Below are 57,671 nucleotides of genomic sequence, written 5' to 3'. Positions count from 1 at the left end.
ACATGACGACCGAGCGGGTCCTGAACCATGCCCGGACCGCCGCAGAGCTGGGTGCGGACGGGATCGTGGCGACCGCGCCGTTCTACACCCGCACCCACCCGGTGGAGATCGCCGACCACTTCCGGCGGCTGAGCGTCGTCGCCGGGCTGCCGCTGTTCGCGTACGACATCCCCGTCGCCGTCCACTCCAAGCTGACGCCCGCGATCGTCCTTCCGCTGGCCGTCGACGGCACGCTCGCCGGGCTCAAGGACAGCAGTGGGGACGAGGGGGCGCTGCGCCGGCTGCTCGTGGAGGTCCGCCGCCGTGGCCTGGGCGGGTCGTTCTCCGTGCTCACCGGCTCCGAACTCGCCGTGGACGGCGCGCTGCTGGCCGGTGCCCAGGGAGTCGTACCGGGCCTGGCCAATGTCGATCCGGCGGGCTTCGTCCGGCTGTACGACCACGCACGGGCCGGCCGCTGGGAGCACGCCGCGGCCGAACAGGACCGGCTGGCCGCGCTCTTCGCCATCACCGACGCCGGGGATCCGGCCCTGATGGGCGGCAGCTCCTCGGGGCTCGGCGGCTTCAAGGCCGCGCTGCATCTGCTCGGTGTCATCGACTGCCCGGCCACCGCCGCCCCCCAGGTGCCGCTGGGTGACGCGGCGGTCAAGACCGTACGTCAAATCCTCGAGGACGGGGGGCTGTTGCCGTGACCGACGCCGCCGCCGCGCCCTGGTACCGGGAGGTCTCCTCGGGCCAGTGGAAGTCGATGTTCGCCGCGTGGATCGGCTATCTGCTCGATGGTTTCGACTTCGTGTTGATCACGCTCGTGCTGACCGAGATAGCCGATGAGTTCGATCTGAGCACGGCGTCGGCGGCGAGCCTGATCTCGGGCGCGTTCATCACCCGCTGGCTCGGCGGGGCGCTGCTCGGCGCGCTGGGGGACCGCTACGGACGCAAACCGGCGATGATCGTCTCCATTCTGCTGTACTCGCTCGGCACCTTCGCGTGCGGCTTCGCCTGGAACTACATCAGCCTGTTCACGGCCCGCCTAGTGATTGGCATGGGCATGGCTGGTGAGTACAGCGCGAGCGCGACCTACGTCCTGGAGAGCTGGCCCGCGCGGCTGCGCAACCGCGCCTCCGGCTTCCTCATCTCGGGCTACGCGGGCGGCACGATCATCGCCTCCGAGCTCTACGAGTGGGTGGTCCCGCACTGGGGCTGGCGCTGGATGTTCTGGATCGGCGTGGCTCCGGTCCTGGTGGCGCTGTGGGTGCGGCGTGCGCTCCCGGAGGCCGGGGACTGGGACGAGGAGGTGGCGGAGAGGGGGGCGCGGCCGAACCCCTTCCGGCCGCTGTTCGCCGGGCGCCGCCGAGCCTGTGCCAACATCGCGCTGGCCGTGACCGCGAGCGCCGCGCTGTTCTGCGTCTTCACCCCGCTGGGGGAGGGGCTGCGCTGGCCGTTGTCGCTGCTGGCGGCGGGGTGCCTGTTCGCCTTTGCGGCACAGTTGGGCGGGCGGCGCCGCTGGCCGCTGTATGTGGCGCTGACGTGCACCGTCTTCTGCGCGTTCCTCTACAGCTGGCCGATCCAGGCGCTGCTGCCGACCTATCTGAAGACGGAGCTGGGGTATGCGCCGGGCGAGGTCACGGATGCGATGTTCTATGCCGGATTCGGGACCATGTTCGGCTGCTGGCTCGCGGGCTTCGCGGGCGACTGGCTCGGCACCCGGCGCGCCTACGCCTGCACCCTGCTCGCCTCGCTGGCCTTCGTCTTCCCGGTCTTCGCGGTGCGGGACAGCCTGGTCGGGCTGGGAGTGCTGCTGTTCTTCCTGCTCGCGCTGAGTCAGGGGATCTCCGGCATCCTGCCCAAGTACATCGCGGGCCACTTCCCGATCGGGAGCCGGGCCGCCTCGCTCGGCTTCGTCTACAACACCGGGGCGCTCGGCGGCGCGGTGGCACCGGTGCTCGGCGCGAATCTGGCAGCCGCCGGTCAGGGCATGTCACTCGGACGGGCGCTGGCGGTGCTCACCTTCGGGCTGACGCTGGTGGTGATCGTGCTGGTCGGCGCCGATGTGCCGCGCCGGCTGGGCCGGCTGACCGACCCGGAGGCGAACGAGGACCATCTCGTGCCCGGACGGCCGTTGTCAGTGGCGGAGGCTAGCGTGGAGAAGGCCAGTTAGAGGTACGACCCCCGGAGGAGCCGATGGCCGCGTTGAAGGACCCACTGCGCGTACGGGGCGCGGTGCGCGATTTCGCGCTCGGGCTGCCCGGCGCCTATGAGGACTTCCCCTGGGGCGAGAGCGTGGTCAAGGTCAATAAGAAGATCTTCGTCTTCCTGGGCGAGGGTGGCGGAGAGGGCGAGGGCGGCCGACCGCCCGGTGTCACCGTCAAGCTGAGGGACGAGAAGGCGCACGAGCATGCGATGTCCGCCCCCGGCGCGGCGCCCGCCGGGTACGGGCTGGGCCGGGCGGGCTGGGTGTCCATACCGCTCGGCGAGGGTGCGCCCGGGGCCGACCTGCTGTGTGACTGGGTCGAGGAGAGCTACCGGGCCATCGCCCCCAAGAAGCTGATCGCGGAGCTCGACGCGGGCTGACGGCGCCACACCCGGCCCCCCTCGTGGCTCCGGCGGGCAAATACCTGCCGGGCCAGGGGTTTTCGCTGTCCACAGACCCGCCGGGGGGCTTGTGCAATACCGGGGCCATTCTTAGCATCAGCGGTGTTACAGCAGTAGTGTCACAAGGTTGGGGACGGGATGGCGGCGACGACGGACGGGGCGGCACAGGACGGGACGGCGGTGGCCGGCCCGCTGGCCGGGGTGCGGGTGGTGGAGCTCGCCGGGATCGGGCCGGGGCCGTTCGCCGCCATGGTCCTGGCCGACCTCGGTGCCGATGTCGTCCGTGTCGACCGGCCCGGCGGCACCGGAGGACTGCGGATCGAGCCGGACTACGACCTCGCGAACCGCAACAAGCGCTCGGTGCTGCTCGATCTGAAGTCCGAGCGCGGCGTGGCCGCCGTCCTCGACCTCGTCGAGCGTGCCGACATCCTGATCGAGGGCTACCGCCCGGGGGTCGCCGAGCGCCTCGGCGTCGGCCCGGACGCATGCCTGGCCCGTAACCCGAAGCTCGTCTACGGCCGGATGACCGGCTGGGGCCAGCAGGGCCCGCTCGCCGAGTCCGCCGGGCACGACATCGGCTATATCGCCGTCACCGGCGCCCTCGGCATGATCGGCGCGTCCGGCGGCCCGCCCGTCGCCCCCGCCAACCTCCTCGGGGACTACGCGGGCGGCTCGCTCTATCTCGTCATCGGCGTCCTCGCCGCCCTCCAGCACACCCGCGCGGGCGGACCCGGGCAGGTCGTGGACGCCGCGATCGTCGACGGCACCGCGCATCTGACCGCCGTCATCCACGGCATGATGGCGGCGGGGGGCTGGCAGGACCGGCGCGGCGCCAATCTCCTCGACGGCGGCTGCCCCTTCTACGGCACCTATGAGACCGCCGACGGCGGCTATATGGCGGTCGGCGCGCTGGAGCGCAAGTTCTACGAGGAGTTCATCGGGCTCCTCGGGATCGCCGACCAGGCCCCGGCCCGGGACGACTTCGACAGCTGGGGCGCCCTGAGCGCCGCCATCGCCGCCCGCTTCAAGCAGCGCACCCGCGAGGAGTGGACGGCCGTGTTCGCCGGTTCCGACGCCTGTGTCGCGCCCGTACTGTCGCTGCGTGAGGCCCCGGCCCATCCGCATCTTGCCGCCCGCTCCACCTTCGTGGACCATGACGGGGTCACCCAGCCCGCGCCCGCCCCGCGCTTCTCCGCGACCCCGGGCGAGGTGCGCCGCCCGCCCGCCCGGCCCGGTGCGGGCGCCGCCGAGGTGGCCCGCGAATGGGGCGTCTCCCTCCCCGAGGAGGGTCCTTCATGACACTCCCACCGCCCGCTGCCGGCCGACTGAGCCCTCCCTCCCCGACCTCACCCCTGGAAAGGCCGCACCCGTGAGCACCGAAGCGTACGTATACGACGCCATCCGCACCCCGCGCGGGCGCGGCAAGGCCGACGGCGCCCTGCACGGCACCAAGCCCGTCGATCTCGTCGTCGGCCTCATCCACGAGATCCGGCGGCGGTTTCCCGAGCTGGATCCCGCGGCGATCGACGATGTCGTGCTCGGCGTCGTCAGCCCGCTCGGCGACCAGGGCTCCGACATCGCCAAGGTGGCGGCCATCGCGGCCGGTCTTCCGGACACGGTCGCGGGCGTCCAGGAGAACCGCTTCTGTGCCTCGGGTCTGGAGGCCGTCAATCTGGCGGCGGCCAAGGTCCGTTCCGGCTGGGAGGACCTGGTGCTCGCGGGCGGTGTCGAATCGATGTCGCGCGTGAAGATGGGCTCCGACGGCGGAGCCTGGTTCGCGGACCCGATGACCAACTACGAGACCGGTTTCGTACCGCAGGGCATCGGCGCCGACCTCATCGCCACCATCGGCGGCTACAGCCGCCATGACGTCGACACCTTCGCCGCGCTCTCGCAGGAGCGGGCGGCGCGCGCCTGGAAGGACGGCCTCTTCGACCGCTCCGTGGTCCCGGTCCGCGACCGCAGCGGGCTGACCGTCCTCGACCGCGACGAGCACATCCGCCCCGGCACCACCCCCGAGACGCTGGCGGGCCTCAAGCCCTCGTTCGCGTCCATCGGCGAGGCGGGCGGCTTCGACGCGGTGGCGCTGCAGAAGTACCACTGGATCGAGGAGATCGACCATGTCCACCACGCGGGCAACTCGTCCGGCATGGTGGACGGCGCGGCCCTCGTCGCCATCGGCAACCGCGAGGCCGGTGAGCGCTTCGGGCTGACGCCGCGCGCGCGTATCCTCTCCGCCGCCGTCTCCGGCGCCGACCCCACCATCATGCTCACCGGCCCGGCCCCCGCCTCCCGCAAGGCGCTCGCCAAGGCCGGGCTGACCATCGAGGACATCGACCTGGTCGAGATCAACGAGGCGTTCGCGGCGGTGGTGCTGCGCTTCGTGGAGGACATGGGGCTGAGCCTGGACAAGGTCAACGTCAACGGTGGCGCGATCGCGATGGGCCATCCGCTGGGCGCGACCGGCGCGATGATCCTCGGCACGCTGATCGACGAGCTGGAGCGGCGCGAGCAGCGGTACGGCCTGGTGACGCTGTGCGTGGGAGGTGGGATGGGCATCGCGACGGTGGTCGAGCGGCTCTGAACCACGGCCCGACGACCCTCCTGACCCGCTTCCGCTTCCCATCCCCCTGGAGACCGTGAGATGACCAACTCCGCCACCGCCTCGACCATCCGCTGGGAGCAGGGTGAGGACGGCATCGTCACCCTCGTCCTCGACGATCCCGATCAGTCCGCCAACACCATGAACGCGGCATTCATCGCCTCCCTCGACGCCATCGCCGACCGCGCCGAAGCCGAGGCGGAGTCGATCCGCGGCATCATCATCACCTCCGCGAAGAAGACCTTCTTCGCGGGCGGCGACCTCAAGGACATGATCAAGATCGGTCCCGAGGAGGCCCAGCAGATCTTCGATCTGAACCTCCGTATCAAGCGCGGGCTGCGCCGGATCGAGACCCTCGGCAAGCCCGTCGTCGCCGCGGTCAACGGCGCGGCGCTCGGCGGCGGCTTCGAGATCGCCCTCGCCTGCCACCGCCGGATCGCCCTGGACGCCCCCGGCTCGCGGATCGGCTTTCCCGAGGTCACCTTGGGGCTGCTGCCGGGCAGCGGCGGTGTCGTCCGGAGCGTACGGCTGCTCGGCGTCACCGACGCCCTCCTCAAGGTGCTGCTCCAGGGGACGCGGTACAGCCCCCGGCGCGCCCTGGAGGCGGGGTTGGTCCACGAGGTCGTGGACACCCCGGAGGAGATGCTGACCAGTGCGCGTGCGTTCATCGATGCCCACCCCGAGTCGCGGCAGCCGTGGGACGAGAAGGGCTACCGGATCCCGGGCGGCACCCCGGCGAACCCGAAGTTCGCCGTCAATCTCCCCGCCTTCCCCGCCAATCTGCGCAAGCAGCTGAACGGCGCGCCCTACCCGGCGCCGCGCAATATCCTCGCCGCCGCCGTCGAGGGGTCCCAGGTCGATTTCGAGACGGCGCAGACCATCGAGGCCCGGTACTTCACCGAGCTGGTCATCGGCCAGACCGCCAAGAACATGATCCAGGCGTTCTTCTTCGATCTGCAGGCGGTCAACTCCGGTGCCAATCGGCCCCGGGGCATCGAGCCCCGTCAGGTCCGCAAGGTCGCGGTGCTGGGCGCCGGGATGATGGGCGCGGGCATCGCGTACTCGTGCGCCAAGGCGGGCATCGAGGTCGTCCTCAAGGACGTGACCGCGGAAGCCGCCGCCAAGGGCAAGGCCTACTCCGAGGGGCTGCTGGCCAAGGCGCTCGCCAAGGGCCGTACCACTGAGGCGAAGCGGGACGCGCTGCTGGCCCGGATCACCCCGACCGCCGATCCGCGCGACCTCGAGGGCTGTGACGCCGTCATCGAGGCGGTCTTCGAGGACCCGGACCTCAAGCACAAGGTCTTCCAGGAGATCGAGCCCCTCGTCGCACCGGACGCGCTGCTGTGCTCCAACACCTCCACCCTCCCCATCACCGCGCTCGCGGAGGGAGTGCAGCGCGCCGACGACTTCATCGGACTGCACTTCTTCTCGCCCGTCGACAAGATGCCGCTGGTCGAGATCATCAAGGGCGAGCGCACCGGCGACAAGGCGCTGGCCCGCGCCTTCGACCTGGTACGGCAGATCAACAAGACCCCGATCGTGGTCAATGACTCGCGCGGCTTCTTCACCTCGCGCGTCATCGGCCACTTCATCAACGAAGGCGTGGCCATGGTGGGGGAGGGCATCGACCCCGCCTCCGTCGAACAGGCCGCGGCCCAGGCCGGCTACCCGGCCAAGGTGCTGTCCCTGATGGACGAGTTGACCCTCACCCTCCCCCGCAAGATCCGCGAGGAGACCCGGCGGGCGACCGAGGAGGCGGGCGGCCAGTGGCAGCCGCACCCGGCCGACGCGGTCATCGACCGTATGGTCGAGGAGTTCGGGCGGCCCGGCCGCGGCGGCGGCGGCGGCTTCTACGACTACGAGGAGACCACCGGCAAGCGCACCAAGCTGTGGCCGGGGCTGCGCGAGCACTTCGGCGCCGGCACCCGCATCCCGTTCGAGGACATGCGGGAGCGGATGCTGTTCTGCGAGGCCATCGACACGGTGCGGCTGCTGGAGGAGGGGGTGCTGACCTCCGTCGCCGACGCCAACATCGGCTCGATCCTCGGCATCGGTTTCCCCGGCTGGACGGGCGGGGTGCTGCAGTACATCAACGGATACGAGGGCGGCGTGGCCGGGTTCGTGGCGCGGGCCCGCCAGTTGGAGTCGGCCTACGGGGAACGGTTCGCTCCGCCCGCCCTGCTGCTGGAGAAGGCGGAGCGAGGTGAGCGGTTCACGGACTAAGCGGATGCGGTGAAGTTCGCCGCTGATCCCTCGCCGTTCGGCCTGGCCGAGGGCTTGGACGCCGAGAAGGATCAGCACTTGACTTCGCCGTAACCGCTTAGCCCCGGCCGCTGACGGACCGGACCGGACCGGTCCGGCCCGTCAGCGGGGGCTGAGGCGGCGGTCGAGCTGCCTGCCCACCCCGGGGCACAGCTCACGGGTCGTGTCCAGGAAGACCGTCAGAACGGGGAGCGGTCCTGGGCGCGGAAGGACAGCACCAGCTCCGGCAGTTCGGCGCGCGGGCTCACCTCGCACACCCAGGTGCCCGGCCGCGCGGCGACCCGCAGACAGGCCGGGCCGAGCCCCACCCCCACCCCGCACGCCGCCAGCCCGATGATGGTGTGCACATCCCGGGCCTTCGGTGCCCCCGCCGCCCGCCCCGAGGAGCTCGTCGCCGCCCTGTCGGAGGGCCTGGCAGGGGCCTGACGAGGGCCTGACGAGGGCCTGAGGGGAGTCGGGTCAGTCGAGGTCCTGGCCGTACCAGGCCCGTAGCTCCTGCTTCATCGACCGCTGGAAGGCGATCACCAGCGCCTGCACCACCAGCGGCTGCATATGGGCTGACAGTGACTTCTTCGCCTTGACCCGCTCGGCCCCGGCCCCGGACTCATGGTCGCGCTCCGGCCCCCACACCTCGTCGCGGAACAACCGGCTCAACTCCCGCGCCGCGGAGCGGGTGTGCTCCAGCACGACCCGGTTGGCCTCGAGTATCGTCTCCAGCTCGATCGGCACATCGAGCAGCCGCAGCCCCAAATGGAGCACCCGGGGGTCGATACGGAAGGCGTCCGGGTCATCGGTGCGCTCCAGCGCGTCCAGGGCCGCCAGCCGGTCGATGTCCTCCTCGGTCAGCTCGCGCCCGGCCCGCCGGTCCAGTTGCTCGCGGCTCGCCGCCCGCGGTGCGTCGGGCCCCCAGGAGGCGACCAGGGCGCGGTGGATCGCGAGGTCGTCCGGGCTCAGATCCTCCGGCAGCTGGTCCAGATAGCGCTCGATGGCGGAGAGCGTCATGCCGTGGTGCTGAAGCTGTTCGATCAGCGCGAGCCGGGAGAGGTGCTCGGCGCCGTAGTGGCCGACGCGGCGCGGGCCGATCACGGGCGGCGGCAGCAGACCGCGGGTGCCGTAGAAGCGGAGCGTACGAACGGTCACCCCGGCCCGGGCCGCCAGCTCGTCGATGGTAAGAGTCGGTTCCTCGGTGTCGGGGTTGGTCATCGGCCGCGCCTCGCTCTCCGGTGTGGTGCTGCTGCCAACAGGTTCATCAGTATTGCTGTCTCATCAGCGCTGTGAAACCTTCCGTCCGTACCTACGGCAGCCGGGTGGGCATCTTGTGCCGCCGCCCGTACGGCGCTTGAGCAGGAAGGTGCGACAACGGGAGCGGCACCGGGCGACGGGGAGCGGGATGCGCCGGGAAGGCGGCCACCTGGCCTCGGGCTCGCAGGCCGACGCCGCGGTGGACGCGGCGGGGGTGCGGAACATGCCGCGGCAAGTCGGCAGGCGCGCCACCCTGCCCGGCCTCAGCGGCCGGATCTCCTTCGACGAGCGGGCCCCAAGGTCGCATACTGGAATACGTACGGAGCAGTCGTAAAGGGCGGGCTCCGCGGCCCGCAGATCGGATGAGCGTTCACAGCCCCCGCCCCAGCCCCGTGGGCCACGAGCCGCCACCCGCCGGCGGCATCCTGTGGTCCATCGCGGGGGAGCTGCGCAGTGTGCTCGCTCTCCCGGCCGCCCTGGCCATGCAGGTGGCGCATCCGGCCGTCGGCGCGGGCGTGGACCAGTACTCCGTCTTCCACACCGACCCCTGGGGACGTGGCGAGCGCTCGCTGCGGTCCGTGCAGCTGTGGGTGTACGGCGGGGACCGGGCCGCGGCGGAGGGCCGCCGGCTGCGGGAGCTCCACGAGGGCATCCGCGGGATCGACGCCCATGGCCGCCCTTACCGCGCGCTCGACCCGCCCGTCTACGCCTGGGTGCACGCCACCGGCTTCCCGGTCTACCGCCATGCGCAGCGCTATCTGGGCCGGCGGCCCTTCACCCGGGCCGAGGAGCGGCAGCTGTACGCGGAGTGGCTGCGGGTCGGCCGGGTGCTGGGCATCGACGACCGGGACATGCCGCAGTCGGTCGAGGAGTTCTGGCCGTACTACCAGCGGGTGCTGCGCGAGGAACTGGAGCAGACGGCCGTCGTGCGCGAGCTCGCCGCGGCCGACCGTTCCGTGCCGCCGCCCGACCACGGCCCGCCCTTCGTACGGCGGGCGCTGCGCGTCATCTGGCCGGTACTCCTGCCGTCGTTCGCCCGCTTCCGTGCCTTTGTGACCGTCGGGCTCATGCCGGCGGACGCGCGTGCGGCGATCGGGCTGAGGTGGAGTGCGGGGCAGGAGCGGAGGCTGTGCCTGTTCGGCTGGTGCGTACGGGCCCTGGTACCGCTGCTGCCCGAGCGGCTGCGCTACCTCCCCCTCGCGCGTCAGGCGCGCCATCGCGCCCGCGCCGACCACGGGTCGGGCCGGGAGCCCGGCTGACCCACCCCTGACACATCGCTCACGCCGGTCGTGCCCGGCGTGGCCGGGTGTACTTGTCCCGCCGGGTGGACGGCTCGGCCCTGCATCGACACATGGCTGTGTGCGTAATGCCAAGTGGCGTGGCGCCACTTGGTGCCATGATGGCTCGACGTGGCGCCATCCATGTGCCATCATGGCGTCATGGACCTCACGCCGTATGTCGACCATCTCCGGCACGAGCTCGCGGTCGCCGCGGACGCGGGCGGAGACGAAGCCCGCGCCCTGGCCGAGCGGCTCACCACCCCCCTGGAGTCGGCCACCCGGCTCACCTTGCTGAACGCGCTGTCCGCCGCCATGGACGAGGTCACCCGTGACCTGGCACCGGGCTCGGTCGACGTACGGCTGCGGGGGCTCGACCCCGAGTTCGTGGTGACGCCACCGCTGCCCCAGGTGTCCTACGAGGAAGCGGCGGAGCCCGAGAGCGCGCCGACCGGCGCGCGGGCGCCCATACCGCCCGCTCCCTCGGACGGCGACGAGGGCGGTACGGCACGGATCAACTTCCGGCTCCCCGCCCACCTCAAGACCCGGGTCGAGGACGCCGCCGGGCAGGAAGGCCTCTCGGTCAACGCCTGGCTGGTACGGGCCGTCGCCGCCGCACTGGAACCGGGCGACCGCGGTCGCCCGCCCGGCCGCGCCCGCCCCCGGGGCCAGCAGAGCTACAAGGGTTGGGTCCGCTAGCCCGCACAGCGCACCACTTCTTATCCCACCCGCGCCACCAGCGGGAACGCGCATCACAGCCATGAGGACGGGACAGCCATGCCCAATTTCGACACCCCAGAACAGCTCTCCGTCACCCTTGAAATCGAGGTGGGCGCCGCCCGGATCATCGCGAGCAAGCGCACGGACACGGTCGTCGAGGTGCTGCCGCGCGACGGCGCCGAGGAGGCCGACGTCCGGGCGGCGGAGCAGACCAATGTCACCTGCTCCGGCGGGAGGCTGCTGGTCAGGGGGCCGAAGAAGCGCTCCTTGTTCGGTAAGAGCGGCTCGCTCGACGTGACCATCGAGCTGCCGGCCGGATCGGACATCCTGGCGATCTCGGGGCTGGCGGACTTCTCCTGTGAGGGCCCTCTCGGGGAATGCCGGCTCAAGACATCGGTCGGCGACCTCCAGGTGGACGAGGCAGCGGCCGTGCACTTGAAGACCGCCCACGGTGACATCCGCGTCAACCGGGTGGCGGGGGACGCCGAGATCACCGGAGCGGGCCGGGTCGCCATCGAGTCGATAGCGGGCGCGGCGATTGTCAAGAACGGCAACGGCGAGACCGTGATCGGCGAGATCACCGGCGATCTGCGGGCGAACTCCTCCAACGGCCGGATCTCCGTCGGGGTCGCGCACGCCGGAGTCGACGCCAAGTCCGCCAACGGCCCCATCAGCATCGGCGAGGTGGTGCGCGGCCAGGTGGTGCTCCAGGCCGCCTCGGGCGATCTCGAAGTCGGCATCCGGGAGTCCACCGCCGCCTGGCTCGACGTCCACACCCGTCTCGGTGCCGTGCACAACTCCCTCGGCCCGTCGGAGGCCCCCGGAGCCTCCGACGAGACCGTGGAGATCCGCGCCCGCACCGGGATCGGCGACATCGTGATCCGCCGCTCCTGACCCGGCCATCCCCGCCACGGAAGAGATATGACCACCATGACCGCGACCTCCACGGCCGCCCTTCCGGCGGCCATCACAGCCACCGGGTTAACCAAGTCCTACGGCGACAAGCTGGTGCTCGACGGCATCGATCTGCACATCCCCGAAGGCACCGTCTTCGCTCTGCTCGGACCCAACGGCGCGGGGCAAGACCACCACCGTCCAGATCCTCTCCACGCTCATCCCGGCCGGCGGCGGCAGGGCGCGGATCGCGGGCCACGATGCGGTCCGCCATCCCGATGCCGTACGCGCAGCGATCGGCGTCACCGGCCAGTTCGCGGCGGTCGACAATCTGCTGACCGCCGAGGAAAACCTGCTCCTCATGGCGGATCTGCACCATCTGGACCGCCGTCAAGGGCGACGGCGCGCCGCCGAACTGCTGCGCCGCTTCGATCTGGCCGAGGCGGCGGCCAAGCCCGCCGCCACCTTCTCGGGCGGCATGCGGCGCAAACTCGACCTGGGCGCTCACCTGGATGTCGGCGGCGATCGGCCTGGTCGCCAAGACCCCCGAGTCCGCCGGCAACATCCCCCTGCCGATCCAGTTCCTCCCCTTCATGGGCAGCGCCGTCGTCCCCACGGACTCCATGCCGACCGGGCTGCGCTGGTTCGCCGAGTACCAGCCGTTCACCCCCATCATCGAGACACTGCGGGGCCTGCTGATGGGCACGCCGATCGGCAACAGCGCGATCACCGCGCTCGTCTGGTGCGTGGTCCTCACCGTGGTCCGCTACCTCTGGGCGCGGGCGGCCTTCAATCGTGACGCGGCGCGCTAGGAGGCATGGCGGAGCCTCCGCCGGAGTCCTGGGCGGACCCGGCGGGGGCCCGGCGGGCTTAGCGGGCGTGCGTGCTGTGCGTCGCCTGGATCCGCTTCCACGACTTGGGCTGGGCGGGAGCCTTGCCCACCGCTGCCGTCCGTGCCTCGGCCGCCGTCGGCTTGGACGGCTGGAACAGCCAGGTCTCGAAGAGAGCGCCCAGCGGCTTCCCCGACACCTTCTCCGCGTAGTTCACGAAATCGCGCACCGCGGCGTTCCCGTACCGGTGCTCGGCCGTCCACCCCTTCAGGATCGTGAAGAAGTCCTTGTCGCCGATGCGGTTCCGCAGCGCCTGCAAGGCCAGCGCCCCGCGGTCGTACACCGCGTCATGGAACTGGTTCTCCGCCCCGGGATCCCCCGGCTTCACCGTCCAGAACGGATCGTCCGCCGGGTAGGAGGCATAGGTGTAGTCGGCCAGCTCCTGCGCCGTGCCCTCGCCCTCCTTCTCCGACCACAGCCACTGCGCATAGCTCGCGAAGCCCTCGTTGAGCCAGATGTCGCGCCAGTCCTTCACCGAGACGCTGTCGCCGAACCACTGATGGGCCAGCTCATGGACGATCAGCGAGGTGTTGGCGCCCTTGGCGAATCCCTTCGGGCTGTAGAACGGCCGGGTCTGCGTCTCCAGCGCGTATCCGGTGGGCACGTTCGGCACATAGCCGCCCAGCGCGTCGAAGGGGTAGGGCCCGAACACCGTGGATTCCCAGTCGGCGATCTCCGCCGACCGCTCCACACTGGCCCGCGCCGCGCCCTCATTGGCCCCGAGGTCCTTGCTGTACGCGTTGATCACGGGCAGACCATTGGCGGTCGTGTCGGTCGTGATGTCGAACTTACCGACCGCGAGGGTGGCCAGATATGGCGCCTGTGGCTTGCTGGAGCGCCAGTTGTAGCGGGTCCAGCCCAGCTTGGAACCGGTCGACTGCAGTGTGCCGTTGCTGATCGCCTGCGTTCCGTCCGGCACCGCGACCGAGACGTCATAGGTGGCCTTGTCGAGCGGATGGTCATTGCTCGGGAACCACCACCACGCCGACTCCGGCTCATTGGCGGCGATCCCGCCGTCCGGAGTGCGCAGCCAGGAGGTGAAGCCGCTCGCCACCACCTTGGAGGGCGTACCGCGGTAGCGCACGACCACGGTGAAGGACTTGCCCGAGTCCAGCGGCGCGGCGGGGGTGATCTCCAGCTCATGGTCGCCGGTCGCCGTGAATCCCGCCTTCTTCCCGCCCACCAGCACCTCGCTCACATCCAGCGCGAAGTCGAGGTTGAAGCGGGACAGATCCTGCTTGGCGGTGGCCACGATCGTGGCCGTGCCCTCCAGCCCATCGGTCTTCGGCTGGTACTTCAGCCGCAGGTCGTAGTGGGAGACGTCGTACCCGCCGTTGCCGTAGGAGGGGTAGTAGGAGTCTCCGATGCCGGGGGCGCCCGGCGTGGCGTCGGCTGCCGAGGCCGGGATCGCCAGCAGCAGGCAGGCCGCGGCCGCGCTCGGGACGAGGAGTCTGTGGTGACGCACGAGTCCTCCAACTCGTAGGGGAGAACGATCACTGGCGACCCTATGTACTCCCTGTCCTTGTCTGCCGTCCATCGGGGCACCTGACATGTAATCGACATCCGGCCGACACGCCGGCCCCTGCGGCCCCTCACACCACGCTGTCGCCCTCTTCTGTACGGGAGTTGACTCGCGCTACCGTCCGCCCGTGCTGCTACAGAGCCGGAAACCCCGGATCCCCTGGACCACACTCATCCTGTCGGCGGTCACCGCACTGGTCGCCGCCGCCATATCGCTGCTGCCCCCGCTCGGCACACCGGCCGCACATGCCGCCACCGCCCGGGAGAGCAGACCCGTGTACTCCTACCAGGACGCCATACGCGAGTCCGTATGGGTGGACACCACGATCGACGGCGACACGGACGGAAGGACCGACCGTGTCGCCGTCGACATCGTCCGGCCGCGCGAACCCGCGCAGCAGGGCCGCCGGATCCCCGTCATCATGGACGCCAGTCCGTACTACTCCTGCTGCGGGCGCGGCAACGAGCACCAGACCAAGACCTATGACGCCGCGGGGAATCCCCTCCTGTTCCCGCTCTTCTACGACAACTACTTCGTGCCGCGCGGCTACGCCACCGTCCTGGTCGACCTCGCCGGGACCAACCGCTCCGACGGCTGTGTGGACATCGGCGGCCGGTCCGACATCCAGTCCGCCAAGGCCGTCGTCGACTGGCTGAACGGCCGGGCGAGGGCATACACCGCCCGCACCGGTGGCACGGCCGTCAAGGCGAGCTGGTCCAACGGCGTCACCGGCATGATCGGCAAGAGCTACGACGGCACCATCGCCAACGGTGTGGCCGCCACCGGGGTCAAGGGGCTCAAGACCGTCGTGCCGATCGGCGCCATCTCCTCCTGGTACGACTACTACTTCGCCAAGGGCGCCGCGCTCTTCGACTCCGGCCCCGACGGCCTCTCGGACACCGTCGAGAGCGACGGCGCGCACGCCCGCTGCGCCGCCGTACAGAAACGTCTCATCGACGGCGCCCCGCGCAACGGCGACTGGACCGGCCTGTGGAGCGCCCGCGACTATGTACCCGACGTCCGTAAGGTGCGGGCCAGCGTCTTCGCCGTGCACGGCGCGCAGGACCTCAACGTCCGCACCAAGCACCTCGGGCAGTGGTGGAACGCGCTGGCGCACGCCGGTGTGGAGCGCAAGATCTGGCTCTCCGGGACGGGGCATGTCGATCCCTTCGACTTCCGGCGCGGCGAGTGGGTGCGCACCCTGCACCGCTGGTTCGACCACTACCTCCTCGGCATCGACAACGGCATCGAGCGCGAGCCGATGGCCGATGTCGAACGCGGCCCGGACCAGTGGTCAACCGATCGCGTCTGGCCCCCGGCAGCCGGCCGGCAGACCATCCTGCGTCCTCGCGACGGCGCTGACCCCGGCGTTGGCGTCCTGGGAACCCAGCGGGCCGAGCCCGGCGCGACCGCGTCCTTCACCGACGACCCCCGGCTGAGCGAGGCGGACTGGGCGGCGCGTATCGACACCCCGACCCCGGACAAGGCGGGCTTCACCACCGGTCCGCTCACCAAGGACCTGCGGCTGTCCGGCTCCGGCACGGTGACCGTCACCGCCACGCCCTCCACCACCAGCGCCCATCTCTCGGCGGTCCTGGTCGACCTCGGCCCGGCCACCATCCGTGACTACACCGGGGACGGTGAGGGGATCGTCACCCTTGACCGCCGCACCTGCTGGGGCAGCAGTACGGCGGGCGACAGCGCCTGCTTCAAGGAGACCGCGGCGGACACGGCGAACGTCGACTACACGGTCTTCAGCCGCGGCTGGGCCGACCTCGGCCACTACGCGGGCGACGGCACGGGCCGCCCGCTGATGCCCGGCAGGGCGTACACCCTCACCCTCGACCTGGCCGCCACCGACCATGTCGTCCCGGCCGGCCACCGGCTCGCCCTGATCATCGCCGGCACTGACGCGGGCCTCCTCGAACCGCCGTCCACCACTCCCCGCCTGACGGTGGACCTGCCCCGCACCTTTGCCCGTCTCCCACTGGTGGGCGGCGCGCCGAAGACCTCGGCCTCCGGTCGGCACACGGGCGCCGGTTCGCCCCTGAAGGGCGTACGGGCCCCGCGTCAGCAGCCGCCGATCCCGTTCGCGTCCGCGCACGACTGACGGACCGAGCCGGCCCCGCCGGCCAGGCCCCGCCACCCCGCGCAGTCCCCCACCCCCTGACCGAGGAGGCCCGCACGTGTTCTCGTCATCACCCCTCATCCGCACCGCCGCCTGTGGCGCTGTCGGCGTCCTGTTGACCGGGTCGTTCCTCACCGGGCCCGCGCGGGCCGAGGTGCGGGCGCCGCGGACCGGATTCGAGGTCAGCCACGGGGCGCGGTGGACCACACAGGGGGAGGAGACGGACTTCCTCGCGGCGGTCGACAAGGCGAGCTCGCGCGTCGCCGTCGACCGGATCGGGGCCACCGCGCAAGGGCGGCCGCTGCGGCTGGTGCGGATCGGCGCACCAGCCGCGCCTGCCGATCCGGCCGAGGCAGCCCGGGGCAACTCGCTGTTGCTCATCTGCTCCCAGCACGGCGACGAGCCCTCGGGGCGCGAAGCCTGCCTGACCACCATCCGCGACCTCGCCTACTCCAAGGACCGCCGCATGCGCCGCTTCCTGGAGCGCACCACCGTGCTCGTCGTGCCGACCGTCAACCCCGACGGCCGAGCCGCCGACACCCGCGGCAACGCCCAGGGCGTGGACATCAACCGCGACCACATCGCCCTCACCACCGCCGAGGGCCGCGCGATGGCGGCCGTCATCCGGGACTGGCGGCCGGATACGGTCTATGACCTGCACGAGTACGGGGCCACCGTCCCGTACTACATGAAGGACCTGCTGGCCCTGTGGCCGCGCAACCTCAACACCGCGGGCGATGTGCGCCAGGAGGCGCGGATCCTGTCGGACGACTACGTACGGCCGCGCACCGAGGCCGCGGGCTACAGCACCGGGGTGTACGGCATCTGGACCGACCCCGAGACGGGCGAGCCGGTCAAGCAGGTCGCGGGCGACGGCCAGGAGCGGATCCTGCGGAACACCGCGGGCGTCAAGAACTCCGTCGGCCTGCTCGTCGAAACCCGCGTCGACCCGCTCAGCGACGCCGAGAAGGCAGATCCCGCCCTGAACAACCGGCGCCGGGTCGGCTCCCAGCTCGCCGCGCTGAAGGACGGCGCCTTCCGCTTCGCGGACCGGCGACGCACCCGGATCGAGGCCGCCACCACGGCGGCACGGCTGGCCGGTTACGCGGACCGGGGCCCGGTCTACCTCGGGGGAGCGGACAACGACCCCGCGGGTGCGGACGCGATCCTGAAGGACCCGCCGTGCGGCTACCGGCTGGACGCCGCGCAGTACGGCAAGGTGCAGGACGAACTCGCCCTGCACGGGGTGACCGTGCGTCCCGGGCCCGGCCAGGGCGGCGGCGTCCTCGTACCGCTGCGCCAGCCGCTCCGTGCCCTCGTCCCGCTGCTGCTGGACGGCCGCTCCACGTTCCACCTCACCGCCGGGCGGCCGGTGGACACCTGCTGACACGCGGGGCCGCGCGGGCGGGACAGGGGCAGGAGAGCACGTCGGAGCACCGGCCCGCCGGGCCGGTGGCATGTGTCTCCGGGTGCTGGGGTAACCGAACGCACGAGAAGTACGACGGCGACTTGGAGATCCGCATCGGCCCGGCGGCCCCGGCCGGGGCCGCCGGCTCGGCCGGGGCCGGCCGAGCCGGATTCCACGAACGGCTCGGACGCCTCAGCCAACCCCGCCGAGGCGGGCGTCCGGGCCGACCGGGCCCCGGCGACCAAGGCGCCGTAGCCCTGCGGGGCGACGCCGGATCGGATGGGCTGGGCCCCGCCCGCCGCGTGCCGCGCCCCATCCGCCGCGGCCCATCCGCCGCGGCCCATCCGCGCCCCGCGGACACCCCGTCGGGCCAGTCCCGCCGTCCGGCCTCGCCGTGACGGCGGGCAACTGCCCTGCCCGCCCGGCCTGTAGGCCGTCCGGACGGTGCCAGGAGCGGTCGGTTGTCCGGTCCGGGCCACCGAGTTTGCCCGGCGCGCTGCCGGGCCCGGGCGGCGTACGGGCCGAGGGCAGCAGCCGTCGCTGCCGTCATTCCACCGCGAGACCGCCGAGGCGGGCGGCGTCGCGGGCGCAGCCCCAGGCGACCGTGACGCCCGCGCCGCCGTGGCCGTAGTTGTGGACGCAGCGCCCGCCGCCCGGCAACTCTTGCGTCTCCAGCCGCACCCGCGACCGCGCCGGCCGCAGCCCCACCCGGTGGGCCAGGACGCGGGCGTGCGCCACCTTGGGGTGGACGCGGGCGCAACGCGCCACGATGGCCTCCGCCGTCGCGGGATCCGGCTCCAGGCTCCAGGCGTTCTCCCGCGCGGTGCCGCCGAGCACCAGGCCGTACGGCTGCGGCAGCGCGTACAGCGTGTCCGGCGAGTGGGGAGCCGCGGCCACCAGCCACTCCTCCACGCCCGGGTTCTCCACGACCACCAGCTGCCCCTGCACCGGGTGCACCTCGGCGTCGGGCACCAGCTCCCGCGCGCCCAGGCCCGTGCAATTGACGACGAGCGGTGCGGCCCGGCCGGCCTCGGCGAGTGAGGTCACGGTCCGTTCCTCGACCGTTCCGCCCGCGGCCTCCAGCCGTTGCCGCAGATAGCCGAGGTACGTCGGCATGTCGACCAGCGGGACGCGGGCCCGCAGGCCCACCGCGAAGCCGTCCGGCAGCTCGTCGGGGCGCGCCTGCCGCAGCCCCGGCAGGGCCGCCGCCCACGCCCCCAGGTTCCCGGTGCCGATGCCCGCCTGTGTCCCCTCGACCAGCCGGACCCCTGTCTCCGCGGGACGCTGGGCCAGTGCGGTCAGGGTGTGCAGCGTCCGTACGGACCAGATCGTCACCTGCTCCTCCGGCTCGATGCGGTACGGCCACCACAGCCCTCCGGCCACGGCCGACGTGGTGCGCCCGGCCGGTTCCCGGCTCCACACCGCTACCTGCCGACCCCCCTCGGCGAGCACGATGGCGCTGGTCAGGCCGATGACCCCACTGCCGACGACGATCGCATCGCATGTCATGTGCGGAGGTTATCGCCGGGGTGGAGGGGGCCCGCCGGCCCCTCCACGGCACTGGCCCGCCAGACCGGCCCCGCGCTCCGGATTCATCCCTTGTGCCGCTGTGCAGGCGAGTCGCAGTCGTGGTGCCGCAAAGTGGGAATACTTGGGGCATGACCCCCACGTACGTGACCTTCGGGCTGGTGCCGGCGGTGCGCGCCGGCGGTGTCCTGACCAATGGCACGTACCAAATGCACCGCGATTTCCTGGACTTCGTGGTGGACGGCCGGCCGCTGCTGCGGCGCCTCGCCGACCTCGACGCGGTCTCGCCGCTCGCCTCCGACCTCGGCCCGTCCATCTTCCCGGAGCAGGTCCGCAGGCTGCTGCTGGAGAGCGACGCGCCGTTGGAGGGCGGCCGGTTCGTGATCTACGGCTGCCCGGAGTGCGAGGGGCTGGAGTGCGGGGCCGTCACCGCGGTGATCGAACGGGACGGGGCGGACTTCGTCTGGCGGGATTTCGTCTGGCAGACGGACGAGAGCCCCGACGTCGACCTCAACGGCTACCAGGGCATCGGCCCGTACCGCTTCCGCGGCGAGCAGTACCGCGCCGCCCTGGAGCGGCTGCTGCTCGCCGAGGGCGCCCACGAGGTCCCGGCCGGCCCGCGGGTGCTGCTCATCGGGCAGCGCGCGGCCGTCCTCGCCAAGCTCGCCGCGGCGCTGCGGCGCATCGGCATCGGCGCCGAGATCACCCTCGACGCGGTGGGGGCGCTCGCTGAGGAGCTGCGGAAGTACGGCGCGGTGGTCTTCGGGTGGACGGTGGGCCAGGAGGAGCGCGACGCCGTACGGGACGCCTTCGCGGCCGCGCGCTCCCAGGCCGTCCTGGTGACCGCGCTCGCCCCCATCGTCCCCCTGCTCGTCGCCCAGGTCGAACAGGCCCTGGACCGCACCCCCTACGACCGCCGCCGCCTCGTCGGCCTCACGATGGGCTGCGGCGAGGCGGTGGTGGAGGTGACCTCCGAGTGCCGGGTCCGGCTGGTCGCCCACCGGCTCGACCGACTCTCCCGCGCGCATGCGCATGAGCTCTTCGACGCCTGGCTGGAGCCGGGGGTCCATCGGATTCCCCTGGAGGCGCGGGCGGTGCGGGGCCAGTCGTTCGTGGTGGCCCGCACGAGCGACGCGGTCCTGGTGACGCCGGTGGTCCGCTAGGCCGGTGGTCCGCGGGTGGCGCCCCGGCCCCGTCCGGGCGAGGGAAAATCCACGGCAGGCGGCAGCCGACGGCGACTAGGATCGGCCCTCTGATGACTGCCACTCTCGTCGCCAAGGACCTCGCCGCCGCACAGGGCGACCGCACCCTCTTCTCCGGGCTCGACCTCGTCGTCGCCCCGGGCGAAGTCATCGGGCTTGTCGGCGTCAACGGTGCGGGCAAGTCCACCCTGCTGCGCCTGCTTGCCGGCCTCACCGACCCCGATCAGGGGGCCGTACGCCTCAGCCCGCCGCACGCCACTGTGGGTCACCTGCCGCAGGAGCCCGAGCGGCGGCCGGGAGAGACCGTACGGGGGTTCCTGGCCCGCCGTACCGGGGTCGCGGCCGCGCAGGCCGAGCTCGACGCCGCCACCCAGGCACTCGTCGACGCCGCGCCCGGCGCGGACGACGCCTACGCCACCGCCCTGGAGCGCTGGCTCTCCCTGGGCGCCGCCGACCTCGACGAGCGGGCCGACGAGGTCGCCGCCTCGCTCGGGCTCGACGTCTCCCTGGACCGCCCCATGACCGGCCTCTCGGGCGGACAGGCGGCGCGCGCCGGGCTCGCCTCGCTCCTCCTCTCCCGGTACGACGTCTTCCTGCTCGACGAGCCCACCAACGACCTCGATCACGACGGACTCCAGCGCCTCGAGACCTTCGTCGGCGGACTGCGCGCCGGTACGGTGCTCGTCAGCCACGACCGCGAATTCCTCGCCCGCACGGTCGACAAGGTGCTCGAACTCGACCTTGTCCAGCAGCGGGTGAATCTCTTCGGCGGCGGCTACGAGGCATACCTGGAGGAGCGGGAGACGGCACGCCGCCACGCCCGCGAACGCTTCCAGGAATACGCGGACACCCGCGCCACCCTGGAGGCCCGGGCCCGCACCCAGCGCGCCTGGATGGAGAAGGGCGTCAAGAACGCCCGCCGCAAGGCCACCGACGGCGACAAGATCGGGCGCAACGCCCGGGTCGAGGCCACCGAGAAGCAGGCTGCCAAGGCACGCCAGACCGACCGGCTGATCGAGCGGCTGGACGTGGTCGAGGAGCCGCGCAAGGAGTGGGAGCTGCGGATGGAGATCGCCGCGGCGCCGCGCGCGGGCGCGGTCGTGGCGACCCTGCGCGGCGCCGAGGCACGGCGCGGCGACTTCCGCTTCGGCCCGGTCGACCTCCAGATCGACTGGGCCGACCGGGTCGCGGTGACCGGAGCGAACGGCTCCGGAAAGTCCACCCTGCTCGCCGCCCTCCTCGGCCGCCTCCCACTGGACGCGGGCGCGGCGGCGCTCGGCCCCGGTGTGGTGGTCGGCGAGGTCGACCAGGCACGCGCGCTCTTCTTCGGGCGCGAGTCACTGCTGGAGGCATTCGGCGCGGCGGTGCCGGAGCTGGCGCCCGCCGACGTACGGACGCTCCTGGCCAAGTTCGGCCTCAAGGCCGACCATGTGCTGCGGCCCGCCGCCACGCTGTCCCCGGGGGAGCGGACCCGTTCGGCACTGGCGCTCCTCCAGGCGCGCGGGGTCAACCTCCTGGTCCTCGACGAGCCCACCAACCACCTGGACCTGCCGGCCATCGAGCAACTCGAGTCGGCCCTGGCCTCCTACACCGGCACTCTGCTCCTGGTCACCCACGACCGCCGCATGCTCGACGCGGTCCACACCACCCGCCGTCTCCAGGTGACGAACGGCCACGTCACCGAAGCGTGAGCGCTGCCGGGACGGCGGGATCCGGACGGCGCGCCCCGGCGGGGCGGCCGATTGCGGGCCGCCCCGGTCGCGGTGCCGGCCGTCCGGGCCGGCACCGCGACCGGCACCGCATCGTCCGGAGGGCTACCGCTTCTTGGGGTCCAGCAGACCCGCCCGCCGCAGTGCGTCCGCCATCGCGCCGTTCGCCGGGGCCGCGTCGCGGCCACCGCCGCCGCCGCGCTGGGCGCCGCGGGAGGAGCCACGGCTGCCGCCCTGGCGCTGCTGCGGGGCACCGCGCTTCGGGCCGCGCTCGCCGCGCTCGCCGCGCTCGCCTCGGTCCCGGCCGCCGCTGGGTGCCGCGCCCGCCTCGTCGTCCAGACGCAGCGTCAGCGAGATGCGCTTGCGGGGGATGTCGATGTCCAGGACCTTCACCCGCACGATGTCGCCCGGCTTCACCACATCCCGCGGGTCCTTGACGAACGTCTTGGACATCGCGGACACATGCACCAAACCGTCCTGATGCACGCCGACATCCACAAACGCGCCGAATGCCGCGACATTGGTGACGACGCCCTCCAGGATCATCCCCGACGTGAGGTCGCCGATCTTCTCGACGCCCTCCTTGAAGGTCGCGGTCTTGAAGGCGGGGCGCGGGTCGCGGCCCGGCTTCTCCAGCTCCTTCAGGATGTCGGTGACGGTCGGCAGCCCGAAGGCGTCGTCCACGAAGTCGCCCGGCCGCAGGCCCCGCAGCACCGCCGTGTTGCCGATCAGCGTGCTCACCTCGCCGCCCGCCTCGGCGACCATCCGCCGCACCACCGGGTATGCCTCGGGGTGGACGCTGGACGCGTCGAGCGGGTCGTCGCCGCCGCGGATGCGCAGGAAGCCCGCGCACTGTTCGTAGGCCTTGGGGCCGAGCCGGGCCACGTCCTTGAGCCGCTTACGGCTGCGGAAGGGGCCGTTGGCGTCGCGGTGGGCGACGATGTTCTCCGCCAGTCCGCTGCCGATGCCGGAGACCCGGCTGAGCAGCGGGGCGGAGGCGGTGTTGACGTCCACCCCGACACCGTTCACACAGTCCTCGACCACGGCGTCCAGCGAGCGCGAGAGCTTCACCTCGGACAGGTCGTGCTGATACTGACCGACGCCGATCGACTTCGGATCGATCTTGACCAGCTCCGCGAGCGGATCCTGGAGCCGACGGGCGATGGACACGGCGCCGCGCAGCGAGACATCGAGATCCGGCAGTTCCTGCGAGGCGAAGGCCGAGGCGGAGTACACGGAGGCGCCCGCCTCCGAGACCATCACCTTGGTGAGCTTCAGCTCCGGATGCTTTTCGCACAGCTCGCCCGCGAGCTTGTCGGTCTCGCGGGACGCCGTGCCGTTGCCGATCGCGATCAGCTCGACATCGTGCTCCCGCGCGAGCCGCGCAAGCTTGTCGAGGGCCTCGTGCCACTGGTTGCGGGGGACATGCGGGTAGATCGTGTCGGTCGCGGCCACCTTGCCCGTCGCATCGACGACCGCCACCTTCACGCCCGTACGGAAACCGGGGTCCAGGCCCATCGTGGCGCGCGTGCCCGCCGGGGCGGCGAGCAGCAGATCGCGCAGATTGGCGGCGAAGACACGGACGGCCTCGTCCTCGGCGGTCTGCCGCAGCCGCAGCCGCAGATCGATGCCGAGGTGCACCAACACGCGGGTGCGCCAGGCCCAGCGCACCGCGTCGGCCAGCCACTTGTCGGCCGGACGGCCCCGGTCCGCGATGCCGAAGCGCCGGGCGATGGACCGCTCGTACGACGTGGGGCCGGGCTCGTCGGACGGCTCCTCCGGCTCCAGGGTGACGTCGAGGACCTCCTCCTTCTCGCCGCGGAACATCGCCAGCACCCGGTGCGAGGGCAGCTCGGTGAACGGCTCGGCGAAGTCGAAGTAGTCGGCGAACTTCGCGCCCGCCTCCTCCTTGCCCTCCCGCACCTTGGTGACGACCCGGCCGCGCGACCACATGCGCTCACGCAGGTCGCCGATGAGATCCGCGTCCTCCCCGAACCGCTCGGTGAGGATGGCCCGCGCGCCCTCCAGCGCGGCGGCGGGGTCCGCGACGCCCTTCTCCGGATCCACAAAGGCCGCCGCGGCGGTCGTCGGCTCCACGGTCGGGTCACCGAGCAGCCCGTCCGCGAGCGGCTCCAGACCGGCCTCGCGGGCGATCTGCGCCTTCGTGCGCCGCTTCGGCTTGAAGGGGAGGTAGATGTCCTCCAGCCGGGCCTTGGAGTCGGCGGCGAGGATCTGCGCCTGCAGCGCCTCGTCCAACTTGCCCTGCGAACGGACCGAGTCGAGGATCGCGGTGCGCCGCTCCTCCAGCTCCCGCAGATAGCGCAGCCGCTCCTCCAGGGAGCGCAGCTGCGCATCGTCGAGCATCTCCGTCGCTTCCTTGCGGTAGCGCGCGATGAACGGCACGGTAGAGCCGCCGTCGAGCAGCTCGACGGCGGCTTTGACCTGCCGTTCCCGTACGCCGAGTTCCTCGGCGATCCTGCCTTCGATGGACGTCGTCACGATCACGCTCCGCTTTCGGTCTGCACTGCCTTTGCATTGTGGCAGGTGGCACTGACGAAGCGGTCGCGGCCGACGTATTCCGGCGGGCCGGGAGAGTCGGAGACGGGTGTCAGACGTGCCTGCGGCGGGTCGAGTCCGAGGCTCCGCCGAAGAGACGGGCCACCGCACGGAAAGGCAAGGTCACGACGGCGGCGAGCGTGGATCCAATGGCTCGGAGCACATCGGCGACGGCGCGGAACACAAGGGCCTCCTCAGGTCGGGTCGGATTGGCGTCGGACCGGCAGCCGCCGGGCGCCGTACGCACGCGGAGCACGGGCAGGCGCCGGCGTACGCGGCGCGCGGTTGGGGCGCCCGGTGAGGGGCGGCCGATCGCGCACGACAGTCGGGTATCCGGCGAGACGGGTGGCAAACCCCGGGCGCACTCTCTCGATCACGTCAGCCGTTCGCGGGGACGCGCTTGGCGGCACCTGGCCCGCGTGGCGCGGCGGCACCGCCCTTCCCCGTTCCGCCTGGTCCGGCCCGTCGCGGTCCGCGCCGGGCTCGGTGGGGCGGGCCGTCGGGAGGTGCCAGGCTCAGCCCTTGCCGATGAGGTTCGCCGGGAACGCGCCACCCTCCATGGCCGCCTTCGTGAAGGCTCCGGCCAGCTCCGTCAGCCGAGCCACGCCTGCCGCGCCCAGGTGCTCGTACGGTGCCGCGTCCAGTCGGTCGGTCTCGTCCTCCAGCGCCTGGCGCAGCTCCGTACCCGCGTCCGTCAGCTCGTTGTCGGCGGTGAGCAGGCCGCGCTCGCGCAGCCGTTCCTGGCCCGCCGCCCACTCCTCGGGGCTCCAGCCGCGGGTCCTCAGGACCCACTTGGGGGACATGCCCTTGCCGCTCGCCGCGTGGCTGGCCAGCGCCTCCACGCCGTCGAGGCCGGCGCGGACGAGCGTCATCAGGTGGCCGTCCCCGCGGTGCTCGCGCAGCAGCGTGGCGGCGTGCCAGAACGCCAGGTGCGGGGCGTCGGGGACGGGCAGATCGGCGTGGGCGGCGTACAGGGGGCGCGCGTAGCGCGAACACGCCTCGGTGGCGCGCAGCGCCAGCTCCGCGGCCTCGGCCATCTCCTTGGAGGCGATGGCGTCTTCGCCCAGCACCCGCCGCAGCACCGAGTCGGCCGCGCGCAGCCGGGCCTCCAGCGCGGCCTCGGGGGAGACCACGTCCCACGCGGCGGGTATATGGCGGGCGACCATCTCGTGCTTGAAGTTGTAGAAGGTCGCGGTGACGGTCCCCGCGCCCACCCGGCCGAACGCGGCCGCGCGGCCGACGAAGTAGACGGCTCCGCGCTCCTCCAGTCCCAGCTGGGCCAGCTCGTTCGCATAGTCCGGGGCGAAGTAGACGGCCGAGTGGAGCGGGTTTACGACGGTGTGGCAGCGGCGTGCGGCGCGCTCGGGGAGTGAGGTCATGGGCCACACGTTACCGACTGGTTGGTATGTCCGGAAGCCCCGGTTCCCGCCCCCGGTTCCCGCCCCCGGTTCCCGCCCCCGGTTCCCGCCCCCGGTTCCCGCCCCCGGTTCCCGCCCCCGGTTCCCGTCCCGGTTTCGCCCCCGGTTCCGGCCCCGGTTCCCGCCCCCGCCCCCGGTTCCCGTCCCGGTTCCTGCCCCCGCCCCCGGTTCCCGTCTCGGTTCCCGCCCCCGGTTCCGGCCCCCGCCCCAGCGTCGGGCGCGATCAGTCCACCGGCGGCGTCCACCCCGTCGGCGGGGTCCATCCGAAGCGCGGGGCGCGGCGGCCGCGGAAGGCGGCGATGCCCTCGCCGGCCTCCCCGCTCTCTCGCGCCTGCTCCTGCCAGTACGCCACCCGGCCCGGATCGGCGGGCCCGGTCGCGAACTCCTTCGCCGCCGCCTGTGTGAGCTGCGACCGGCTCACCAGCACCCGCGTGAACTCCCCGACCCGCTTGTCGAGCCCACCCGCCGGCAGCACCTCGTCCACCAGGCCGGTGCGCAGTGCCCGGTCGGTGTCGACCAGCTCACCCGAGAACAACAGGTACTTGGCGGCGCCCGGGCCGATCAGCTCCACAAGCCGGCGGGTGGAGCCCGGGGAGTAGACGATGCCCAGCTTGGCCGGGGTGATCCCGAAACGGGCGTCCTCCTCCGCGAACCGCAGATCGCAGGCGGCCGCCAGCTGGCAGCCGCCGCCCACGCAGTAGCCGCGCACCGCGGCGAGCGTCGGCTTGGGGAAGGCGGCCAGCGCCTCCTCGGCGGGCAGCGCGATCCCGGTGGTCTCCTCGTACGTCGAGCTGAGGGAGCCGATGTCCGCGCCCGCGCAGAAGGTGTCGCCGTCGCCGGTGAGCACCAGCGCCCGTACGGCGGGGTCGGCGGCGAGCCGGGTCAGCAGCGGGGGCAGTGCGCGCCACATGTCCGGGGTCATCGCATTGCGCTTGGCGGGATTGCTGATGACGACGGTCGCTATGCCGTCGGCGAGGGTGTGCTGCAGGCAGGGCTCCATGCGGCGGATCGTATCGGGGCGGCGCGAAGGTCCCCGGCGGGGGCGTCAGGCACCCGTCGCCTGCCCGGTCAAGGAATAGGCACCATGGTCGGAATCCAGGCGAGCAGGATCAGTCGAGCGCGTGACGGTGGCATACGCCAACGATCAAAAGCGGTCGATAAGCGATAAGTTGTAGTCACTTCGTCGGTCCGTACCAAAGCACTCCCAACACTCGACGGGAGTGGTCGAACCGTGGCGATGGGTGGGTATCGGACATGGAGATCGTCGGGAGAGTTCCCTCCGAACCGGGACATGCCCCGCCCCGCAGGCCGGTCGACCCGGTCGACTACGAAGGTGTGTGGCGGTTCACCGCCCCGGCCGTCGACTCCTCCGTGCCGCAGGCCCGGCACGCGGTGCGAGACCTGCTGATCAATCAGAGGGTGCCCGCCCATGACGATTTGGTGGAGAATCTGCTCCTGATCGTCTCCGAGTTGGTGACCAATGCCGTACGGCACGCCGCGCTGCTCTCCCCGGAGATCGCCGTGGAGGTCTCCATCAACCAGGACTGGGTGCGGGTGGCCGTCGAGGACAACCACCCGTACCGGCCGGTGGCCCTGATGGCGGACCAGGGCCGGACCGGCGGGCGGGGACTGCTACTGGTCCAGGTGCTCGCGGAGGAGGCGGGCGGTGTCTACGACGTGGACCACACGGCGAGCGGCGGCAAGGCCGTCTGGGCCGCGCTGCCCTTAAAACCGTGTCAGCCGCGGTTCGCCCCATAGCGAGGCCCGGGTCGACGCGGCGCCGACCGCCGCGATGACCGCGGCGCGGGCCATCGGCCGGGGGCTACCAGCCCGCCGCCGCCCCCGTGAGCTCGCGGACCGCCGGGCGGGCCGCGTCCAGCACGGTCATGAACCACGCCGAGAACGGGCCCTCCGTGCGCAGCCGCCCCAGCTCCTCGGGGGTGACGAAGGCGGTCTCGCCGATCTCGCGCGGGTCGGGGCGCGGGGCCTGTCGGACCAGTCCCACGAAGAGGTGGTTGTACTCCTGCTCCACCAGCCCGGAGGCCGGGTCCGGGTGGTTGTAGCGGACCGTGCCCGCCTCGCGCAGCAGCGCGGGCGCCACGCCCAGCTCCTCACCGGTGCGCCGGGCGGCGGCCACGAACGGCGACTCGCCGGGGTAGGGGTGGCCGCAGCAGGTGTTCGACCAGACGCCGGGGGAGTGGTACTTGCCCAGTGCCCGGCGCTGAAGCAGCAGTCGCCCCCGGTCGTCGAAGAGGAAGACGGAGAACGCCCGGTGCAGCCGGCCGGGCGCGAGGTGTGCGGAGAGTTTCTCCGCGGTGCCGATCGTGGTGCCGTCCTCGTCGACCAGCTCGAGCATGATCGGTTCCGTGGAACCGTCCGGCGCGGGGGGCGCGGCGGTCTCGGCGGAGCGGCCGTTGGGGGGTGTGATCGGCATGACCATCCTCATAGTTCCGACTCGTGAGCGTCCCAGTCTGCCGCATATGTGCCCCCGGGCGTGGTCAGTGGCACAGCTTTGCCTCGTGATCGGCATGCCCTCCGGGTTCCAGCTGGAACGTGCAGTGAGCTACGTCGAAGTGCTGCCCGAGACAGCCCTGGAGGGAGTGCAGCATCCGCTCGTGGCCGACGGAACCCAGCACTGTGGGACTGACCACCACATGCGCGGAGAGCACCGGCATACCCGAGGTGATGGTCCACACGTGTAGATCGTGCAGGCCCTCGACGCCGGGGAGGGCCAGGATATGGGCGCGTACGGCCTCCATGTCCACATCCCGCGGCGCCGCCTCCAGGAGGACGTTCAGCGTCTCGCGCAGCAGCCGGTACGTACGCGGGACGATCATGAGGCCGATCAGCAGCGAGGCGATCGGGTCGGCCGCCTGCCAGCCGGTCGTCAGGATGATCGCGGCCGACACCAGGACCGCGACCGAGCCGAGCGCGTCCGCCAGCACCTCCAGAAACGCGGCGTGGACGTTCAGACTCTCCCGCTGCCCGCCCATCAGCAGGGCCAGCGATACCGCGTTCGCCGCCAGGCCGATGGCGGCGAAGACGAGGGTCAGCCCGCCCTCGGTGGCGGCGGGGGAGAGGAGCCGCAGCACCGCCTCGTACAGGATGTAGCCGCCGACTCCGAGCAGCAGCAGACAGTTCCCGAGCGCCGCCAGGATCTCGGCGCGGGCGAAGCCATACGTACGGCGCGGGCTCGGCGGACGGCCCGCGAAGTGGATCGCCAGCAGCGCCATGGCCAGGCCCAGGGCGTCCGTCGCCATATGGCCCGCGTCCGCCAGCAGCGCGAGCGAGTCGGCCAGGAGGCCGCCGACGATCTCCACGGCCATCACGGTGAGCGTGATGCCCAGCGCGATCCGCAGCCGCCACTGATGGGCGGCGCCCGCGGTGGCGAGGGCGCGGCCGTGGCGGTGATCCGCGCCCCGGTGCGTACGGCCCGTGTGCGCATGGCCCATGTGCGGACGGCCTCCTCCCGCGCCGCGATCCCCTGTCACCAGTGAACTACGGCGGCGCTCCGCGGGCCCGGTCAGCCGCGCCGGGCCTCGGGGTGGTGCAGACACCACCCCTCCCACGCCGATTCCACCATCGCGCGCACCTCGTGCCGGGCGCTCCAGCTCAGCTCCTTGGCGATCAGCTCCGTCGATCCGACGACGCGTGCCGGATCGCCGGGCCGGCGCGGCTCCACGACCGGAGCGAGCTCCGGGCGGCCGGTGATCTCGCCGATCAGGTCGGCCATCTCGCGCACCGAGACGCCCTGTCCGGTGCCGATGTTCACGGTGAGGTCGCCCGGCTCCCGCCGCGCGGCCCGCTCGGCCAGCCGACGGGCCACGGCCAGATGCGCGGAGGCCAGGTCCTCGACATGGATGTAGTCGCGGATACAGGTGCCGTCCGGGGTGGGGTAGTCATCGCCGAAGATCCGCGGGGCCTCGCCGTGGGTGATCCGCTCGAACATCATCGGGATGATGTTGAACACTCCCGTGTCGGCCAGCTCGGGGCGGGTCGCACCGGCCACATTGAAGTAGCGCAGACACGCCGTCGACAGCGAGTGGGCCGCGCCCGCCGCCCTGACCAGCCACTCCCCGGCCAGCTTGGTCTCACCGTACGGATTCATCGGCAGACACGGAGTGTCCTCGGTGACAAGTTCCACATCGGGCATGCCGTAGACGGCGGCGGAGGAGGAGAAGAGGAAGCTCTCGAGGCCCGCCGCGACCGCCGCCTCCAGCAGCACCGTGAGCCCGTGCACATTCTCGCGGTAGTAGCGCAGCGGCTGCTCCACGGATTCCCCGACCTGCTTCTTCGCCGCGAGATGCACCACACCGCGCACGCCCAGCTCGGCGAACGTACGGTCCAGCAGCTCACGGTCGAGCGTGGACCCGCGCACCAGCGGGACGTCCTTGGGCAGTCGCTGCTCGGCGCCGCTGGACAGATCGTCGAGCACGGCCACCGGCTCACCCGCCTCGGCCATGGCCCGCACGACATGCGACCCGATATATCCGGCACCACCTGTGATCAGCCATGTCATGCCCGCACCCTATCCATCGGCGGTGGCGACGGCCGTTTGTCGGGGGCTGTCGCCATCCACCATGATGATCGTCGGCGCGCGGAAGCGTTCGTTCCCTCGATCGTGTGGTGAATGTGCGGTGAACGGGCGCTTCCATCGATCCGATAGCCTCTGCCGACGTGCCGCCCGCCCCACGCGGGGCTGGGGCGTGCGATGCCCGTTGCCCAGAGGGCCCAGGCCAGCGCCAGCCCGGTGTGGCCGCCATGTCAGTTGCCAAGGAGTGAGTTCGTCTGTCGACCGCGATTCTCACCGGTGCGCCGGTCGCCGGCTCGTCTCTCGAGGACGACCTGCGGTCGCTGGGTTTTGACGTGCGTACGGCGGCCGCCTCCACCGCGGTGGGGGCGGAGCTCGCCGCCGTCCCGGTGCGCGAGCGGGTGGCCCTCGTCGATCCCCGCTTCGTCGGCCACGTCCACGCCCTGCGCCTGACCCTGACCGACCCCCGCTTCCCCGCCGCCGCCGCCCCCGGTGCGCTCACCGTCCAGCCCGAGGCTCGCCCGGCGCTGGTCCGCGCGGTGGCGGCTGCCACCGCCACCGCGTGGGTGGACGGGGTGCCGGGGGCCGCTTCGGCCCCTGGGGCTCCCGCTTCGGCCCCCGGGGCTCCCGCTTCGCCCGTCGGGGCTCCCGCTCCGGCCGTCGGCTCCGCCGGCCCGGCGTCGGCCGAGGCCGGCCACGCGGCCACGCCGGGCCGGGCCCCGGCAACGGAGGGCTCGACCTCGGCCGACGTGGTCCCAGCCGCCGGAAGCGCCGAGCGGGCGCAGCCGCGTGCGGGCGTAGCCACGCGTACCGGCGCCGCCGGACAGGACGTGGCCATTGCCGACGCGCTCGACGCAGCAACCCCCTCCGGTGCCGAAACGGCCGAGGCCGGCCACGCGGCCATGCTGAGCCCGGCCTCCGCGGCCGACGGACCGGCGACCGGCACCGGCGTTCTCGTGGACGACATCGCCGCTCTCCTCGACGCCGAAGGCGTCCCCCCGCACCGGCCCGAGCTCGGGGTGCTCGTCGCCGCCGTGCCCGTGGACGACGACGCCCGGGCGCAGGCGCGGGCGGCCACAGACGCCGTGGACGAGGAGAAGGTGCGGCTGCGCACCGCCGTCAAGTCGCGGGACGGGTTCTTCACCACCTTCTGCGTCAGCCCCTACTCCCGCTATATCGCCCGCTGGTGCGCCCGGCGCGGGCTGACCCCGAATCAGGTCACCACCGCCTCCCTGCTCACCGCCATCGTCGCGGCGGCCTGCGCCGCCACCGGCACCCGGCCCGGGTTCATCTCTGCCGGGGTGCTGCTGATCGCCTCGTTCGTGCTGGACTGCACCGACGGCCAGCTGGCCCGCTACTCGCTGCAGTACTCCACGCTCGGCGCCTGGCTGGACGCGACGTTCGACCGGGCCAAGGAGTACGCCTACTACGCGGGCCTCGCCCTCGGCGCCGCCCGGGCCGGCGGTGGCGATGACGTATGGGCGCTCGCGCTCGGCGCCATGGTGCTGCAGACCTGCCGCCATGTCGTGGACTTCTCGTTCAACGAGGCCAGCCACGACGCCACCGCCAACACCAGCCCCACCGCCGCCCTCTCCGACCGCCTCGACAGCGTCGGCTGGACGGTCTGGCTGCGCCGGATGATCGTGCTGCCGATCGGTGAGCGCTGGGCGATGATCGCCGTGCTGACCGCGTTGACCACGCCCCGGATCACCTTCTACGTGCTGCTCATCGGCTGTGCGCTGGCCGCCTGCTACACCACCGCCGGCCGGGTGCTGCGCTCGCTGACCCGCCGGGCCCGGCGTACGGACCGGGCCGCGCGTGCCCTGGCGGACCTCGCCGACTCCGGGCCCCTGGCCGAGCTGGTCGCCAAGGCGTCCGGCCGCGGGGCGTTCCCGTACCGGGCGCCCGGCCTGGCCGCGTTCGGTGCCGCGCTGTTGCTCTCGCTCGCCGCCGTGCTCGACATCGGCTCCTGGGCCTTGCCCGCGGCCGCCCTCGGCTACGCCGTCTGCTCGGGCATCGCGGTCGGCGCGCCCCTCAAGGGCCCGCTCGACTGGCTGGTGCCGCCGCTCTTCCGCGCCGCCGAATACGGCACGATCCTGATCCTGGCGGCCCGCTCGGAGGTTAACGGTGCCTTGCCGGCGGCTTTCGGACTGGTTGCCGCGGTCGCCTACCATCACTACGACACGGTGTACCGCATCCGCGGTGGCACCGGTGCGCCTCCGCACTGGCTGGTGCGGGCGATCGGCGGGCACGAGGGGCGGATCCTGGTGGTCACGGCCGCCGCTGCCCTGCTGTACGAGCAGAACCAAGGTTTCACCATCGCGCTGACCGCTCTCGCGGCGGCCCTCGCGCTGGCGGTGCTCATCGAGAGCATCCGCTTCTGGGTGTCCTCCGGAGCACCCGCCGTACACGACGAAACAGGAGAACCCGCATGATCGGCCTCGTGCTGGCGGCCGGCGCCGGACGGCGTCTGCGTCCCTACACCGACACCCTCCCCAAGGCCCTGGTGCCTGTCGACGGCGACACGACCGTCCTCGACCTGACCCTCGGCAACTTCGCGGAGGTCGGCCTGACCGAGGTCGCCATCGTCGTCGGCTACCGCAAGGAGGCCGTGTACGAGCGCAAGGAGGCCCTCGAGCAGAAGTACGGCCTCAAGCTCACGCTGATCGACAACGACAAGGCCGAGGAGTGGAACAACGCCTACTCTCTGTGGTGCGCCCGTGACGCGATCAAGCACACCGTGATCCTCGCCAACGGCGACACCGTGCACCCGGTCTCCGTCGAGAAGACCCTGCTGGCCGCGCGCGGCAACGGGCAGAAGATCATCCTTGCCCTGGACACGGTGAAGCAGCTCGCCGACGAGGAGATGAAGGTCGTCGTGGACCCCGCCAAGGGCGTCCAGAAGATCACCAAGCTGATGGACCCGGCCGAGGCGACCGGCGAGTACATCGGCGTCACCCTCATCGAGGGCGAGGCCGCGGCCGACCTCGCCGACGCGCTGAAGACCACCTTCGAGCGCGACCCCGACCTCTACTACGAGGACGGCTACCAGGAGCTGGTCAACCGCGGCTTCAAGGTCGACGTGGCCCCCATCGGCGACGTCAAGTGGGTTGAGATCGACAACCACGACGACCTGGCGAAGGGCCGTGAAATCGCGTGCCAGTACTGACGAGGCTCATCCCCTCGCCGCTCGTCGTCGACATCCGACCGGGCGCTCTGGACGATCTGGCGGCGGTCCTCGCGGACCAGCGGATCTCCTCCTCCGGCAAGCTGGCCGTCGCGATCAGCGGCGGCTCCGGCGCCGTGCTGCGCGAGCGGCTGGCGCCGGCCCTGCCGGGCGCGAGCTGGTACGAGGTCGGCGGCGGCACGCTGGATGACGCGATCAAGCTCGCCGACGCCATGAAGTCGGGGCACTACGACGCGGTCGTGGGCCTGGGCGGCGGAAAGATCATCGACTGTGCGAAGTTCGCCGCGGCGCGCATCGGCCTCCCGCTGGTGGCCGTCGCCACGAACCTCTCGCACGACGGTCTGTGCTCACCGGTCGCCACCCTCGACAACGACGCGGGCCGCGGCTCGTACGGAGTGCCCAACCCGATCGCCGTGGTCATCGACCTCGATGTGATCCGGGAGGCGCCCGTCCGCTTCGTCCGCTCCGGGATCGGCGACGCCCTCTCCAACATCTCCGCGGTCGCGGACTGGGAGCTGGCCAACCGGGAGAAGGGCGAGCAGATCGACGGCCTCGCGGCCGCGATGGCGCGTCAGGCCGGCGAGGCCGTGCTGCGCCACCCCGGCGGCGTCGGCGAGGACGGTTTTCTGCAGGTGCTGGCCGAGGGGTTGGTGCTCACCGGGATCTCGATGTCGGTCGCGGGGGACTCCCGCCCGGCCTCCGGTGCCTGCCATGAGATCAACCACGCCTTCGACCTCCTCTTCCCCAAGCGCGCGGCGAGCCACGGCGAGCAGTGCGGTCTTGGCGCCGCGTTCGCGATGCATCTGCGCGGGGCCCACGAGGAGTCGGAGTTCATGGCCGAGGTGTTGCACCGGCACGGACTGCCCGTGCTGCCCGAGGAGATCGGCTTCACCGTGGACGAGTTCGTCCAGGTCGTGGAGTTCGCTCCGAAGACCCGCCCCGGGCGCTACACCATCCTCGAGCACCTTGACCTCTCATCCGACGCGATCAGGGACGCATACGCCGACTATGCCAAAGCAGTCAGTCAAGCCATCAGTGGCTGAACTCCGCCCGGTCGTTCACCCCGAGGGGGTGAAGGACCGGCGGAGCGGTGAGCACTGGGCCGGGCGCCTGTACATGCGAGAGATCTCGCTGCGCTGCGACCGGTACCTGGTGAACACCAGGATCACCCCCAACCAGCTCACCTATCTGATGGTGGTCGCGGGCGTCCTGGCGGGCGCGGCACTTCTGGTGCCGGGCCTGGCCGGGGCGCTGCTCGGCGCCGTCCTCATCCAGATCTATCTGCTGCTGGACTGCGTCGACGGCGAGATCGCGCGCTGGCGCAAGCAGACCTCGATAACCGGCGTCTATCTCGACCGGATCGGCCACTACCTCTCCGAGGCGGCCCTGCTGGTCGGGTTCGGCGTCCGGGCGGCGGACGTCTTCGGCGACGGCGGCCCCGAATGGCTGTGGGCCTTCCTCGGCACGCTCGCCGCTCTCGGCGCGATCCTCATCAAGGCCGAGACCGATCTGGTGGATGTGGCGCGCGCCCGCAGCGGGCTGCCGGCCGTGAAGGACGAGGCGTCGGTGCCGCGTTCCTCGGGCCTCGCGGTAGCCCGTAAGGCCGCGGCGGCGCTCAAGTTCCACCGGCTGGTCGGTGGCGTGGAAGCGTCGCTTTTCATCCTGTTTGTCGCGATTCTCGATCTGGTCCGGGGTGACATCTTCTTCACCCGGCTGGGCGTAGCGGTACTCGCCGGTATCGCCATCGTGCAAACGCTTCTTCACCTGGTGTCCATCCTCGCGTCGAGCAGGCTCAAGTGACCGAAGGCACTATGCGGGTCGGAGCGGTTGTCCTGACGATGGGCAACCGCCCCGAGGAGCTGCGCGCGCTGCTCGATTCGGTCGCCAAGCAGGACGGCGACCCGATCGAGGTGGTCGTCGTGGGCAATGGCTCGCCGCTGCCCACGCTCCCCGACGGCGTACGGACCGTCGAGCTGCCCGAGAACGTGGGCATCCCGGCGGGCCGCAATGTCGGCATCGAGGCGTTCGGACCGGGCGGCTCCGAGGTCGATGTGCTGCTCTTCCTGGACGACGACGGGCTGCTGCCGGGCACGGACACGGCCGAGCTGTGCCGTCAGGCGTTCGCCGCCGATCCGAAGCTCGGCATCATCTCGTTCCGTATCGCGGACCCCGAGACCGGTGTCACCCAGCGTCGCCATGTGCCCCGGCTGCGCGCCTCCGACCCCCTGCGGTCGTCCCGGGTGACCACCTTCCTGGGCGGTGCCAACGCGGTCCGCACCACCGTGTTCCAGCAGGTCGGAGGGTTGCCGGACGAGTTCTTCTACGCCCATGAGGAGACCGATCTCGCCTGGCGGGCGCTGGACGCCGGATGGATGATCGACTACCGGTCGGACATGGTGCTGCACCATCCGACCACCGCGCCGAGCAGGCACGCGGTCTACCACCGGATGGTCGCCCGCAACCGGGTCTGGCTGGCCCGGCGAAACCTTCCCGCCCTGCTCGTTCCCGTCTATCTGGGTGTCTGGCTGCTGCTCACACTGGCCAGGCGTCCCTCCAAAACCGCACTTCGGGCCTGGTTGGGAGGGTTCCGGGAAGGCTGGAAGACACCGTGTGGTCCACGCCGCCCCATGAAGTGGCGTACGGTATGGCGCCTGACCCGACTGGGCCGACCTCCTGTCATCTGACAAGCTCGTATCCGAAGAGCATCGGGCGCGACCCGGGGCGCGGCCCCGCTCAGCGCACCCTGAAGACGAAAGTGTCAACTGTGAGCGAGACTACGCACGACGGTGCGGTCGCCGTGAGTGCCCCGCCATCACCCGACGACGGCCTGTCCCCGGCCGAGCTGGCGAAGAAGTACGGCCTTTCGGTGAGCGGCGCCCGGGTGAGCTTCGGCGAGTACATCCGCCAGATGTGGGGCAGGCGTCACTTCATCCTGGCCTTTTCGCAGGCCAAGCTCACTGCTCAGTACAGCCAGGCCAAGCTCGGTCAGCTGTGGCAGGTGGCGACCCCGCTGCTGAACGCCGCGGTGTACTTCTTCATCTTCGGTCTCCTGCTGGGCGGCAGGGGCGGGATGGAGAACGACATGTACATCCCGTTCCTGGTGACGGGTGTGTTCGTCTTCACCTTCTCGCAGAACTCGGCCATGGCCGGGGTGCGGGCGATCTCCGGGAACCTGGGCCTGGTGCGGGCGCTGCACTTCCCGCGCGCCTCGCTCCCGATCTCCTTCTCGCTTCAGCAGCTCCAGCAGTTGCTGTTCTCGATGATCGTGCTGGTCGTCGTGCTGCTGGGATTCGGGCACTTCCCGGCCCTGGCCTGGCTGCTGATCATCCCGGTGCTGCTGCTGCAGTTCGTCTTCAACACCGGTCTGGCGCTGATCATGGCTCGGATGGGGGCCAAGACTCCGGACCTGGCGCAGCTGCTGCCGTTCATCCTGCGTACCTGGATGTACGCGTCCGGCGTGATGTATCCGCTGGAGCACATGCTTCAGAAGGCGGGGGCGCACTCCTGGGTCTCCGACCTGCTGCTGGCCAACCCGGCGGCGGTCTACATGGACCTGATGCGGTATGCCGTGATCAACGACTACACCTCGGCGAACCTGCCGCCGCATGTCTGGGCGCTGGCTCTGGGCTGGGCCGCGCTCGTCGGCGTCGGCGGCTTCGTGTACTTCTGGAAGGCAGAGGAGCAGTACGGCCGTGGCTGAGCAGACTCTCGACAAAGCCGCCCAGACGGGCGATGCCCCCTCGGCGGCCCCCAACGGGGCGCGGGTGCCCACCGTCATCGCCGACGATCTGCACATCGTCTACCGCGTCAACGGCGGCCCCAAGGGCCGGGGCAGCGCCACCGCCGCCCTCAGCCGCATGCTGCGCCGTAAGAGCGCCCCGGGTATGCGCGAGGTGCACGCCGTGCGCGGTGTCACCTTCGTCGCCTACAAGGGCGAGTCCATCGGTCTGATCGGCTCCAACGGCTCCGGCAAGTCGACCCTGCTGAAGGCCGTCGCGGGACTGCTGCCCGCCGAGCGCGGCAAGGTCTACACCGATGGCCAGCCCTCGCTGCTCGGTGTGAACGCGGCGCTGATGAACGACCTGACCGGTGAGCGGAACGTCATACTCGGCGGACTGGCCATGGGTATGTCGCGGGAGCAGATCCGCGAGCGCTACCAGGGCATCGTGGACTTCTCGGGCATCAACGAGAAGGGCGACTTCATCACGCTGCCGATGCGGACGTACTCCTCCGGCATGGCGGCCCGGCTGCGCTTTTCGATCGCCGCTGCCAAGGACCACGATGTGCTGATGATCGACGAGGCGCTGGCGACCGGTGACCGGAAGTTCCAGAAGCGCTCCGAGGCCCGTATCCGCGAGCTCCGCAAGGACGCCGGGACGGTCTTCCTCGTCAGCCACAACAACAAGTCCATCCGGGACACCTGCGACCGGGTGCTGTGGCTGGAGAAGGGCGAGCTGCTGATGGACGGCCCGACCGACGAGGTCATCAAGGCGTACGAGAAGGAGACGGGCAAGTAGCCGTCTTCCGCACCCCGCGAAGGACAAGGCCCCGCCGGAACGATCCGGCGGGGCCTTGTCGTAGGTGTATCCGTGCCGCCCGCCCCCGGATCTGTTGTGGTGGACAGCCGGCATACGGCCGTGACGGCCTCGGGGGGCACCTTGCGATTCCATCTGATCGACCGCGTCGACGCGTCCGCGGGGGGCGGTGGCGCGAAGCGCGTAGTGATCACCGGCATCGGGCTGCTCACCGCGCTCGGCGCGGGGCAGCGGCAGACCTGGCGGGGGCTGCTGGAAGGACGCACCGGGGTCGGACCGGTCCGCGGCTACGACCCGGCCTCGTTCCGACTTCCGCTGGCCGCCGAGATCGAGGACTTCGACCCCACCGCGTATGCGCCCCGGCGCGCGCTGCGCACCACCACCCGCAACGACCAGCTGGCCATCGCGGGCGCCGCGCTCGCCGTCCGCGACTCCGGCCTGGACTTCGCAGCCTACGACCCCGAGCGGGCCGCCGCGTTCGTCGGCGGCGCCAAGGAGACGTCCCATCTGCTGACTGGCAGCCTCGTCGCCCGGGGGCCGGACGGCCGCGCCGGCCTCGCGCTGCTGGGCGAGCGCGCCTTCGCCGTATCCCGGCCGCTCTCCTCCGTGGCGGGCCGCCGGTCCACCGTGCTCCCTCACCTCTCCGCCGCGTACGGACTCAAAGGCCCCAACACCTGTTTCCATGGCACGGCGGACGCGAGCGCCACCGCCATCGGCCGCGCCTACCGGTCCGTGCGGGCGGCGCGGCGCAGGTGGCCCTCGCGGGGGGCTGCGACGACGCGGCGCCGTGGTGGGCGGCATCCACGATGGACGGCCTCGGCGGGCTCAGCACCCGTGACGACCTGGGGAGGCGGGCCTTCCGGCCGTACGACGCGGACCGCTCCGGCTCCGTACTCGGCGAGGCCGCGGCCTTCCTGGTGCTGGAGGAGTACGAGGCCGCGTGCCGCCGCGACGCCCATCTCTACGCCGAGATCCGCGGCTTCGGCTCCACCCTGGACAGCGCCCGGTTGCTCGCCCCTGCCGAGGACGGCGCAGCGCTGACCACGGCGGTCCGGCGCGCTCTGGAGGAGGCCCGCACCGTCCCCGAGGACGTCGACTACGTGGCCACGCACGGTTGCGCCACCCGGCTGGGCGACCTGAGCGAGGCGAGGGCGCTGCGGGCAGTCTTCGGCGGGTCCCGACCCCGGCCGGTGGCCAGCAGCGTCAAACCCGCGACCGGCCATCTGGGCGCCGCCGCAGGGGCGTTGGGCGCCGCCGTCGCCGCGCTGGCCATCGACTACGGCGCGGTGCCGCCGACGCTCAACCTCGACCGGCCGGACCCGGACTGCCAGGCCCTGGACTGGGTGCCCCATCAGGCCCGCGACCTCCCCGTGCGCCACGCGGTAGCGGTGGCCCGTGGACTCGAGGGACAGCAAGTCGCCCTGGCGCTGGCGGCGGTGGAGCCGACATGGTGACGTACGTGGCATGAGCGGTTGTGGAGCCAACTGTTGAATGATGGAGTCCGCAAAAAGGGGAGCCGTAGCGATGGATGACGAGCAGGCCGAATTGTTGGGGAGACTGTCCGACGCTCTCGGTCCGGTGCGCGCGGTGTTGTCGATAATCCGCAGGCGCTCTTCAGAGAAAATGCTTCTCGTCATGGTGCGGGCGAGAATGCGGAAGACGTGCGGGAGGGCGGGGAGGGCGAGGCCCGCGGGAGCCATTCGGCTCACGCTTCTCGGCTGTGACCCGGCAGCTCACCGCGAAGGCCCGCAGGCCGGCCGCCCGGATATGGGAGACCAGGGCGGTATCGCTCTTGGGAATTCCTCCCTGCTCCTGCAAAATCCTCTTCAGATGGGCAAGGCAGCGTGAGCGGATCGGCCCGAGTGATCCCCGCGGCATGCCGAGTGTCTCGCTGATCTCGTCGTAGGACAGCGGCGGATCCGTCACCATCAGACCGAGCAGCGCCTGGCATTTCGGAGTCAGTGAGCCGAAGGCGCTCAGTACTTCGTCGTCGCGCTCGCGGGCCAGCGCGAGATCCTCCGGCTGTTCTCCCGAGGTCTCGGGGCGGTCGAACGCCTCGGCGCCGCCGACGGGCACGCTGCGCCCCGCCTTCTCCAGGTGTTTCAGGCTTTCCCGCCGGGCCGACGTGGAAATCCACTGGGTCAGCCGGTCGTGCGAGCGGAGCTTGTCCAGATGCTGGACCACGCGCAGCCAGGTCGCCTGGCTCACATCCGCGCAATCGGCCGTGCTGAGTCGATGAGAGCGGGCGATGGCCCAGATCAGCGGTGCGTACCGCTCGACGATCCGATTCCAGCAGTCCTGGTCCCCAGCAAGACAGCCGTCCACCAGATCGTGCGATGACCGTGCGTACACCTATCCCCCCGTATTCCTATTTGTGCTCCTGATGGAACGGGTTGCATATGCCCTTTCCGTGAGGCGTAGCGATCAGGAACTGGAACTCAATTTCACCTCCGCTACGCATGTTTACTATAGGGCGGCGTGGACCGCGGATGTCAACTGTTCCCTGTCGGGTAGTCAAGGTTGATTCACTCTTCGCACGAATGAGCCGCGAATGGACGTCCGAGGATCTTCCGTAACGGTCCGGACCGGCAGGCCCGGGGCACCCGAGGCGGACCCGGGAGGGGCCGGTGCGGGGCCTCCGGTGGCCCACGGTCAGGCCGGTGAACGGGGCGGTGAACCGAAGGCGCCGCCGCTGCCGGTGTTCACTAAACGGAGGCGCTGTATCGTGTGCCTGTACGCCGGGTTGTCGACCGGCGTCGAGCGGCGGGGTATCTGGGAGGGGGACGCGTGTCGCCAGGGGAAGCGCACGTAGCGCCGTACTCACGGCGCGAGCGGCTGCGCATCGCGACCATCCGTGAAATCAAGGACGTCGCTCGGACGCTCCTGGTACAGGAGGGCCCGGAAAATGTGACCATCCGGGCCATCGCGCGTGAGATGGGCATGACCGCGCCGGCCGTCTACCGCTACTTCAGCAGCCGGGACGCGCTCATCCTTCAGCTGCGCGTGGACATCTTCGAGGAAATGGCCCGCTTCATGCGCGGGGTCCTCGGACAGCACCCCGAGGAAGAGTCCGGCCGCAGACTGATCGGCGGCGCCCGCGCGCTGCGCGTCTGGGCCATCAAGCACCCCCATGAGTTCGGGCTCATCCTCGGGCCGTGGGCGCCGGGCCTGGGCCGGGAGGAGACCAAGCCGGACCGCCATATGGGCTGGGTCTTCGGCTCCGTCTTCTCCGATCTGGTCTCCGACCTGTGGCGGCTGCGGGGCTTCCCGGCCCCCGCGGAGGACGAGCTCGCCCCCGGGCTCGCCCGCTCGCTGGCGGCGCTCAGCGAGGACCAGTGCGTGGACATGCCGCCGGGTGCCATCGCCGTGATGCTCCGCTGCTGGGTGCGGCTGTACGGGGTGATCTCCATGGAGGCGCTCGGCCATATGTCCTTCGCCCTGGCGGAGGGCCAGTCCTTCTTCGAGTTCGAGCTGCGCGATCTGTGCGCGGTGCTGGGCATCTCCGAGTTCTACGAAGAGGTCGGCTGAAGAGCCTGCTGAAAGGCCTGCTGAAGAGCCCTGCTGAACAGGTCACCAAGCGGTCACCCAGCGGTCACATGGGCGAGGTCACGGACGGGTGTAGCCCCGCACGTGTGTACACCGAGGGGCGTAAGCTGTAGCAATGCCCGTCCGGATCATGTCGAAACCGGACCCTTGTCCCCTGTTCGGGGGCTCGGGGCCGGACGCCCTTGACATGGCGGCGCGGCGTGTCCGGATCGTGCCGACCAACCGGTGTAGAACGGGGGATGTGACGGCATTGGCTACACGGCCCATCTCCAGCGCTGCCGCGGGGCCCGGTCGCCGGGGTCTGCGTGGCGTCCTGGTGCTCGCCCGTACGCCAGGCTGTCCACGGTGACCGTGGCGGACGAGCGCAGCGGGGGACCCCATACCACGTCGATGAGCCCGGCCGGCCGGCGGGAAGCCACCCGTGCCGTGCTCGACAAGGCCGCACACGAGAACTTTCCCGTCGCCCCCTTCTTCGTGCCCCGGTCCTGGCGCGCCGATCTCATGGCCGTCTACGGCTACGCCCGGCTGGTCGACGACATCGGTGACGGCGATCTGCCGCCCGGCGGCGCCGACGCCGAGCTGCTCGGGCTCGACCGCGACCGGGCGGACGACGCGCTCGCCATGCTCGATGCGTTCGAGGCCGATCTGGAGCGGGTCTTCCAGCCGTCCGGGGAGCCGCGTCACCCCCTGCTGCGCGCGCTGCGCCCCACCGTCCGCCGTCATGGGCTCACCCCCGCGCCCTTCCGCGGCCTGATCGAGGCCAACCGCCAGGATCAGCGGGTCCGGCGGTACGCCACGTACCAGGAGCTCCTGGACTACTGCGAGCTGTCCGCCAACCCGGTGGGGCGGCTCGTCCTCGGCATCACCGGCACCGCGAGCCCCGAGCGGATCCGCCGCTCCGACGCGATCTGCACCGCCCTGCAGATCGTCGAGCATCTGCAGGATGTCGCCGAGGACCTGCGCCGGGACCGCGTCTATCTGCCCGCGGAGGACATGAAACGCTTCGGGGTGACCGAGGCCGACCTCGCCGCCCCCCGGGGCGGCGCATCGGTGCGCGCACTGGTCGCGTACGAGGCGAAACGCGCCGTGGCCCTGCTGAATGAAGGCACCCCCCTGGTGGGTAGCGTCCACGGCAGGCTCAAGGTGCTGCTCGCCGGATTCGTGGCCGGGGGGCGGGCCGCCTTGCGGGCGGTCGCGGCCGCGGGACATGACGTACTCCCTGGACCGCCCAGGCCCACCAAGCTCAGCCTGCTGCGCGAGGTGGGGGCGACACTGCGAAGAGAGGGGTGAGCCGGACCGTGAACGGATCTCCGCACGCGTCCGCGCCAGTGCTCGCGGCGTACCGCTACTGCGAGGCCGTGACCGGGCACCAGGCCCGCAACTTCGCCTACGGCATCAGGCTGCTGCCGACCGAGAAGCGCCACGCGATGTCGGCGCTCTACGCCTTCTCCCGCCGCATCGACGACATCGGCGACGGCCCCCTCGGCCCCGACGCCAAGCGGGCCCGGCTCGCCGACGCCCGCGCCCTGCTCGGCCGGATCCGCGGCGGCGGGATCAAGGAGGACGACACCGACCCGGTCGCCGTGGCGCTCGCGCACGCCGCGCACCGCTTCCCGATCCCGCTCGGCGGACTCGACGAGCTGATCGACGGCGTGCTGATGGATGTCGCCGGGCAGACCTATGAGACCTGGGACGACCTCAAGGCCTACTGCCGCTGTGTGGCGGGCGCCATCGGACGCCTCTCGCTCGGTGTGTTCGGCACCGTGCCCGGCGCGGGCCACAGCGAGGACGAGCTCGGGCGCGCCCCGGAGTACGCCGACACGCTCGGGCTCGCCCTCCAGCTGACCAACATCCTCCGGGACGTCCGCGAGGACGCCGCCGCCGGGCGCACCTACCTGCCCTCCGACGACCTCGCCAAATTCGGCTGTTCCGCCGCGTTCCGCAGCTCCACCGCCCCGCCGGACGCCGACTTCACCGGACTGGTGCACTTCGAGGTCCGGCGGGCCAGGGCGCTGTTCGCCGAGGGCTTCCGGCTGCTGCCCATGCTGGACCGGCGCAGCGGCGCGTGTGTGGCCGCCATGGCGGGCATCTACCGCAGACTTCTCGAGCGCATCGCCCGTGACCCCGCGGCCGTCCTGCGCGGCCGCGTTTCGCTGCCCGGCCGCGAGAAGGCATATGTCGCCGTGCGCGGGCTGGCCGGGCTCGACGCCAGAGCCGTCGCACGCCGCGGCGCCGGGAGGCCGGTATGACGGACTCCCCGACGCCCCCCGCGCCGGGGGCGGGCCCCGCTGCCGGCCCGGCTCCGGCCGCGAACCCCGGCTCGACCGCCGGCCCCGCGCCGGGGACGAACTCCACCCCGGCCGCGAGCCCCCATTTCGGCGGTGAGCGCATGCCCTGCGGCGCCGGGCGGCTCCACGCGGACGACCGGGGGCCCCGGACCGCCGGTGCCGGGGCGGGGCGCCCAGCGCCGCGCGGGCCCGCCACGGCCGTGGTGATCGGCGGCGGACTCGCGGGGACGGCCGCGGCGCTCGCGCTCGCCGACGCCGGGCTGCGGGTCACGCTGCTCGAGGGGCGGCCGAGGCTCGGCGGTCTCGCCTTCTCCTTCCACCGCTCCTCCCCGGCGGGCGAGCTGACCGTCGACAACGGCCAGCATGTCCATCTGCGCTGCTGCACCGCCTACCAGTGGTTCCTGGAAAGGGTCGGTGCCGCCCGACTCGCCCCGCTCCAGGGGCGGTTGGACGTCCCCGTGCTGGATGCGAACGGACGGCGCGGGCGGCGGCTCGGCCGGCTGCGCCGCACCGCCCTGCCGGTCCCGCTGCACCTGTCCGCGAGCCTGTCCACCTACCCCCATCTCTCGCTCGCCGAGCGCGCCCGGGTCGGCCGTGCCGCGCTCGCCCTGGGCCGGCTGGACCCCCAGGACCCGGCGCTGGACGGGGTGGACTTCGCGGGCTGGCTGCGCCGCCACGGCCAGTCGCCGCGCGCCATCGAGGCGCTCTGGGACCTGGTGGGCGTGGCCACGCTCAACGCCACCGCCGAGCACGCCTCGCTGGGCCTCGCCTCGATGGTCTTCAAGACCGGGCTGCTCTCCGAGCCCGGCGCCGCCGACATCGGCTGGGCCCGCGTCCCGCTCGGCGAGCTGCACGACACCCTCGCCCGCGCGGCCCTGGAGGCGGCGGGCGTACGGACGCGGCTGCGCACCCGGGTGACCGGCCTGACCCGTACCCCCGAGGGCCGTTGGAGCGTGCGCACCGGCGAGCGGCCGGGCGAGCCCCTCGACGACGCCGACACCGTCGTCCTCGCCGTACCGCAGCGTGACGCCCACGCCCTGCTCCCCGACGGCGCCCTCGACCATCCGGACCGGCTGCTGGGCATCGGCACCGCGCCCATCCTCAATCTGCATGTGATCTACGACCGCACGGTGCTGCGCCTCCCCTTCTTCGCCGCGCTCGGCTCCCCCGTCCAGTGGGTCTTCGACCGTACGGCGGCCTCGGGGCTCAGGGACGCGCCCCGGGCCGGGGACAGCCAGTACCTGGCGGTGTCGCAGTCGGCGGCGCACGAGGAGATCGACCGCCCGGTCGCCGAGCTGCGCACCCGCTATCTGCCCGAGCTGGAGCGGCTGCTGCCGCCCGCCCGCGGCGCCCGGGTGCGGGACTTCTTCGTCACCCGGGAGCGCACCGCCACCTTCGCCCCCGTCCCCGGCGTCGGACGGCTGCGGCCGTCCGCCCCCACCAACGCGCCCGGCCTCTACCTGGCCGGTGCGTGGACCGCCACCGGCTGGCCCGCGACCATGGAGGGCGCCGTGCGCAGCGGTCTTTCCGCCGCCCGCGCGGCCCTCTCCGACTTCGGCCGCCCGCATCTGAATCCGCTCCCCGCCCCCGGCGGGGGGACGCCCAAGGAGGCGGCATGAGCACGACCACAGATAACAGAGGAGAGACCGTGACCCCGGCGACCCCAGCTGTCGACACCTCAGGCGTCATGGCGCTGCTGGAGCGCGGACGCACGCTCGCCACGCCGGTGCTGCGCGCCGCCGTGGGCCGACTGGCCCCGCCCATGGACACCGTCGCCGCCTACCACTTCGGCTGGATCGACGCCGAGGGCAACCCGGCCGAGGGCGACGGCGGCAAGGCCGTCCGTCCCGCGCTCGCGCTGCTGTCGGCCGAGGCGGCGGGCGCCGCCCCGGAGACCGGGGTGCCCGGCGCGGTCGCCGTCGAGCTGGTGCACAACTTCTCGCTGCTCCACGACGATCTGATGGACGGTGACGAGCAGCGCCGCCACCGTGACACCGTATGGAAGGTGCACGGCCCGGCCCAGGCCATCCTCGTCGGGGATGCCCTCTTCGCCCTGGCCAACGAAATACTGCTGGAGCTCGGGACCGCGGAGGCCGGGCGGGCGGCCCGCCGGCTCACCTCCGCGAGCCGAAAGCTGATCGACGGCCAGGCCCAGGACATCAGCTACGAGCACCGTGAGCGGGTCACCGTCGAGGAGTGCCTGGAGATGGAGGGCAACAAGACGGGCGCGCTGCTGGCCTGCGCCGCCTCCATCGGCGCCGTCCTCGGCGGTGCCGACGACCGCACCGCCGACACCCTGGAGCGCTACGGCTACCACCTCGGGCTCGCCTTCCAGGCCGTGGACGACCTCCTCGGCATCTGGGGCGACCCGGAGGCGACGGGCAAGCGGACCTGGAGCGATCTGCGCCAGCGCAAGAAGTCCCTGCCCGTGGTCGCGGCCCTGTCCGCGGGCGGCCCCGACTCCGAGCGCCTGGCCCGGATCCTCGCCGCCGACGCGCACAAGCCGGACGCCGAGTTCGCCGACTTCTCCGAGGAGGAGTTCGCCACCCGGGCGGCGTTGATCGAACAGGCCGGCGGCCGGGACTGGACCTCCCAGGAGGCCCGCCGACAGCACGCGACCGCGATGGAGGCCCTCGACTCGGTGGACATGCCCGACCGGGTACGGGAGCGGTGCGTGGCGCTCGCCGACTTCGTCGTCGTACGGGAGAGGTGACCCCCATCGACCGCGCATAGCTCGCAGTCGCCGGCCGGCGCCCAGCCGGGGTGCCGGCCGACGGAGACCCCAACGACGGCAGAGTGACACTGCAGAGGGGAAGCCATGACAGCGACCACTATCCATCCCTCCGAGCCATCCGAGTCCGAGACCTTAGTGCTCGCCCGTGAGGCGACGGCGCGCGCGGTGGACCATCTGCTGTCCCGTCAGGACGAGCGCGGCTGGTGGAAGGGCGACCTGGAGACCAACGTCACCATGGACGCCGAGGACCTGATGCTCCGGGAGTTCCTCCGCGTCCAGGACCCCGCCACGCTCGACGCCGCGGCCCGTTACCTCCGCGCCCAGCAGGGCCCGGACGGCACCTGGGCCACCTTCCACGGCGGCCCGCCCGAGCTCTCCACCACCATCGAGGCGTATGTCGCCCTGCGGCTCGCCGGGGACGAGCCCGACGCGCCCCATATGGCCGCCGCCTCCGCATGGGTACGGGCCCGGGGCGGCATCGCGAACAGCAGGGTCTTCACCCGTATCTGGCTGGCCCTCTTCGGCTGGTGGCGCTGGGAGGACCTGCCCGAGCTGCCGCCGGAGATCATCTACTTCCCCAAGTGGTTCCCGCTCAACATCTACGACTTCGGCTGCTGGGCGCGGCAGACCATCGTGCCGCTCACCATCGTCTCGGCCCACCGCCCGGTGCGCCCGGCCCCCTTCCCCCTCGACGAGCTGCACACCGACCCCCGCCGGCCCAATCCGCAGCGCCCCCTGGCCCCCGCCACCTCCTGGGACGGCGCCTTCCAGCGCCTCGACCGCGCCCTGCACGCCTACCGCAAGGTCGCCGTCCGGCCGCTGCGCCGGGCCGCCCTGCGGTCCTGCGCCCGCTGGATCGTGGAGCGCCAGGAGAACGACGGCTGCTGGGGCGGCATCCAGCCACCCGCCGTCTATTCGGTGATCGCCCTCCACCTCCTCGGCTACGACCTCGACCACCCGGTGATGCGCGCCGGGCTGGCCTCGCTCGACCGCTTCGCCGTCTGGCACGAGGACGGCAGCCGGATGATCGAGGCATGCCAGTCCCCGGTCTGGGACACCTGCCTGGCCACCATCGCGCTCGCCGACGCCGGACTCGACTCCGCCCACCCGGCGCTGGTCAAGGCCGCCGACTGGATGCTCGCCGAGCAGATCGACCGGCCCGGCGACTGGTCCGTGAAGCGGCCCGCCGTGCCCTCCGGCGGCTGGGCGTTCGAATTCCACAACGACAACTACCCGGACATCGACGACACCGCCGAGGTCATCCTGGCGCTGCGCCGGGTCGACCACCCCGAGCCCGAGCGGATCGAGGCGGCCGTGCGGCGCGGGATGCGCTGGACGCTCGGCATGCAGTCCAAGAACGGCGCCTGGGGAGCCTTCGACGCCGACAACACCAGCTCGCTCCCCAACCGGCTGCCGTTCTGCGACTTCGGGGAGGTCATCGACCCGCCGTCGGCCGATGTCACCGCTCATGTGGTGGAGATGCTCGCCCACGAGGGGCGGTCCTACGACGCCCGCACCCGGCGCGGTATCGACTGGCTGCTGGCCGAGCAGGAGCCCAGCGGGGCCTGGTTCGGCCGCTGGGGCACCAACTACGTCTACGGCACCGGCTCCGTCGTCCCCGCCCTCGTCAGCGCCGGGGTCCCCGCCTCCCATCCGGCGGTCCGCCGCGCGGTGCGCTGGCTGGAGAGCGTGCAGAACGAGGACGGCGGCTGGGGCGAGGACCAGCGCTCCTACCCCGATCCCGAGTGGATCGGCCGGGGCGCCTCCACCGCCTCGCAGACCGCGTGGGCGCTGCTCGCGCTGCTGGCGGCGGGGGAGCGGGAGAGCAAGGCCGTCGAGCGCGGGGTCACCTGGCTGGCCGCCACCCAGCGGGACGACGGGTCCTGGGACGAGCCGTACTTCACCGGCACCGGCTTCCCCTGGGACTTCTCCATCAACTACCACCTCTACCGGCAGGTCTTTCCGCTCACGGCGCTCGGGCGGTATGTCCACGGCGAGGCCACCGGGGCACGTCCGCGGAGCTTCTGATGTCCGCCGAGCCGGCCCCGGGCCCCGGCGGCGCGCCGCTGCTGATCGCCTGCGCGCTCGGCATCGAGCGGTTCGCCCTGCGGGGCGCCGACCTCGGGGCCGCCGCCGGGTCCGTGACCGTCCTGCGGACGGGCATGGGGCCGCAGTCGGCCGAGCGCGTCGTGAGCCGGGCGCTGTCGGGAGCGAGCGAAGGGACCGGCGAAGCCGGGGGACCGGGGCGCCAGGGGCCGTCGCACACCGCCGTCATCGCCACCGGCTTCTGCGCCGGGCTGGCCCCCGGGATGCACCCGGGGGACCTCGTCGTGGCCGACGAGACCCGTGACCGGGCGGGCCGCACCCCCTGCACCGGCAGCCGGATCCTCTCCGATGCCCTGTCATCTCTCCAGCGGACGGGCCCCGGGCGGTCCGTCCACCTCGGCCCGGTCGTCGGGTCCGGCCATGTCGTGCGCGGCGCCGAGCGGGCCGCGCTGCACAGCACCGGCGCGATCGCGGTGGACATGGAGTCCGCCGCGACCCTGCGCACCGCTGTGCGCCACGGCGTCCGTGCGGTTGCGGCCGTACGGGTGATCGTGGACGCTCCTGAACATGAGCTCGTCCGTATCGGGACACTGCGCGGTGGAATATCGGCGTTCCGGGTACTACGGACTGTCCTTCCCGCTTTCTTTCACTGGCACCGTTCTTCGCTACTCCCAGGAGGTGAGCTCGATGGCCATGCCACTCCGCCAGACCGTCCGGGTCGCGACGTATCTCTTTGACCAGAAGGTGATCAAGCGGCGGGACAAGTTTCCGCTGATCGTGGAGTTGGAGCCGCTCTTCGCGTGCAATCTCGCATGCGAGGGCTGCGGCAAGATCCAGCATCCGGCTGGCGTGCTCAAGCAGCGCATGCCGGTCGCGCAGGCCGTGGGCGCGGTGCTGGAGTCCGGCGCCCCGATGGTCTCCATCGCGGGCGGTGAGCCCTTGATGCATCCGCAGATCGACGAGATCGCACGGCAGTTGGTGGCCCGGAGGAAGTACGTCTTCCTGTGCACCAACGCGATGCTCTTGCGCAAGAAGATCGACCTGTTCGCCCCCTCTCCGTATTTCGCCTTCGCGGTGCACATCGACGGGCTGCGGGAGCGGCACGACGAATCGGTGGCGAAGGAAGGGGTTTTCGACGAGGCGGTGGCGGCCATCAAGGAGGCGAAGCGGCGCGGCTTCCGGGTCACCACCAACTCCACCTTTTTCAACACCGACACCCCGCAGACCGTCATCGAGGTGCTCAATTTCCTCAATGACGACCTCAAGGTGGACGAAATGATGATTTCGCCCGCCTACGCCTATGAGAAGGCGCCCGACCAGGAGCACTTCCTGGGCGTCGAGCAGACCCGTGAGCTGTTCAAGAAGGCGTTCGCGGGAGGCAACCGCCGACGCTGGCGGCTCAACCACAGCCCGCTCTTCCTGGACTTCCTGGAAGGCAAGACGGACTTCCCGTGCACCGCCTGGGGCATCCCCAACTACTCGCTCTTCGGCTGGCAGCGACCCTGCTACCTGATGAGCGACGGCTATGTCCCGACCTACCGCGAGCTGGTCGAGGAGACCGACTGGGACAAGTACGGCCGCGGCAAGGACCCGCGCTGTGACAACTGCATGGCCCACTGCGGCTATGAGCCCACCGCCGTCCTGGCGACCATGGGCTCTCTCAAGGAGTCGCTGCGCGCGGCCCGTGAGACCGCCACGGGAGGCCGGTGACCCCATGAGCCCAGGAGAACCGGTCTCACTCGGCCTGCCCGCCCTGCCGGGCAGGCCGCTCGCACCGCGCCGCCCCTCCCGCCGCCTCCAGGTCGGATCGGTAGCGGTGGGCCGGGATGCCCCGATCTCCGTGCAGTCGATGACGACGACGGTGACGGCGGACATCGGCGCGACGCTGCAGCAGATCGCGGAGCTGACCGCGTCGGGGTGTCAGATCGTCCGGGTGGCCTGCCCGTCACAGGACGACGCCGAGGCGCTGCCGGTGATCGCGAGGAAGTCGCAGATCCCGGTGATCGCGGACATTCACTTCCAGCCGAAGTACGTCTTCGCGGCGATCGACGCCGGGTGCGCCGCGGTGCGGGTGAACCCCGGGAACATCCGCCGGTTCGACGACAAGGTCAAGGAGATCGCCAAGGCGGCCTCGGACGCGGGTGTGCCGATCCGCATCGGAGTGAACGCGGGGTCGCTGGACAAGCGGCTGCTGGAGAAGTACGGCAAGGCCACCCCCGAGGCGCTGGTGGAGTCGGCCCTGTGGGAGTGCTCGCTGTTCGAGGAGCACGGCTTCAGGGACATCAAGATCTCGGTCAAGCACAACGACCCGGTGGTGATGGTCCGCGCCTACCGGCTGCTCGCGGAACAGTGCGACTATCCGCTCCACCTGGGCGTCACCGAGGCCGGCCCCGCCTTCCAGGGAACCATCAAGTCGGCGGTGGCGTTCGGCGCGCTGCTGGGTGAGGGCATCGGCGACACGATCCGCGTCTCGCTCTCGGCCCCTCCGGCGGAGGAGGTCAAGGTCGGCATCCAGATCCTGGAGTCGCTGAACCTGCGCCGGCGCCGGCTGGAGATCGTCTCCTGCCCGTCCTGCGGCCGTGCCCAGGTGGACGTCTACAAGCTGGCCGACGAGGTCACCGCCGGTCTGGAGGGCATGGAGGTGCCGCTGCGGGTCGCCGTCATGGGGTGTGTGGTGAACGGTCCGGGTGAGGCGCGCGAGGCGGATCTGGGGGTGGCGTCCGGCAACGGCAAGGGCCAGATCTTCGTCAAGGGCGAGGTCATCAAGACCGTCCCGGAGTCGAAGATCGTGGAGACCCTGATCGACGAGGCCATGAACATCGCGCGGCGCATGAAGGACGAGGGGGGCCCGTCGGGTACCCCGGACGTCACCGTGGGCTGACACCCGAGGAGGGGATCCGAGCATGCCGTTGTTGGAGAACATCCGGGGCCCGCACGACCTCAAAGCGCTGACGAGCGAGGAACTGGCCGTACTCGCCGAGGAGATCAGGCACTTCCTGATCACCGCGGTGGCCAGGACCGGAGGCCATCTGGGGCCGAATCTCGGCGTGGTCGAGCTGTCCATGGCCCTGCACCGCGTCTTCGACTCGCCGACCGACCGCATCCTGTGGGACACCGGCCACCAGGCTTACGTCCACAAGCTGCTCACCGGCCGTCAGGACTTCTCCAAGCTCCGCCACAAGGGCGGTCTGTCCGGCTACCCGTCACGGGCCGAGTCCGAGCACGACGTCATCGAGAACAGCCATGCCTCCACCGTGCTCGGCTGGGCCGACGGCCTCGCCAAGGCCAACGAGGTCCGGGGCCGCGCCGACCGGCATGTCGTCGCGGTCATCGGCGACGGCGCGCTGACCGGCGGAATGGCCTGGGAGGCGCTCAACAACATCGCCGCCGCCCGGGACCGCCCGCTGATCATCCTCGTCAACGACAACGAGCGCTCCTACGCCCCGACCATCGGGGGTCTCGCCAACCACCTCGCGACCCTCCGTACCACCGACGGTTACGAGCGCTTTCTGGCCTGGGGCAAGGAGGTGCTCCAGCGCACCCCGGTGGTCGGCCAGCCGCTGTACGGATCGCTGCACGGCGCCAAGAAGGGGTTCAAGGACGCCTTCGCGCCCCAGGGCATGTTCGAGGACCTGGGGCTGAAGTACCTGGGGCCCATCGACGGCCATGACACCGAGGCCGTCGAGTCGGCCCTGCGCCGCGCCCGGCGGTTCCACGGCCCCGTCCTGGTCCACTGCCTCACCGAGAAGGGCCGCGGCTACCGGCCCGCGCTGGAGGACGAGGCCGACCGATTCCACACCGTCGCCGCGATGGACCCACTCACCTGCGCGCCCCTCATCCCTTCCGGTGGCCGGTCGTGGACCTCGGTGTTCGGCGAGGAGATGGTGCGGATCGGGGCCGAGCGCCCCGAAGTGGTCGCCCTCACGGCCGCGATGCTCGACCCCGTCGGCCTCACGCCCTTCGCCGAGGCGTACCCGGAGCGCGTGTGGGACGTCGGCATCGCCGAGCAGCACGCGGCGGTCTCGGCGGCCGGCCTGGCGACGGGCGGACTGCATCCGGTCTTCGCCGTCTACGCCACCTTCCTCAACCGCGCCTTCGACCAGCTGCTGATGGATGTGGCACTGCATCGCTGCGGGGTCACCTTCGTCCTCGACCGGGCGGGCGTGACCGGTACGGACGGGGCCTCGCACAACGGCATGTGGGACATGTCCGTCCTCCAGGTGGTGCCGGGCCTGCGGATCGCCGCCCCGCGCGACGCCGACCAACTCCGCGCCCAGCTGCGGGAGGCGATCGACGTGGACGACGCGCCGACCGTCATCCGCTTCCCCAAGGAGTCGGTCGGCGCGCCCATCCCGGCGCTTCGCCGCGCCGGCGGGATGGATGTGCTGCGCGAGGCTGAGGCCGAGGGCCCGGGCGAGGACGTCCTGCTCGTGGTCGCCGGGGTCATGGCCCCGGTCGGGCTGCGCGCCGCCGAGCTGCTGGCCGAACGCGGGATCCGCTGCACGGTGGTCGATCCGCGCTGGGTCAAGCCCGTCGACCCGGAGCTCCCCGGGCTCGCGGCGCGCCACCGGGTGGTGGCCGTCATCGAGGACAATGTGCGCAGCGGCGGGGTGGGCGCGGCGGTCGCCCAGGCGCTGCGCGACGCCGATGTCGATCTGCCGGTACGGACGTTCGGCATCCCCGAGGCCTTCCTGCCCCACGCCAAGCGCGGGGAACTGCTGGCCGACATCGGGCTCACTCCGGCCGAGATCGCCGGCCGGATCGGGGCCGCCCTCGCCCGTATCGATGTGAGCCGCGCGGACGGGCTCCGCACCGTCGCCGCCAAGGAGAGCCAGGGATGACAGCAGCCGAGCAGCGTTCGGGGTTCGACCTCGGGAAGCTTCTGGCCGAGCGCGCCAGTGAGCGATACGAACTGCACACCCGGCATCTCAACCATCAGCTGCCGCGCATGCTGCGCACCCTCGGCTTCGACAAGGTCTACAAGCGGGCCGAGGGCGCGTACTTCTGGGACGACGAGGGCCAGGACTACCTCGATATGCTCGCGGGCTTCGGGGTGATGGGCCTGGGCCGCCACCACCCTGTCGTCCGCAAGGCGCTGCATGACGTCCTGGACGCCGACCTCGCCGATCTGACCCGCTTCGACTGCCAGCCGCTGCCCGGTCTGCTCGCCGAGCGGCTGCTGAGCCACGCCCCGCATCTGGACCGGGTCTACTTCGGCAACAGCGGTACGGAGGCCGTCGAGACCGCCCTGAAGTTCGCCCGCTGTGCGACCCGTAAGCCACGCATCCTGTACTGCGCGCACGCCTTCCACGGGCTGACCACCGGCTCGCTGTCGGTCAACGGGGAGGACGGCTTCCGCAAGGGGTTCGCCCCGCTGCTGCCCGACACGGCGGTCGAACTGGGCGATCTGGCAGCGCTGGAGCGGGAGTTGGCGCGCGGGGACGTAGCCGGGTTCGTCGTCGAGCCGATCCAGGGCAAGGGCGTGCACGAGGCGCCGCCCGGCTATCTGCTCGCCGCGCAGGAGCTGCTCCACCGACACAAGGCGCTGCTCATCGCCGACGAGGTGCAGACGGGGCTCGGCCGCACCGGGGACTTCTTCGCCTACAGCCACGAGGACGGCGTCGAACCGGATCTGGTGTGTGTGGCCAAGGCGCTGTCGGGTGGCTATGTGCCGGTCGGAGCCACCCTCGGCAAGGACTGGATCTTCAAACGCGTCTACTCCTCGATGGACCGCGTGCTGGTCCACTCGGCGAGCTTCGGCGCCAACGCGCAGGCGATGGCCGCCGGGCTCGCCGTCCTGGCCGTGATGGAGGACGAGCAGATCGTCGTGAACGCCCGCCGCACCGGCGGGCTGCTGCGCGACCGCCTCACCGCGCTGGTGGACCGCTATGAGCTGCTGCACGACGTACGCGGCCGTGGGCTGATGATCGGTATTGAGTTCGGCAAGCCGTCCTCGCTGGGGCTGCGCAGCCGCTGGGCGATGCTGCAGGCGGCGCGGAAGGGGCTGTTCGCGCAGATGGTCGTCGTACCGCTGCTGCAGCGTCATCGCATCCTCACCCAGGTCTCCGGCGACCATCTGGAGGTCATTAAGCTGATTCCGCCGCTGATCATCGGCGAGCGGGAAGTGGACCGCTTTGTCGAGGCGTTCACGGCGGTGATGGACGACGCACACGGGGGCGGCGGTCTGATGTGGGAGTTCGGCCGGACTCTCGTCAAACAGGCGGTGGCGCACCGCTGATCCGATGGGGGACCGAAAAGTGATGGACGCGAAGGCGGTACGGGGCGTCAACGCGATGACGGCGGCATGGTCGCGTGCCGCCGTGAAGGACGAGGGCACGGTCTTCGCCGCCGCCGGGGTCTGGCCGCTGCTGGCGCTGCTCGCGGGCGCCGCCGGCGGCCCGGCCCGCGCGGAGCTGGAACGCGCCCTGGGCACCGGTGCGGACGGTGCGACCACCCTGGGCCGCGAGGTGATCGAGGCGCTCGCGGGGCTGGAGGGTGTCGACGCCGCCACCGGGCTGTGGACCCGTCAGGAACTCCCGGTGCGGCCGGAGTGGGAGGCGGAGCTGCCGCCCGGGGTGCGCGGGACGCTGACCGGGGACACCGCGCGGGACCGCAAGGAGCTGGACGCGTGGGCGTCCCGGCGGACCGGCGGTGAGATCGGCCAGATGCCGGTCCCGCTGACCCCGGACACCCTGCTGGTCCTGGCCGGGGCGCTGATGGTGAAGACCACCTGGGTGCAGCCGTTCAAGGAGGGCTGGATGCGGCCGTCGAGCGGGCCGTGGGCGGAGCGGCAGCTGGCCGGTCTGACCCGGACCACCACGGATCTCGACGGAACGCTCCGGGTCGTCCCCGACACCCCCGCCGGGCCGCTGACCCTCTCCGGGGTCTCGGGCGACAACGGCCTCGATGTCCACCTGGTGCTCGGCGCCGAGGACGTCCCGGGCGGCGAGGTGCTGGAAGCGGGGATCGCCGCGCTCGGCGGTGGCTACGAGGGGCTGCCCGGCTCGGCACTGCCGCTCGGCGAGGCCGGGCCCGGCGTGAAGGTCATGGAGGTCACGAGCTGGGACCCCACCCCCTCGCTCGTCCTCAACACCCCGCAGTTCACCGTGCGGGCCCGGCACGATCTGCTGCGCCACGCCGATCTGTTCGGGCTCCGTACCGCTCAGGACGACTCCCGGGGGCACTTCCCGGGCATCAGCCCCACCCCGCTGGCGGTCTCCTCCGGACAGCAGACCATCACGGCCGCGTTCAGCCCCGAGGGGTTCTTCGCGGCCGCGGTGACCGCGTTCTCGATGGGCGTGGGCTCGGCGCCGCCGGCGGAGAAGGCGAAGCTGGTCAGCGTCAGGTACGAGCGCCCGTTCGGCTTTCTGGCCGTGCACCGCGCCACCGGTCTGGTGCTGACGGCGGGGTGGGTCACCGAGCCCGAACGGGAGCCGGAGCCGCAGCACGGTGCCAACCGCCCCTGGGGGCTGCCGGCCCGGGGCCCCCGGCTGCCCGGGCACCCCGGGTGAGCAGGGCTCTCAGCCGGTGAGCAGCCGCTCCCGCAGCCGCTCGCGCTGCGGAGCGGTGAGCCCGAGGCCCTCGGTGAGATAGCGCTCGGTACCGCCCCAGGTCTCCTCGATCGTCTCGAAGGCCGCCGCCAGATATTCGGCGCGGGCGTCAAAGAGTGGGTGGAGCAGCGCCAGCACCTCCGGTGACATGGGGTCGGTCCCGTCCGCCGAGTTGCCCTTGCGCCAGATCTTGTAGCGGCGGTGGGCGGCGGCCGACTCCAGATAGTCGGCCTCGATGGCCTCCCGGTCGACGCCGAGGGCGAGCAGGGTCACCGCGATCGACAGCCCCGCCCGATCCTTCCCAGCCGAACAGTGCATCAGCACCGGCGAGCTGTCCTCCGCGATGGCGCTGAGCACCCGGCCGTGCTCGACGATGCGGCTGGTGATGATGGCCCGGTAGGAGCCGATCATCCGCTTCTCGGCCCGCCCGTCGTCGAGCAGCCCCCGCAGGGTGTTCAGATCGCCCTCGCGCACCATGGTCCAGAACCCGGCGCCGTCGGCCGGATCGGACAGCGGGAGATTGACGTTCCGTACGCCCCGGAGCGTGACGTCCGGGCCCTCCAGCTTGATGTCGGCGGCGTTGCGGAAGTCGAAGACGGTGTGCAGCCCGAGCGAGTCGAGGAAGGCCGTGTCGGCCTCGGTGGCATGGGCGAGATGACCGCTGCGGAACAGCACACCGGGTCGTACGCGCCGGCCGTCGGCGGCCTGCAGCCCGCCGAGGTCACGGAAGTTGCGTACCCCCACCAGCTCGGATCCGGTCTGGGGGGCCTGCGGGGCGTACCCCCGGACGGAGTCTGGGCGTGGCTGCTGCGTCACGGGCACTCCTTCGCGTTCGGCCGCCGGAACGCCGCTCATCGGCGAGGCGGGCTCTGCTGACCATACGACATGGGTTCCTGGGGCAATCAGTGTCGATGAGTGTGCGGATCCATTGCCGCCCCGGGCACGCTCCCCGATCATGTGAAGGTCTGTTGGGAACTGGGGGAGAATGATGATTGGTATCAGCGGAAATGACCGAGTATGGGTAATCTCGGGGCGGCGCAGCGACTATGCCTCCACCTCACCGATCACGATGAACCGCTCCACCTCCACCGGGGCCCGGGAATCACGGTCGGCGAGGTGTACAGCTGCGCAAGCCGGCGCCACCCGGCCCGGGTGATGGCCGCCTGGGGCACCGACAGCCCCCACGCCATGGGCAGCGCACGTGTCAGCTCGCTGCGGTTCCGCTTCGCCGGCGCGATGGCCGGCGTGCTGGGCCTCGGCGGTGATCCGACCCGGTGGAGCGAGGCCGAACGCGCCGAGGCCCGCGAC

At 71.8% G+C, this 57,671-nt stretch carries 47 protein-coding genes and 4 pseudogenes (1 of these 51 running past the window's edge); 38 read left to right on the top strand and 13 right to left on the bottom strand.

From position 1 onward, the window contains the following. The 6 genes from ABZU99_RS08130 to ABZU99_RS08105 all read left to right on the top strand — a co-directional run. Window positions 1-689, top strand: the 3' portion of a protein-coding gene (locus ABZU99_RS08130; RefSeq protein WP_355944427.1) for a dihydrodipicolinate synthase family protein. It extends 250 nt beyond the left edge of the window; the window shows 689 of its 939 coding nt (coding positions 251-939); the start codon falls outside the window, past its left edge; the stop codon is at window positions 687-689. Continuing rightward, window positions 686-2,155 carry a sialate:H+ symport family MFS transporter gene (locus ABZU99_RS08125; RefSeq protein ID WP_355944425.1) on the top strand — a complete coding sequence of 490 codons (1,470 nt, stop codon included), beginning with the start codon at window positions 686-688 and terminating at the stop codon, window positions 2,153-2,155. The genes ABZU99_RS08130 and ABZU99_RS08125 overlap by 4 nt, the downstream gene beginning before the upstream one ends. Window positions 2,156-2,178: 23 nt before the next feature. Beyond that, window positions 2,179-2,568 carry an MmcQ/YjbR family DNA-binding protein gene (locus ABZU99_RS08120; RefSeq protein WP_355944423.1) on the top strand — a complete coding sequence of 130 codons (390 nt, stop codon included), beginning with the start codon at window positions 2,179-2,181 and terminating at the stop codon, window positions 2,566-2,568. Between the two features lie 159 nt (window positions 2,569-2,727). Beyond that, window positions 2,728-3,888 carry a CaiB/BaiF CoA-transferase family protein gene (locus ABZU99_RS08115; protein ID WP_355944422.1) on the top strand — a complete coding sequence of 387 codons (1,161 nt, stop codon included), beginning with the start codon at window positions 2,728-2,730 and terminating at the stop codon, window positions 3,886-3,888. A 70-nt stretch (window positions 3,889-3,958) separates the two neighbouring features. Further along, complete coding sequence (locus ABZU99_RS08110; RefSeq protein ID WP_356048610.1) at window positions 3,959-5,173, top strand: acetyl-CoA C-acetyltransferase; 1,215 nt, start codon at window positions 3,959-3,961, stop codon at window positions 5,171-5,173. A gap of 60 nt (window positions 5,174-5,233) precedes the next feature. Beyond that, window positions 5,234-7,414, top strand: coding sequence for a 3-hydroxyacyl-CoA dehydrogenase NAD-binding domain-containing protein (locus tag ABZU99_RS08105; RefSeq protein WP_355944420.1), 2,181 nt, complete (start codon window positions 5,234-5,236; stop codon window positions 7,412-7,414). A 141-nt stretch (window positions 7,415-7,555) separates the two neighbouring features. On the opposite strand, the pseudogene ABZU99_RS08100 reads toward ABZU99_RS08105, so the two are convergent. Both ABZU99_RS08100 and ABZU99_RS08095 read right to left on the bottom strand, forming a co-directional pair. Beyond that, window positions 7,556-7,809 (bottom strand): annotated as a pseudogene (locus tag ABZU99_RS08100) (LysR family transcriptional regulator); the annotation flags it as partial. Between the two features lie 103 nt (window positions 7,810-7,912). After that, window positions 7,913-8,656 carry a MerR family transcriptional regulator gene (locus ABZU99_RS08095; protein ID WP_355944419.1) on the bottom strand — a complete coding sequence of 248 codons (744 nt, stop codon included), beginning with the start codon at window positions 8,654-8,656 and terminating at the stop codon, window positions 7,913-7,915. Between the two features lie 401 nt (window positions 8,657-9,057). Here ABZU99_RS08095 and ABZU99_RS08090 point away from each other — a divergent pair, with 401 nt between their 5' ends. From ABZU99_RS08090 to ABZU99_RS08070, 5 genes and pseudogenes are all read left to right on the top strand, one after another. After that, on the top strand, window positions 9,058-9,954 hold the full coding sequence (locus ABZU99_RS08090; RefSeq protein ID WP_355944416.1) for an oxygenase MpaB family protein: 897 nt from the start codon (window positions 9,058-9,060) through the stop codon (window positions 9,952-9,954). Between the two features lie 180 nt (window positions 9,955-10,134). After that, window positions 10,135-10,671 (top strand): hypothetical protein, encoded by a 537-nt coding sequence (locus ABZU99_RS08085; RefSeq protein WP_355944414.1) that lies wholly within the window; start codon window positions 10,135-10,137, stop codon window positions 10,669-10,671. Window positions 10,672-10,749: 78 nt separating this feature from the next. Then, the gene (locus ABZU99_RS08080) at window positions 10,750-11,586 is read left to right on the top strand and encodes a DUF4097 family beta strand repeat-containing protein (protein WP_355955281.1); all 837 of its coding nucleotides are present in this window, start codon (window positions 10,750-10,752) and stop codon (window positions 11,584-11,586) included. Between the two features lie 36 nt (window positions 11,587-11,622). After that, window positions 11,623-12,085: pseudogene (locus ABZU99_RS08075) on the top strand (ATP-binding cassette domain-containing protein); the annotation flags it as partial. Further along, window positions 12,084-12,398: pseudogene (locus ABZU99_RS08070) on the top strand (ABC transporter permease); the annotation flags it as partial. The pseudogenes ABZU99_RS08075 and ABZU99_RS08070, both read left to right, overlap by 2 nt. Before the next feature lie 58 nt (window positions 12,399-12,456). On the opposite strand, the gene ABZU99_RS08065 reads toward ABZU99_RS08070, so the two are convergent. After that, a complete protein-coding gene (locus tag ABZU99_RS08065; RefSeq protein WP_355955283.1) occupies window positions 12,457-13,941 on the bottom strand; it encodes a M1 family metallopeptidase in 1,485 nt (494 codons plus the stop codon). Window positions 13,942-14,125: 184 nt separating this feature from the next. On the opposite strand from ABZU99_RS08065, the gene ABZU99_RS08060 reads away from it, so the two are divergent. Both ABZU99_RS08060 and ABZU99_RS08055 read left to right on the top strand, forming a co-directional pair. Further along, window positions 14,126-16,108 (top strand): Xaa-Pro dipeptidyl-peptidase, encoded by a 1,983-nt coding sequence (locus tag ABZU99_RS08060; RefSeq protein ID WP_355955285.1) that lies wholly within the window; start codon window positions 14,126-14,128, stop codon window positions 16,106-16,108. 130 nt (window positions 16,109-16,238) lie between these two features. Continuing rightward, on the top strand, window positions 16,239-17,513 hold the full coding sequence (locus ABZU99_RS08055; protein WP_355955287.1) for a M14 family metallocarboxypeptidase: 1,275 nt from the start codon (window positions 16,239-16,241) through the stop codon (window positions 17,511-17,513). A 567-nt stretch (window positions 17,514-18,080) separates the two neighbouring features. Here ABZU99_RS08055 and ABZU99_RS08050 read toward each other — a convergent pair. Continuing rightward, complete coding sequence (locus tag ABZU99_RS08050) at window positions 18,081-19,043, bottom strand: FAD-dependent oxidoreductase (protein WP_355940705.1); 963 nt, start codon at window positions 19,041-19,043, stop codon at window positions 18,081-18,083. A 149-nt stretch (window positions 19,044-19,192) separates the two neighbouring features. Between ABZU99_RS08050 and ABZU99_RS08045 the strand changes: the two genes are divergently transcribed. Continuing rightward, complete coding sequence (locus tag ABZU99_RS08045) at window positions 19,193-20,224, top strand: oxidoreductase (protein WP_355940708.1); 1,032 nt, start codon at window positions 19,193-19,195, stop codon at window positions 20,222-20,224. Window positions 20,225-20,316: 92 nt separating this feature from the next. After that, complete coding sequence (locus ABZU99_RS08040) at window positions 20,317-21,954, top strand: ABC-F family ATP-binding cassette domain-containing protein (protein ID WP_356043872.1); 1,638 nt, start codon at window positions 20,317-20,319, stop codon at window positions 21,952-21,954. 123 nt (window positions 21,955-22,077) lie between these two features. On the opposite strand, the gene ABZU99_RS08035 is transcribed toward ABZU99_RS08040, so the two are convergent. The 4 genes from ABZU99_RS08035 to ABZU99_RS08020 form a co-directional block, all read right to left on the bottom strand. Next, a complete protein-coding gene (locus ABZU99_RS08035) occupies window positions 22,078-24,471 on the bottom strand; it encodes a Tex family protein (protein ID WP_356043869.1) in 2,394 nt (797 codons plus the stop codon). 109 nt (window positions 24,472-24,580) lie between these two features. Further along, entirely contained in the window at window positions 24,581-24,712 is a 132-nt protein-coding gene (locus ABZU99_RS08030; protein WP_355940715.1) for an LPFR motif small protein, read from the bottom strand. Window positions 24,713-25,043: 331 nt separating this feature from the next. Then, window positions 25,044-25,907 carry a hypothetical protein gene (locus ABZU99_RS08025; RefSeq protein WP_355940718.1) on the bottom strand — a complete coding sequence of 288 codons (864 nt, stop codon included), beginning with the start codon at window positions 25,905-25,907 and terminating at the stop codon, window positions 25,044-25,046. Between the two features lie 262 nt (window positions 25,908-26,169). Beyond that, window positions 26,170-26,946 carry an enoyl-CoA hydratase/isomerase family protein gene (locus ABZU99_RS08020; RefSeq protein ID WP_355940720.1) on the bottom strand — a complete coding sequence of 259 codons (777 nt, stop codon included), beginning with the start codon at window positions 26,944-26,946 and terminating at the stop codon, window positions 26,170-26,172. 254 nt (window positions 26,947-27,200) lie between these two features. Here ABZU99_RS08020 and ABZU99_RS08015 point away from each other — a divergent pair, with 254 nt between their 5' ends. After that, on the top strand, window positions 27,201-27,704 hold the full coding sequence (locus ABZU99_RS08015) for an ATP-binding protein (protein WP_355940723.1): 504 nt from the start codon (window positions 27,201-27,203) through the stop codon (window positions 27,702-27,704). A 64-nt stretch (window positions 27,705-27,768) separates the two neighbouring features. Here the strand turns inward: ABZU99_RS08015 and idi are convergent, their stop codons facing one another. The 3 genes from idi to galE form a co-directional block, all read right to left on the bottom strand. Then, window positions 27,769-28,380: an isopentenyl-diphosphate Delta-isomerase gene (gene idi / locus ABZU99_RS08010; protein WP_356043863.1), complete on the bottom strand. Its 612-nt coding sequence runs from the start codon at window positions 28,378-28,380 to the stop codon at window positions 27,769-27,771. 64 nt (window positions 28,381-28,444) lie between these two features. Beyond that, the gene (locus tag ABZU99_RS08005; protein ID WP_356043860.1) at window positions 28,445-29,398 is read right to left on the bottom strand and encodes a cation diffusion facilitator family transporter; all 954 of its coding nucleotides are present in this window, start codon (window positions 29,396-29,398) and stop codon (window positions 28,445-28,447) included. Between the two features lie 71 nt (window positions 29,399-29,469). Next, on the bottom strand, window positions 29,470-30,465 hold the full coding sequence (galE, locus tag ABZU99_RS08000; protein ID WP_356043857.1) for a UDP-glucose 4-epimerase GalE: 996 nt from the start codon (window positions 30,463-30,465) through the stop codon (window positions 29,470-29,472). A gap of 347 nt (window positions 30,466-30,812) precedes the next feature. Between galE and ABZU99_RS07995 the strand changes: the two genes are divergently transcribed. From ABZU99_RS07995 to ABZU99_RS07955, 9 genes and pseudogenes are all read left to right on the top strand, one after another. After that, window positions 30,813-32,912: a DUF5941 domain-containing protein gene (locus ABZU99_RS07995; protein ID WP_356043854.1), complete on the top strand. Its 2,100-nt coding sequence runs from the start codon at window positions 30,813-30,815 to the stop codon at window positions 32,910-32,912. Beyond that, the gene (locus tag ABZU99_RS07990) at window positions 32,909-33,646 is read left to right on the top strand and encodes a phosphocholine cytidylyltransferase family protein (RefSeq protein ID WP_355940735.1); all 738 of its coding nucleotides are present in this window, start codon (window positions 32,909-32,911) and stop codon (window positions 33,644-33,646) included. The genes ABZU99_RS07995 and ABZU99_RS07990 overlap by 4 nt, the downstream gene beginning before the upstream one ends. Beyond that, window positions 33,634-34,707: an iron-containing alcohol dehydrogenase family protein gene (locus ABZU99_RS07985; protein WP_355940738.1), complete on the top strand. Its 1,074-nt coding sequence runs from the start codon at window positions 33,634-33,636 to the stop codon at window positions 34,705-34,707. The genes ABZU99_RS07990 and ABZU99_RS07985 overlap by 13 nt, the downstream gene beginning before the upstream one ends. Next, window positions 34,673-35,464: a CDP-alcohol phosphatidyltransferase family protein gene (locus ABZU99_RS07980; protein ID WP_356043850.1), complete on the top strand. Its 792-nt coding sequence runs from the start codon at window positions 34,673-34,675 to the stop codon at window positions 35,462-35,464. Before ABZU99_RS07985 ends, ABZU99_RS07980 begins: the two co-directional genes overlap by 35 nt. An 11-nt stretch (window positions 35,465-35,475) precedes the next feature. Continuing rightward, window positions 35,476-36,348, top strand: coding sequence for a glycosyltransferase (locus ABZU99_RS07975; protein ID WP_355941518.1), 873 nt, complete (start codon window positions 35,476-35,478; stop codon window positions 36,346-36,348). Window positions 36,349-36,428: 80 nt separating this feature from the next. Then, window positions 36,429-37,364: an ABC transporter permease gene (locus tag ABZU99_RS07970; protein WP_356043848.1), complete on the top strand. Its 936-nt coding sequence runs from the start codon at window positions 36,429-36,431 to the stop codon at window positions 37,362-37,364. Beyond that, a complete protein-coding gene (locus ABZU99_RS07965; RefSeq protein WP_356043846.1) occupies window positions 37,357-38,181 on the top strand; it encodes an ABC transporter ATP-binding protein in 825 nt (274 codons plus the stop codon). Before ABZU99_RS07970 ends, ABZU99_RS07965 begins: the two co-directional genes overlap by 8 nt. Window positions 38,182-38,253: 72 nt before the next feature. Beyond that, a pseudogene (locus tag ABZU99_RS07960) lies at window positions 38,254-39,080 on the top strand (beta-ketoacyl synthase N-terminal-like domain-containing protein); the annotation flags it as partial. A gap of 36 nt (window positions 39,081-39,116) precedes the next feature. Next, window positions 39,117-39,653 (top strand): hypothetical protein, encoded by a 537-nt coding sequence (locus ABZU99_RS07955; protein ID WP_356043908.1) that lies wholly within the window; start codon window positions 39,117-39,119, stop codon window positions 39,651-39,653. 160 nt (window positions 39,654-39,813) lie between these two features. On the opposite strand, the gene ABZU99_RS07950 is transcribed toward ABZU99_RS07955, so the two are convergent. Next, entirely contained in the window at window positions 39,814-40,551 is a 738-nt protein-coding gene (locus ABZU99_RS07950) for a sigma-70 family RNA polymerase sigma factor (protein WP_356043844.1), read from the bottom strand. A gap of 435 nt (window positions 40,552-40,986) precedes the next feature. On the opposite strand from ABZU99_RS07950, the gene ABZU99_RS07945 reads away from it, so the two are divergent. From ABZU99_RS07945 to ABZU99_RS07890, 12 genes are all read left to right on the top strand, one after another. Continuing rightward, window positions 40,987-41,727, top strand: a complete 741-nt coding sequence (locus tag ABZU99_RS07945) for a TetR/AcrR family transcriptional regulator (RefSeq protein ID WP_355940755.1) — start codon at window positions 40,987-40,989, stop codon at window positions 41,725-41,727. A gap of 408 nt (window positions 41,728-42,135) precedes the next feature. Then, a complete protein-coding gene (gene hpnC / locus ABZU99_RS07940; protein ID WP_356043906.1) occupies window positions 42,136-43,035 on the top strand; it encodes a squalene synthase HpnC in 900 nt (299 codons plus the stop codon). After that, window positions 43,032-43,994 carry a presqualene diphosphate synthase HpnD gene (gene hpnD / locus ABZU99_RS07935; protein WP_356043842.1) on the top strand — a complete coding sequence of 321 codons (963 nt, stop codon included), beginning with the start codon at window positions 43,032-43,034 and terminating at the stop codon, window positions 43,992-43,994. The genes hpnC and hpnD overlap by 4 nt, the downstream gene beginning before the upstream one ends. After that, entirely contained in the window at window positions 43,991-45,652 is a 1,662-nt protein-coding gene (gene hpnE / locus ABZU99_RS07930) for a hydroxysqualene dehydroxylase HpnE (protein WP_356043839.1), read from the top strand. Before hpnD ends, hpnE begins: the two co-directional genes overlap by 4 nt. Further along, the gene (locus tag ABZU99_RS07925) at window positions 45,649-46,746 is read left to right on the top strand and encodes a polyprenyl synthetase family protein (RefSeq protein ID WP_355940764.1); all 1,098 of its coding nucleotides are present in this window, start codon (window positions 45,649-45,651) and stop codon (window positions 46,744-46,746) included. Before hpnE ends, ABZU99_RS07925 begins: the two co-directional genes overlap by 4 nt. Window positions 46,747-46,851: 105 nt before the next feature. Next, window positions 46,852-48,795, top strand: coding sequence for a squalene--hopene cyclase (gene shc, locus ABZU99_RS07920; protein ID WP_356043835.1), 1,944 nt, complete (start codon window positions 46,852-46,854; stop codon window positions 48,793-48,795). Beyond that, window positions 48,795-49,550: a 1-hydroxy-2-methyl-2-butenyl 4-diphosphate reductase gene (locus ABZU99_RS07915; protein ID WP_356043832.1), complete on the top strand. Its 756-nt coding sequence runs from the start codon at window positions 48,795-48,797 to the stop codon at window positions 49,548-49,550. The genes shc and ABZU99_RS07915 overlap by 1 nt, the downstream gene beginning before the upstream one ends. Continuing rightward, window positions 49,501-50,523 carry an adenosyl-hopene transferase HpnH gene (gene hpnH, locus ABZU99_RS07910; RefSeq protein ID WP_355940773.1) on the top strand — a complete coding sequence of 341 codons (1,023 nt, stop codon included), beginning with the start codon at window positions 49,501-49,503 and terminating at the stop codon, window positions 50,521-50,523. The genes ABZU99_RS07915 and hpnH overlap by 50 nt, the downstream gene beginning before the upstream one ends. Window positions 50,524-50,527: 4 nt before the next feature. After that, on the top strand, window positions 50,528-51,694 hold the full coding sequence (ispG, locus tag ABZU99_RS07905) for a flavodoxin-dependent (E)-4-hydroxy-3-methylbut-2-enyl-diphosphate synthase (RefSeq protein WP_356043828.1): 1,167 nt from the start codon (window positions 50,528-50,530) through the stop codon (window positions 51,692-51,694). 22 nt (window positions 51,695-51,716) lie between these two features. After that, entirely contained in the window at window positions 51,717-53,654 is a 1,938-nt protein-coding gene (gene dxs, locus ABZU99_RS07900) for a 1-deoxy-D-xylulose-5-phosphate synthase (protein WP_355940779.1), read from the top strand. Then, complete coding sequence (locus tag ABZU99_RS07895) at window positions 53,651-55,051, top strand: aspartate aminotransferase family protein (protein WP_356043824.1); 1,401 nt, start codon at window positions 53,651-53,653, stop codon at window positions 55,049-55,051. The genes dxs and ABZU99_RS07895 overlap by 4 nt, the downstream gene beginning before the upstream one ends. 4 nt (window positions 55,052-55,055) lie before the next feature. Continuing rightward, window positions 55,056-56,324, top strand: a complete 1,269-nt coding sequence (locus ABZU99_RS07890) for a serpin family protein (RefSeq protein ID WP_356043821.1) — start codon at window positions 55,056-55,058, stop codon at window positions 56,322-56,324. Between the two features lie 9 nt (window positions 56,325-56,333). On the opposite strand, the gene ABZU99_RS07885 is transcribed toward ABZU99_RS07890, so the two are convergent. Next, window positions 56,334-57,110, bottom strand: coding sequence for a tyrosine-protein phosphatase (locus tag ABZU99_RS07885; RefSeq protein WP_356043903.1), 777 nt, complete (start codon window positions 57,108-57,110; stop codon window positions 56,334-56,336). 369 nt (window positions 57,111-57,479) lie between these two features. Here ABZU99_RS07885 and ABZU99_RS07880 point away from each other — a divergent pair. After that, window positions 57,480-57,671, top strand: a 192-nt coding sequence (locus tag ABZU99_RS07880; protein ID WP_355941579.1) for a hypothetical protein, incomplete at its 3' end; no start/stop codon positions are given.

Origin of the sequence: Streptomyces sp. NPDC005266, from assembly GCF_040607655.1 — a bacterium.
GTDB lineage: Bacteria > Actinomycetota > Actinomycetes > Streptomycetales > Streptomycetaceae > Streptomyces.
The sequence above is the reverse complement of the archived record's forward strand: the minus strand, read 5'-3'. Positions and strand labels throughout refer to the sequence as shown.

Excerpts from the sequence above, each read along its gene's own strand:
- ABZU99_RS08120 (WP_355944423.1), top strand. The coding sequence starts at position 2,179 with ATGGCCGCGTTGAAGGACCCACTGCGCGTACGGGGCGCGGTGCGCGAT.
- ABZU99_RS08115 (WP_355944422.1), top strand. The coding sequence starts at position 2,728 with ATGGCGGCGACGACGGACGGGGCGGCACAGGACGGGACGGCGGTGGCC.
- ABZU99_RS08105 (WP_355944420.1), top strand. The coding sequence starts at position 5,234 with ATGACCAACTCCGCCACCGCCTCGACCATCCGCTGGGAGCAGGGTGAG.
- ABZU99_RS08095 (WP_355944419.1), bottom strand. The coding sequence starts at position 8,656 with ATGACCAACCCCGACACCGAGGAACCGACTCTTACCATCGACGAGCTG.
- ABZU99_RS08090 (WP_355944416.1), top strand. The coding sequence starts at position 9,058 with ATGAGCGTTCACAGCCCCCGCCCCAGCCCCGTGGGCCACGAGCCGCCA.
- ABZU99_RS08085 (WP_355944414.1), top strand. The coding sequence starts at position 10,135 with ATGGACCTCACGCCGTATGTCGACCATCTCCGGCACGAGCTCGCGGTC.
- ABZU99_RS08080 (WP_355955281.1), top strand. The coding sequence starts at position 10,750 with ATGCCCAATTTCGACACCCCAGAACAGCTCTCCGTCACCCTTGAAATC.
- ABZU99_RS08050 (WP_355940705.1), bottom strand. The coding sequence starts at position 19,043 with ATGACATGCGATGCGATCGTCGTCGGCAGTGGGGTCATCGGCCTGACC.
- ABZU99_RS08045 (WP_355940708.1), top strand. The coding sequence starts at position 19,193 with ATGACCCCCACGTACGTGACCTTCGGGCTGGTGCCGGCGGTGCGCGCC.
- ABZU99_RS08040 (WP_356043872.1), top strand. The coding sequence starts at position 20,317 with ATGACTGCCACTCTCGTCGCCAAGGACCTCGCCGCCGCACAGGGCGAC.
- ABZU99_RS08025 (WP_355940718.1), bottom strand. The coding sequence starts at position 25,907 with ATGACCTCACTCCCCGAGCGCGCCGCACGCCGCTGCCACACCGTCGTA.
- ABZU99_RS08020 (WP_355940720.1), bottom strand. The coding sequence starts at position 26,946 with ATGGAGCCCTGCCTGCAGCACACCCTCGCCGACGGCATAGCGACCGTC.
- ABZU99_RS08015 (WP_355940723.1), top strand. The coding sequence starts at position 27,201 with ATGGAGATCGTCGGGAGAGTTCCCTCCGAACCGGGACATGCCCCGCCC.
- idi (WP_356043863.1), bottom strand. The coding sequence starts at position 28,380 with ATGCCGATCACACCCCCCAACGGCCGCTCCGCCGAGACCGCCGCGCCC.
- ABZU99_RS08005 (WP_356043860.1), bottom strand. The coding sequence starts at position 29,398 with ATGGGCCATGCGCACACGGGCCGTACGCACCGGGGCGCGGATCACCGC.
- galE (WP_356043857.1), bottom strand. The coding sequence starts at position 30,465 with ATGACATGGCTGATCACAGGTGGTGCCGGATATATCGGGTCGCATGTC.
- ABZU99_RS07990 (WP_355940735.1), top strand. The coding sequence starts at position 32,909 with ATGATCGGCCTCGTGCTGGCGGCCGGCGCCGGACGGCGTCTGCGTCCC.
- ABZU99_RS07980 (WP_356043850.1), top strand. The coding sequence starts at position 34,673 with ATGCCAAAGCAGTCAGTCAAGCCATCAGTGGCTGAACTCCGCCCGGTC.
- ABZU99_RS07975 (WP_355941518.1), top strand. The coding sequence starts at position 35,476 with ATGCGGGTCGGAGCGGTTGTCCTGACGATGGGCAACCGCCCCGAGGAG.
- hpnC (WP_356043906.1), top strand. The coding sequence starts at position 42,136 with ATGAGCCCGGCCGGCCGGCGGGAAGCCACCCGTGCCGTGCTCGACAAG.
- hpnE (WP_356043839.1), top strand. The coding sequence starts at position 43,991 with ATGACGGACTCCCCGACGCCCCCCGCGCCGGGGGCGGGCCCCGCTGCC.
- ABZU99_RS07925 (WP_355940764.1), top strand. The coding sequence starts at position 45,649 with ATGAGCACGACCACAGATAACAGAGGAGAGACCGTGACCCCGGCGACC.
- shc (WP_356043835.1), top strand. The coding sequence starts at position 46,852 with ATGACAGCGACCACTATCCATCCCTCCGAGCCATCCGAGTCCGAGACC.
- ABZU99_RS07915 (WP_356043832.1), top strand. The coding sequence starts at position 48,795 with ATGTCCGCCGAGCCGGCCCCGGGCCCCGGCGGCGCGCCGCTGCTGATC.
- hpnH (WP_355940773.1), top strand. The coding sequence starts at position 49,501 with ATGGCCATGCCACTCCGCCAGACCGTCCGGGTCGCGACGTATCTCTTT.
- ispG (WP_356043828.1), top strand. The coding sequence starts at position 50,528 with ATGAGCCCAGGAGAACCGGTCTCACTCGGCCTGCCCGCCCTGCCGGGC.
- dxs (WP_355940779.1), top strand. The coding sequence starts at position 51,717 with ATGCCGTTGTTGGAGAACATCCGGGGCCCGCACGACCTCAAAGCGCTG.
- ABZU99_RS07895 (WP_356043824.1), top strand. The coding sequence starts at position 53,651 with ATGACAGCAGCCGAGCAGCGTTCGGGGTTCGACCTCGGGAAGCTTCTG.
- ABZU99_RS07890 (WP_356043821.1), top strand. The coding sequence starts at position 55,056 with ATGGGGGACCGAAAAGTGATGGACGCGAAGGCGGTACGGGGCGTCAAC.